The organism is Pseudomonas sp. MF06569 (assembly GCF_059862735.1).
The window spans coordinates 1-57,671 of sequence record NZ_JCBCUZ010000019.1; the positions used below are offsets into that span (position 1 = coordinate 1).

A 57,671-nucleotide genomic window follows, 5' to 3' on the forward strand; every position below is an offset into this window, starting at 1 on the left:
TCTTGCTTGAAGCCACCGGCGGCTATGAAAGGGCATTGCTCAGAGCCTTGCGGTTGGAGGGTTTGAATGTCTTTCGCGTCAATCCCAAACGCGCTCGCGACTATGCGAGAGCTATGGGCAAGATAGCTAAAACCGATAAGATCGATGCTCAGATGCTGGCGAAGTTTGCGAGGGATTTCGAGGACTTGCCGCATGTTGAACCGAATAAGGATCGGGATGAGCTGGGCGAATTGCTCAAGCTGCGATGCAGCTTGGTCAAGAGCCGGGACAGCGACAAGCGCCGGATGAAACAAACCACATGCGCTAAAGCCATATCCACTTACACCGATCACATCGCTTACCTGGAGGGCCAGATCAAGTCATTGGGTAAGGAGATTGAAGATGCCTCGACCGTGCTGGATCAGGAGAAAGCCAGACGACTGAGGTCGGTGAAAGGGATCGGAGCCATCACCTGCGGAACGCTCTTGGCATTTCTTCCTGAGCTCGGAACCGTGTCGGGACGCAAGATTGCGGCTTTGGCAGGGTTAGCGCCCTACAACAACGATAGTGGCAAGAAGAGCGGCCCCAGATCAATCGAGGGCGGGCGCTATACAGTGCGTGGCGCAACCTATATGTCGACCTGGTCAATGGTCCAGCACGATCCGCAAGTCAAAGCCGAATATGAGGCTCTGCGAGCGCGAGGCAAGCTTGCGAAGGTCGCTGTTGTGGCATGCATGCGCAAGCTATTGATTCGTCTTAACGCAATGCTGCGAGATGGCACGGGTTGGAGGGAGAAGAAATCTAAGGCCCCGCATTTTGATAACAAATGAGGGGCACTTTACTGAAGCGAGGGCTTCGCCAGTAATACCGCTACGCGGTATCGCTGGCGAAGCCATGTCCGAAAGGATTATTTGAAAATAAATCCTCAATGACAGTTGCTCCCACACGATATATTCAGTCGCGGTAGAACACTTGCACAAGGTGGTAGCCGAACTTGCTTTTGATCGGGCCGTGTACCACCCGCAGCGGCTTCTTGAAGATGATCTGGTCGATAACGCCCACCATCTGCCCAGGCCGCACTTCACCCAGATCGCCGCCACGTTTGCCCGACGGACAGGTCGAGAATTTTTTCGCCAGCACATCGAAGGCTTCACCCTTGGCGATGCGTTGCTTGAGCGATTCGGCTTCTTCGGCGGTCTTCACCAGGATATGGCGGGCTTGAGCTTTCATGAGATCTTTACCTTGGAACAGTAGGGCATAGTGCGCGGGCGCGGATTATGCCTGAGTTTTCGCTTCAGGGCTGTTGTAGCGCGGCAGGTACAGGCACACCCGGGTGCCGCAACCGCTCTGACTGCTGATGCTGACATGCCCGCCAGACTGCTGGGCAAACCCGTAAATCATGGACAACCCCAGCCCCGTGCCCTGGCCCACGGGCTTGGTGGTGAAAAAGGGGTCAAAGGCTTTGGCAAGGGTTTGCGGGGTCATGCCCGTACCGTCGTCACTCACCTCAAGCATCACGTAATCCCCTGAGCTGACCGCTTCCAGGGTGCTGAGATCACTGGCGTCAAGATAGTGGTTGGCTGTTTTGATCACCAGGGTGCCACCTTCAGGCATCGCATCCCGGGCGTTGATCATCAGATTGAGCAGGGCGCTTTCAAGTTGGCCGGTGTCGGTGTTGATCGGCCATATGTTCGGCCCCAGCTCCAGGATCAGATCAATGTGCGCGCCCGTGGCGTTACTGAACAGCGCCTGCAACGAACTCACCAGCTGATTGGGGTCCAGGGGCTTGCGGTCCAGTGACTGACGGCGCGAAAACGTCAGCAGGCGATTGGTCAGTGCGGCTGCCCGTTGTGCGGAAGACACGGCGGCATCGGCAAAACGCTCTACTTCGTCGATACGGCCAGCCGCGATATAGCGCTTCATTAAATCCAGGCTGGCAATAATCCCGGTCAGCATATTGTTGAAGTCGTGGGCGATACCGCCGGTCAACTGGCCCACGGCTTCCATTTTTTGCCCATGGCGCAGGGCCTCCTCGGCGCGAGCGCGTTCCTGTATCTCGCGCTGCAACTGCAGGTTGGCCTCGGCCAGCGCCCGGGTACGTTCGGCCACGCGTTCCTCAAGGGTCTCGTTAAGCTCCAGCAATGCCTGTTCGGTGGCACTGGCCTGCAAGCGTTGGTAGCGCCTTGAACTCTTGGTTGCCATGGTAAGTCCTGGAGTAAATCACTCAATAAGTCTATTGGATGCCGGATAGCGGCTCAATGCTATCGACGTTGCTGCAAGCCGCGTCCCTGACACTGCGACTAAGGTCCAATGAGGCTCAGGCTAAGCCTTTCGTACAATTGCGCCCCTTTTTTTCGATTGAATGTGCCCACGTGATAGTCCGTGTGCCTTCGATCGCTTTCATCCTGCCTTGATTGGCTGCTGGAGCTTGTAGATGGTTGTTCCTTTAACAGTGTTGGCGCAGTGCCGGGTATCACGCTTGGGTGCGCTGGCAGTGTGTGCCGGTTTTGCCGCACAGTCACAAGCCGGCGGTTTCATCGAAGACAGCAGCGCCAAACTGGAAGCGCGCACGGTGTATTTCAATCGTGACTTTCGCGATGGCAGCAGCTCAAATCCCCAGGGCGCTTCCAAGCGTGATGAAACGGCTCAAGGTTTTATCCTCAACCTGCAATCGGGTTATACCGAAGGCACCGTCGGTTTTGGCCTCGATGCGCTGGGCATGCTGGGTCTGAAACTGGACTCCAGCCCTGCCGACAGCAACAGCGGCCTGCTACCTTCGACCGGCAATGATCCGCGTCGTTCCAAGGATCAATACGCCAAGTTCGGGCTGACGGCCAAGATGCGCGTGTCACAGACCGTACTCAAGTATGGTGCGCTGCTGCCTGACCTGCCGCTGCTCAAGTACAACGATGGCCGACTGCTGCCCACCCAGTTCAACGGTGCCATGCTGGTCTCCCAGGAAATCAGGGACCTCAAGTTCACGGCCTCGCGCCTTGATCGCTATACCGCCCGTGATTCCACCGATTCCCAGGACCTGCGCCTGAACTGCAAGAACAAGCGTTATGCCTGCAATGTCACCGCCGATCACTTCACTCTGTACGGGTTGGACTACAAGGTTAACGATCGCCTGACCGCGCAATATCACTACGCTGAACTGCAAGACATCTACCGCCAGCAATTTGTCGGTGTGCTCGCCAGTCAGCCGGTGGGTCCGGGCGTGCTCTCAGCCGATGTGCGCTTGCTAAAGAGTGATGACGCGGGTTCTGCCAAGGCCTCGACCATCGACAACCGCGCCCTGGGCGCCATGCTCGGTTACTCGGTGGGCGGGCATAAGGTCAGCGCGGGCTGGCAGCGCATGAACGGTGACACGTCGATGCCGTATCTGGATGGCAGCAACCCGTACCTGGTCAACTACCTGCAGGTCAACGATTTTGCCAATGCCCAGGAGCGCTCCTGGCAGTTGCGTTATGACTATGACTTCAAGGCCATCGGCATTGACGGTTTGTCGTTCCTGACGCGCTATGTGAATGGCGACCACATCAAAGTGGTTGGCAGCACCGAAGAAGGCAAGGAGTGGGAGCGTGATAGCGAGCTGAAGTACATCGTGCAGAGCGGCACGTTCAAGGACGTCAGCCTGCGCTTGCGAAATGCGACCTACCGGACCAACTACGCCCAGTTCGCCCGTGACGTGGATGAAACCCGCCTGATCGTCAGCTATAACCTGTCGATCTGGTGACGCGCGGGTGTCACGGATCTTTGTAAGAGCGGGCAGGCCCCGCTCCCACAGGTAGTGCGGGGCTATCAATCAGACCAGCTGCGCGCGATAGGGTAAATCCGGGCCGGTTTTGCTGCAGGTGAGGGCGGCGGCGCGGCTGGCGAAGTCGAGCAGGCTGTCGAGTTGGGCGGCACTCAACTGCTGCAGACCCTCGATGGAGTCCAGCCCATGCTCGGTCAACCAGGCGATCACTGCCGCCTGAAAGGTATCGCCCGCGCCTACGGTGTCCGCAACGTCTACGCGGGTGGCCGCCGCCGTGCGCAGGCCATGCTCGCGGCTCCAGACACTGGCGCCCTGGCTGCCACGGGTCAGAAACACCAGTTGGCAGCGATGGCTCAACCATGACCGGGCTATCTCTTGCGGGTCTTGCCCCGGGTACAGCAGCTCCAGGTCTTCATCACTGACTTTGATCACATCGGCATAGGGGATCAGTTCATTGATGCGCTGACGCCATACTTCAATATCGGGTTCAGGGTTAAGGCGCACATTCGGGTCGAGGCTGATCAGCCGCCGCCCGCTTTCGCGCTTGACCAGTGCCAGCAAGGTATCGGCAACTGGTTGCACCACCAATGAAAAAGACCCGACATGCAGCCCGCGTACTTCAGGGCCCAACTGGGGCAAATGACGGGTGTGCAACTGCCGGTCGGCGCAGCCTTCGCCGCGAAAGCTGTAGGCAGGGGAGCCGTTGGCATCCAGCGCGACCATGGCCAGGGTGGTAGGGGCGTCCATCCTGATCAGGAACTGGTCACTGACGCCTTCGTCCAGCAGGACTTGCTTCAGGCGCTGGCCCAGATAGTCCGTCGACAATCCGGCAAACAGTGCGGTGTCGATGCCCAGGCGACGCAGGCCCACGGCCACGTTGAACGGCGACCCCCCGGCAATGGCCTTGAACTCGACTTTGTTCGCTTGTGCGCAGCTTTGCGCTTGCGCGAAAAAATCAAACAGTGCTTCTCCGCATATCACATACATAACGTTTACTCGGTTAAGGCCGCGACCTGTTGTCGGTAGCGTAGATAGAAGTGTTCATAGGCTTGCACATTCGTTGCAACGGGGCGGGTTTCGCCCGCCTGGTCGAGGCGCACGCAACGCTGACACAGCTGTGCCAGCGTTTGACGACCAGCACCCACACACCAGGCGACCTGAATTGCCGCGCCCAGGGCGCCAGCTTCGCTTTGTTCGGTGCAGACCACCGGGGTGTTCATGATGTCGGCGACGATCTGGCGCCACAACGGGCTTTTCGAACCGCCGCCCACCAGTCGTATGGTGCGGCTTTGCATCCCGTTCTTGCGCAGCAGGTCCAGGCCGTAGCGCAGGCCATAGGTGGTGCCTTCGATGGCGGCCCTGCACAGATTGGCCTGTGTCATGTTGGCCAGGGTAAGGCCCTGGAAACTGCCGCTGGCATCGGGCAGGGCGGGCACCCGCTCACCATTGAGAAAGGGCAGCAGGCTGACCCCTTCAGTGCCAATCGGTGCCTGGCTGGCCAGTTGATTGAAGGCCTCTAGGGACAGCCCGAACAATGTCCGTACGGCGCCTGTGACATTGGTCAGGTTGAGGGTGCAGATCAAGGGGAGCCAGCCGCCGCTTGACGAGCAGAAGCTGGCCACCGACGAGTCGGGGCTGATCTGGGGCTGCGGATCAAAGGCATACACCGTGCCTGATGAACCCAGGCTCATGGTGATAATCCCCGGTTCAATATTGCCCGTGCCAATGGCGCCTAGCATGTTGTCGCCACCACCGCTGGACACCACGGCATCGGGGTTGAGCCCCAGCAGCCTGGCAATCTGTGGCCGCAGGCAACCGACCGGCTGGTGAGACTCGATCAATTCAGGCAGCGCCTGTTCAAGACGGCGATCCGGGTCGATATGGCGCAGGATATCGAGGTCCCACTGGCGGCTGCGCACATTGAAATAACCGGTGCCAGAGGCATCGCCGTATTCGCTGCAACAGCGGCCGGTGAGCCAGTAATTGAGGTAGTCATGGGGCAACAGGATATGGGCAATCTGCGCAAATACCCGGGGATGATGGATTTTGGTCCATAGCAGTTTTGAAACGGTGTAGCCCGGTGCAATAACCAGCCCCAACTGCTGCATTGAACCGGCTTCTCCCCCCAGCCATTCCAGTAACTGGCGGTTTTCGGGAGCCGACTCGGTGTCGCACCAGAGCTTGGCCGGACGTAAAACATGCCCGTGCTTGTCCAGCAGCACCAGCCCGTGCTGCTGGCCGCTGACGCCAATGCCCTGAATCTGCTGGCCGCTGACACCGGCCTGGCTCAGCGCTTGTTGCGTGGCACACGTCAGTGCCTGCAACCACTGCTCGGTGTCTTGCTCGCGGCGTCCGTGCTCACCCTGGATCAACGTATGGGGCGCAGTGCCCAACCCCAGTACCTGGCCGCTGTGGCTGTCGAGGATCAGCGCTTTGGTGCCCTGTGTGCCGCAGTCGATGCCCAGGAATAAGGTGCGAGTGTTCATGCAGAACCTGTTTTGGGTCATGTCAAAAAACCACCCCCCGCCTCGGGGAAAGGGGGTGGGGTGAGGGCTGTTCAAAGATGCAGCAGTTTCTCCAGCGTCCCGCTCACGCCCGCTTCACGCAAGTTGTTCAGACACCACTCAAAGGCAGCCACAAACTCGGCCGACTGGCCGATGGCAGTGCCAAAAATCTCTTCCACTCCCAACAGCCGCTGCACGATTAGCGCATCCTCCGCGACCAAAGCCTGGCAAAACACGCCTCGTGGGTCGGGAATGTCATAGGTTTGCCCGTTCTCGTCCACACCCTTGAGGTACAGCGCCCAGGCAGCCACCACCAGCGCCGCACGCTTAAGCTGCGCGCCATCGCTGATCAGGCGATTGATGGTTGGAATGGTGAATTTGGGAAACTTCGACGAACCGTCAGAACACACGCGCTCCAACTGGTCGGCAATGGCCTGGTTGGAAAAACGCTGGACCAGGGTGTCTTTGTAAACCGCAAGGTCGATGCCTGGCACCGGTGCCAGCTGCGGCGTCACGTCCAGGTCCATGTAGGCCCGCATGTAGGCTACGAACAAGGGGTCATTCATGGTCTCGTGGACAAAGCGATAGCCCTTGAGAAACCCCAGGTAGGTCAGCGCCAGGTGACTGCCGTTGAGCAGTTTGATTTTCATCTCTTCATAGGGCGTGACGTCATCCGTGAGCTGTACACCCACGGTTTCCCATGCCGGACGGCCATCGGTGAACTTGTCTTCCAGCACCCACTGGATAAATGGTTCGCACACCACTGGCCAGGCATCTTCGATCCCCAACTGGTCCTGCAGTTGCAGGCGATGGGCATCGCTGGTCATGGGGGTAATGCGGTCCACCATTGCATTGGGAAAGCTGACATGGGCGGCGATCCAGTCATGCAAATTCATATCGCTCAGCGCGGCGAAGGCCAGCAGCGCCTTGCGTGCCACTGCGCCGTTGTGGGGCAGGTTATCGCAGGACATGACAGTAAACGCCCGGGTGCCGTTGGCCCTGCGTTGGGCGAGGGCGGCACAGAGCACGCCAAATACCGTTGTCGGCGCCTCGGGGTGGGCCAGGTCGTGCTGGATGGGCGCCAGCGCAGCCATGAACTCGCCGCTGCTGTCGTCAATGCAATAACCGCCTTCAGTGATGGTCAGTGAAACGATACGAATCGCCGGGCTGGCGAGTTTGTCGATCAGCGCCTGAATGCCATCTTCAGCCAGCAGCATGTCACTGATGGAGCCAATGATCCGGCTCTGGTTATCGTCGCCATCCCCCAGTTCGAAGAGGGTATAGAGGTAGTCCTGACTGGCCAGATCGTCGCGCACCTTGCGGTCCTCGGCGCGCAGGCCAATGCCGCAGATGCTCCAGTCAAGATCACGGCCCTGGCTCATCAGGGCATCGGTGTAATACGCCTGATGGGCGCGATGAAAGCCGCCCACCCCGATATGTGCAATGCCATGTTGGGTATGGCTTGCAAGATAGGCGGGCTTGGCCACTTTGTCGGTGAGGTTATCGAGATTCAGGCGATTAAGTTTCATGGTGCTATCTCAAAAAAGGTCGTCAGCGTCAGGCCGCAGCGCGCAATGGGCGGGTGAGGGCCAGCCCGTCAGCATCGAACAGATGGCAATGCTCACTGTCCAGGTGCAGGTTCAATTGCTCGCCGTACTGGCTGGCCATATCGCCCCGGATACGCATGGTCAGTGGTTCGCCGCAGGCGGTTATTACGTGGCAGTAGGTGTCGCTCCCCAAGCGTTCGCCAACATCGGCCGTGACGCTGAGGGCGCATTCGCCGGGTTTGGCGAGGTTCAGGTGCTCGGGGCGGATGCCCAGAGTGACGGGGCTGCCCAGGCTCAGCGAGGCGCCGCTCAGGGGCAATTGAATACGGGTGCCGGCGTCCAGTTCGACTTCACAGCCCTGGCTATCGAGGCGAGTGATTCTGCCTTTCAAAAAGCCCATTTTCGGTGTGCCCAGGAACCCGGCGACAAACAGGTTGGCCGGCTGGTGATACAGATCCAGTGGCGAGCCGACCTGTTCGATTTTACCGGCATTGAGCACCACCACTTTGTCGGCCAGGGTCATGGCTTCGACCTGATCGTGGGTCACGTAAATCATCGTGGCTTGCAACTCCTGGTGCAAACGCGCCAGTTCCAGGCGCATCTGTACCCGCAGGGCGGCATCGAGGTTGGACAGAGGTTCGTCGAACAGGAATATTTTCGGGTTACGCACAATCGCCCGTCCTATGGCCACGCGCTGACGCTGGCCGCCGGACAAGTGTTTGGGTTTGCGCTCCAGCAACGGCGCAAGCTCAAGGATCCGTGCCGCTTCGCTGACTTTCTTCTCGACTTCAGCCTTGGGTACGCCCGCCAGATCGAGGGCGAAGGACATGTTTTTGCGCACACTCATGTGCGGATACAGGGCGTAGGTCTGGAACACCATCGCCAGATCGCGCTTGGCCGGGCTGACCTGGGTGATATCGCGACCGTCCAGTTCGATAGTGCCGTCAGTCACTTCCTCGAGCCCGGCAATCAGGCGCAGCAACGTTGATTTACCGCACCCCGATGGCCCGACGAATACCACGAATTCGCGGTCGTGCACTTCAAGGTCGATGCCCTTGATGATGGAGAAGCCTTCGAAACCCTTTTGCAGATTCTTGATTTTCAGGTTGGCCATGATGGGCCTCCAGTCATTGTTGTTATTTAACCGCGCCAAAAGACAAGCCGCGTACCAGTTGCTTCTGGCTGATCCAGCCGAAAATCAGGATGGGTGCGCAGGCCAGCGTCGACACCGCTGACAACTTGGCCCAGAACAGGCCTTCGGGGCTTGAGTAGGACGCGATTAGCGCGGTCAGTGGCGCCGCACTGGACGAAGTCAGGTTCAGCGACCAGAAGGCCTCGTTCCAGCACAGGATCAACGACAACAGCAGGGTTGAGGCCAGACCGCCCTTGCTGATGGGCAGCAGCACACGAACCACCTCTTGCCACAGAGTGGCACCGTCAAGGCGGGCGGCTTCGAGGATGTCCTTGGGGATGTCCTTGAAGTAGGTGTAAATCATCCACACCACAATCGGCAGGTTGATCAGGGTGTAGATGATGATCAGCGCCGTGCGGGTATCGAGCAGGCCGAAGGTCTTGGCCAACAGGTAGATCGGCATCAATACGCCCACGGGTGGCAGCATTTTGGTGGAGAGCATCCACAGCAGCGTGCCTTTGGTGCGCCTGGTTTCGTAGAACGCCATCGAATAGGCCGCCGGAATCGCGATCAGCATGCACAGGGCGGTGGCGGTGAACGAGATGACGACCGAGTTCCAGGCAAAGTGGAAGTAACCGCTGCGATCCTCGATGTGCAGGTAGTTTTCCAGGGTCGGGGTAAAGATGAACTGTGGCGGCGTGGCAAATGCATCCAGCTCGGTTTTAAAGCTGGTCAGCACCATCCAGAAGATCGGGAAGAAGATCAGGATGGCGATGGCCCAGGCCAGGGTGCCGAGCAGCAGGCTTTGCAGGCGGCGGGATTGTTGAAGAGTCATCACTGGGCCCTCACGGCTTGTCAGTCAGGTTTTTGCCGAGCATGCGCACCAGAATGATGGCCGCGATATTGGCGATGACAACGGCGATCAAGCCACCGGCCGAGGCCATGCCCACATCGAATTGCACCAGCGCCTGGTTGTAGATCAGGTACGCCAGGTTGGTCGACGCATAGCCCGGACCACCGTTGGTGGTGGTAAAGATCTCGGCGAAGACCGACAGCAGAAAGATGGTTTCAATCATCACCACCACGGCAATGGGGCGCGCCAGATGGGGCAGGGTCAGGTGCCAGAAAATCGCAATCGGCCCGGCGCCATCCAGGCGTGCGGCTTCTTTTTGTTCCTGATCCAGAGACTGCATGGCGGTCATGAGAATCAGGATTGCGAAGGGCAGCCACTGCCACGACACAATGATGATGATCGACAGCAACGGGTAGTGCGCCAGCCAGTCGACGGGTTGCGCGCCGAACAGCTTCCACACGGCGGCCAGCACGCCGGACACCGGATGGAAAATCAGGTTTTTCCAGATCAGCGCACCCACCGTGGGCATGATGAAGAACGGTGAGATCAGCAGCACCCGAACGATGCCGCGACCCATGAATTCGCTGGCTTCAAGCAGGGCGCTGATCAATACGCCGAGCACCACGCTGATCAGCAGCACGCTGCCTACCAGCAACAGGGTATTGGACGCTCCGGGCAAGAAGCCGGAATCGGTGAGGAAATAAGTGAAGTTCTCCAGCCCCACAAACTGGTTTTCGCCGGGGTAGAGCAGGTTGTAGCGGATCAGAGAAAAATACAGGGTCATGCCCAGTGGCACGATCATCCACAGCAGCAAAAGCGCCACTGAAGGCGTGACCAGAAACCAGCCGGGGTTGAGCAGGCGTGATTTTCGCGCTGGCTGTGACATTTCCAGCGATGAGACAGCACTCGAAGTTGTCATGTTAAGTCCCTGATGAAACGAGTAATTCTGTAGTCGATGCCTAAGGCTGCGACAAGGTCCGCAGGCTCTTCAATAAGCCGGGTACGCTGGGCGCCCCATCGGCGCCTTCGGCAGTGACTACAGGTAAGCGGGCGTTTTTTGTTTACTTGGGATAACCCGCCCGTTTCATTTCACGCTCGGTGGTTTGCTGGGCAGCTGCCAGCGCTTGATCCACTGTGGTCTGGCCAATCAGGGCGGCACTGAACAGCTTGCCAACCTGGGTGCCCACCGCCTGGAACTCGGGGATGGTCACCAGTTGAATGCCCACATAGGGCACGGGCTTGAGCGTAGGGTCGTTGGGGTTGGCGACTTTCAGGGAGTCGAGGGTGACTTTGGCAAATGGTGCAGCCTTGAGGTAGGCATCGCTGTACGTCGACGCACGGGTGCCCGGCGGTACATTGGCGATGCCGTCTTTCTCGGCAACCAGCGCGCCATATTCCCTGGAGGTGGCCCAGGTGCTGAAGGTTTTGGCGGCGTCCTTGGCTTTGGAACTGGTGGGGATCGCCAGCGCCCAGGAGTAGAGCCAGGCACTGCCTTTGTCGGTGACCGCCTGGGGGGCGAAGGTGAAGCCGACGTGATCGGCCACTTTGCTCTGGCTGCTGTCGGTGACAAACGAACCGGCGACACTGGCATCGACCCAGATTGCACATTTGCCGCTGTTGAACAGCGCCAGGTTTTCGTTGAAGCCGTTGCTGGTAGCGCCCGGTGGGCCTGAAGCCTTCATGGTATTGACGTAAAAGTCGAGGGCGTTCTTCCACTCGGGGCCGGTGAACTCAGGTTGCCACTGTTCGTTGAACCAGCGCGCTCCGTAGGCGTTGGCGATGGTGCTGATCAATGCCATGTTTTCGCCCCAGCCCGCTTTACCGCGCAAGCAAATCCCGTACTGCTCCTGGTCCGGTTTGTTCAGGGTTTTGGCGAACCCGGCGATCTGCTCCCAGGTAGGGTGCTCGGGCATGGTCAAGCCCGCGTCCTTGAACAGATCGGTGCGGTAATAGGTCATCGAGCTTTCGGCATAGAACGGCAGGGCGTAGAGGGTGCCCTTGACTGACAAACCGTCACGTACCGAGGGGAATACATCATCGATGGCGTAGGTGGCTGGCAGGTCGGTCATGGGTTCAAGCCAGCCTTTGGCTCCCCAGAGTGCGGCTTCGTACATGCCGATGGTCAGCACGTCGAACTGGCCACCCTGGGTGGCAATGTCCGTGGTCAAGCGTTGGCGCAAGACGTTCTCCTCCAGCACCACCCATTTGAGCTTGATGTCGGGGTGCTCGCTCTCGAAGGTTTTCGCCAGCTTTTGCATGCGGATCATGTCGCTGTTGTTGACCGTGGCGATGGTCAGGGTTTGCGCGCCCAGGCTGTAGCCGCTGAGGGTCATGCACGTAGCGACACATAACGCTTTGACAGGAATATTCATTGAGCACTCCACTTCATCGGCCTCACGGCGCCAGAAGGACGGTTATTGTTTTTATAGCGGCTCGCATGGAGCAAGCGCCTGGGCGGATTACAGCCCTCAATCACCGTCGTGACAAATCACTGGCAACACTCAAACCGATACTATTTTGCACTGCGCAGGCGTTCACTCAGTCCCGGCTGGTTTTGCTCGGTCAAACGCTGCACTACCAGACGCCGGTAGTGTGATGGAGTCATGCCTTTTAGCTGCTGAAACCGGCGGTTGAAGTTGGAAATGTTGTTGAAGCCAGATTCAAAACACACGTCGGTGACGGGCTTTTCGCCATCGGCGAGTAATTCACAGGACTTGCTGATACGCAGGCGATTGACGAACTCGATAAAGCAGCGCCCGGTGGCCTGCTTGAATACCCGGGAAAAGTAGGTGGGCTTCATGCCCATGTACTCGGCGACTTCTTCGAGGGACAGTTCACGGGCGTAGTGGCTGAAGATGTAGTCCACGGCCCGGTTGGTACGGTCGATGGTCTGCTCGTCGGCCGGTTGCCCGGTGGTCACCCCGGATAACAGCTGATAGTCATCACACTCAGCCAGCAGTTCCAGCAGGATCAGAAAGTGCCCCAGACGGGTCACGCCCGTAGCGCTGGCTATGCTCTGCATCAGGTCCATGGCTTTGCGGATTGTGGATGTGCAGCGAAACTCGATGCCGTAGTGGGCGCGTTCTAGCATCGGGGTCAGGGTTTTAAGCTCGGTAAAGATCGATGCGGCGTTTTCGAGCAGCTCATCGGTGAAGTTCACCAGCATGTCGCGGGTGGCCACCACTTCTCCTGCGGCCACCTGGCTGATCCAGTTATGGGGCAGGTTGGGGCCGGTGAGGAACAATGTCTCAGGGTGAAAGTTGCCAATGTAGTCGCCGACAAACACCTTGCCGCTGCTGGCCACAATCAGGTGCAGTTCGTATTCCTTGTGAAAATGCCAGCGTACCAAGGGGCTGGGAAAACCATGCTGGCGATAAATAATCGACAGGCCATTGTGGTCGTCCATCAATTCATACGACGGGTCTGTAGCTCTGGCGAGTCGAGTCATGGGCGGGCTGCTCAATGTACGTGTTGAGCGGATGATGACGTCTTCTCATACTTCCTGCCAGCAACAGACCCTGGACCAAGGATCAAACGCAATGAAGACACTGTTATTGATAGGCATGGGCGCCGGTGATCCGGAGCACATCACCGTGCAGGCAATCAATGGGTTAAACCGGGTCGACGTGTTCTTTGTTCTGGACAAGGGCCAGGCCACTGACGATCTGGTGCGCCTGCGTCTGGAAATCTGCGAGCGCTACATTCGCGAGCCGCGTTACCGGGTGGTTCAGGTCAGCGACCCGAAACGCGACAGTGCAACGACTTCTTACACCCAAGGCGTTGAGCATTGGCACGAGCAACGGGCGTTGCTGTTTGCGCGGCTGATTGACAACGAACTGGCCGACGGCGAATGCGGGGCGTTTTTGCTCTGGGGCGAGCCAGGTCTGTATGACAGCACCTTGCGCATCCTGGATCGGGTGCGGGCCAACGGTTGCACCGATTTTGACTACCAGGTGATTCCCGGCATCAGCAGCGTGCAAGCGCTGGCAGCCCGCCATCGCATTCCCCTGAATGATATCGGCCAGCCGATTCGGATCACGACGGGCAGGCGGTTGACGGCTCAAGACCTGGACAACGTGGTGGTCATGCTGGATGCCCACTGCGCCTTCGAGGCGTTTGTCGATGAAAACGTCGATATCTATTGGGGGGCTTATATAGGAACGGCGAACGAGATCCTGATTGCCGGAAAGCTGAGCGAGGTGTGCGAGCAGATCAAGGGAGCCCGTAGCGCGGCCAGGGCGCGCATGGGCTGGGTGATGGACACGTATTTATTGCGCAGGCGGGCTGATTGAGCGTTTAGGGTGTTGATAGTAGATATATCCAATTCCTAAACGTTTTTAGGAAAAGTCCTACGTATGCGTTCTGACGCAAGTCGTTAGTGTTCGGTGCTTGCCTCCCGACCAACGCCAGGACTTTTCCATGAAGAAAAAACTACGCGCCTTACTGTTTAATCGACAACTGCCAGGGCTTTCACTGTTGATGTTTCTGGCGTTGCTGATGTCCGGCGCGGTCACAGCCACTGTCCGCTATCCCTATTCAAATGGCACTTTTGCGGTCGACCCGGCGACCCTCGAAATCACTTTGCTGCGTGCTGGCAAGCCTGGGCGGGTGCTTAGTGGTCCCGGTTTCAGCCCGGACAGCCTGGTCAGTGAGCAGACTGCAGAAGGCTGGAACGTCACCGACGGGGAGCAGCGGTTCAGCATCCGCATCAATGTGGTCAAGGACGCGTTGCGCGTTTCGATCCAGGCGCGCCAGCCAGTCAGCTTGCGTTGGCCACGCCTGCAAAGCGATATCCAGGCGTATGCCATTCCTTTTGGCGAGGGCAGTTACATTCCAGCCAATGACCCGAAATGGCTCGAGTGGCTGGTCAAGCGATACACCGGCGACCCGCTGGTCGGTGCGTTGAGCATGCCGTTCTTCACTCAATTGCATCAGGACCTGTCAGTCACCTGGAGGGTCGAAACCCCGTTCGATACCCAGTTTGACGTCAAGCAGGTCAATCAGGTCCCGGTACCGCAGCTGGTGCATACCTTCAACCGGCTGGCTCCTGACGCGCCGTTTGTGGTGAGCATCGCGGCGGGCCCGGCCGACCCGCTGTACGGTGCCGGCTTGTACCGCCAATGGCTCAAGGATAACGGCCAGTTCCGCGCATTGACCGATAAAATCAGGGAGATTCCGCAAACGGCCCGGTTGGGCGGCGCTCCGCATATTTATGTGTGGGACGCCGGGCCGCTGAAGGTAACGGACATCCTGAACTGGCCAAGTTTTGTCACGGCCTTCGACAAAGCTCGGGGCACACCGGGGCATTTGGCGGCCAGGCTGTGGGCGGGGTTCGATCAACCCACTCGTGCAATGTTTGATTTGGCCTTGTCGAGCACCTTGTCACGGACCTCCGAGATTTCAGCGTACAACCGGTTGACGCTAGTGCGGGCACTCAACCAGGGGCTTCGCCAGATCGTCACGGTGCCCCCGCAGGAACCTTTGGCTGGCGGGCATGATCCGGCCGCCGAAGTGCAGTGGGGCAAGCTGGTCAAAACCCGGTTGGCCAACGCCTTTGGAGACTATTTGGCCCCGCCCGAGCGTTGGGGCGGCGGATTGTCGCTGGATACGGTCAACGCCCTCGAAAAGGCTGGCCTGAAACACGCATGGCTGGGCGCCAAAGATTGGCTGGATGCCTTCTGGCACCCGCAGGCCGTGGCCAAGGCCAAGGCGGCTGGATATCTGGTCGCGGTGTATGACAACTATGCTGATGCCCATCCACTTTCAGAACCGCAAACCTGGGCGGCCGCACAAATGGGTGACGAACTGGCCAATGCCGGCCAGCGCGACGTCAACGGCAAGGTCCATGAGGGCTTCAACGGCATAGGTGTGTTTGCCAATGCCGTAGCGGCGCAAGACTATGCCCGCCAACGCATGGCTGCCGTATCCGCTGCCGGAGGCCTCAACAGCTATTTTCTTGATGTGGATGCCGCAGGCACGGCACCGGCGGACTACACCCAAGGCCGAGAAACCAGTGAGCGCGAGAATGCGCGGATGCTCAGTCAACGCCTGGATTACCCTTCGAGAACACTGGGGTTGGTGACCGGCAGCGAAGGCGGAGTGTCCACGTTTGCTCCCAATATTGCCTACAGTCACGGCATTGCCACGCAACCTTTCGACTGGACTGATCCGGACATGAGCCGCAATGAGGCGTCGCCATTCTTTGTGGGCCAATACTGGCCACCGGAAACGCCAACGCTTTTTTTCAAGACCGTGCCGCTCAAGCCGCAGCTGGCACTATTGGTGCGTTCTTACCGCTATCGCTTGCCGCTGTACCAGCGGGTCTTGCACGACAGTCTGGTGAGTACCCATCACTGGGCGTATCCCTCGTTGAAGTTTTCCAACGAGCAACAGAACACCGCGCTCCTGCAACTGCTGTACATGACTCCGCCGATGTATCACCTCAACGCGGCAGTGCTTAAGCGCGACATGCCCTTTATCGGCGCCTACAACGCGGTGTTTGCTCCCCTGCACCAGCGCCTCTTTACCCAGGCATTGGTGGGCTTCGAGGTGCTGGCCGATGATCGCAGCCTGCAGCGCACCGTGTTCGAAGATGGCACCCGGATCACTGTGAACTTCAATCCCGATAAACCCCAGACCGAGGGCGCCATGACGTTCCCGCCTGTATCGGCAACCGTACAGATCCCGGGTATGGCGGCTTATGTCATCGATATGGCCGATCTCTTCAAAACAACGCGGCCATTTGAGCATTGATCAGAGCGGGCGATTCTTGGCCTCGATCCACTGCGACATGTATTGGGTACTTTTGTGCTGGTGATGACGCAGCATGGCACCGGTGAAGTTGTTGCGCCGGTGCTGCTCAAGTTCTGCGCGGCACGCCTGGATGCGCTCGACCAGTGCCGGGCCGTGGACGCCTTGCAGGTATCGCGCTTCAAGCAGGGCCAGGCCATTGCGCTGGGCCTGATGCCAGGCTTCGGGATTTTGGTACAGCTCGACCGCTGCCGCCGCAATCCCGCGGGCACTGCGCTCGATGGCACCGGCCCACGGCAGGTCACCGTGCATGCCTTCGGCGCCCACCGGCGTAGTCACGTTGGGGGTGCCGCAGAGCATGGCATCGGCAATCTTGCCTTTGATGCCTGCGCCAAAACGCAGGGGAGCCATGCAAATACGCGCATTGCTCATCACTTCAAGGGCATCTTCAGCCCAGTTGAGGACATGAAAACCCTGTGCCGGGTTATGCAGTGCAGTGGCCTTGGGCGGCGTGTAGGCGCCGTACACATGCAGTTGTGCAGTGGGCAGTTGCTGACGGATCAAGGGCCAGATATGGGTCTTCATCCATAGCACAGCATCCCAGTTCGGGGCGTGGCGAAAATTGCCGATGCTCAGAAAATGCTGACGCTGTTCATAGGGCACGAACGCCTCAGGCACGCTGTCGACCATCAGCGGGCACCAATGCAGCAGGGCCTTGGGCACGTGGAACTGCTCGACCAGCAGATCGATCTCGTATTCTGAAATCATCAGGTTCAGGTCACTGCGATAAATCGCGGCGATCTCCCGTTGTGCCAGGTCGGCGTCGGCCATCTGTTCAAAGGTTTCGCGCTGGGCCGGGGCGAACAGGCTGCTGAAATCGTCCTGCTCGGTGTCGTGCTTGAGACGTGCCTTGAGTTGCTGCTGACGGGCGTCGCGCAGGCTTTGCAGGTCGGAGGTTTCCAGTACGCGCAAGGCTTGCGGGCAATGCTTCTCGACGCGCCAGCCGAATTGCTCTTCCATCATGAAACGGTCAAACAGCACGATATCCGGTGCCAGTTCGGTGATGAAGGCATCGAAGCTGCTGTTATTGAGCTCGATGGTGACTTCATCAATACCCAGGGCAGCGAGGTCGGCCTTGTGTTCACCAATCCCGGCCGGGCTGCTGAAGGTGATCTGCCAGCCTTGCTGCAGAAAACTCTCGATGATTTGCATCATGTGCCCGCCTGCCGCCGAAGAGCGCGGTTCGGGCCACACGTAACCAATGATCAGGACGCGGGTCGGGCAGGTGGCAGGCATGGGCAGATCCTTGAAGCAGGGCGGCTGAAAAAAGGCGGCAATTAGAACACAACTGCGGCGTAAATCCTCTGTGGGCACTGGCTTGCCCGGGATACAGGCAAGCCAGTGTGCCTGGTCACAAAAAGCCAGGCCGCATCAATGCAGTCGCCTCCCCGGACGCACCTGTGCATTGACCTGTTACAAAGCACTGCGTAGCCTTGCGTGTTCGAGGTTCTTCGCAGCGCGAAGCTAAGAAGGGAACGCGGTATGCCGCGGCTGCCCCCGCAACTGTAAACGGTCATTGATCTTGCAAAGCCACTGCCCAGCAGGCGGGAAGGCGCAAGGTAGGTATCAGCCGTAAGCCAGGAGACCTGCCTCGTGACAGATTCTTACTTCAACCGGGCGGGGTGATCCGGTGGCGAAGACTGACCGCGCACTGCCTGCGGTCGTCGTCCCGTATGCCCGCCGCTTTGCTATAGGGCATCCGATGAAAACACTGGCCAAAACCCCCGTCACCATCGTTACCGGCTTTCTCGGCTCGGGCAAAACCACGTTGTTGCGCCATATGCTCGATAACGCACAGGGCCGTCGCATTGCCGTGATCGTCAACGAATTCGGCGAGTTGGGCATCGACGGCGAAATTCTCAAGCAGTGCACCATCGGCTGCACTGAAGAAGAAGCCAACGGTCGCGTCTATGAATTGGCCAACGGCTGCCTGTGCTGCACCGTGCAGGAAGAGTTCTTCCCGGTCATGCGTGAGCTGGTGGCTCGTCGTGGCGATATCGATCATATCCTGATCGAAACCTCCGGCCTGGCCCTGCCAAAACCGTTGGTGCAAGCCTTCCAGTGGCCAGAAATCCGCAGCGCCTGCACCGTGGATGCGGTGATTACCGTGGTCGACAGCCCGGCCGTGGCCGCTGGCACCTTTGCCGCGTTCCCGGACCAGGTTGATGCCCAGCGCAAGCTTGATCCGAACCTGGACCATGAGTCGCCGCTGCACGAGTTGTTCGCTGACCAACTGGCCAGTGCCGACCTGGTGATCCTCAACAAGGCCGACCTGATCAGCCCTGAAGACCTGGCAAAAGTGCGCGCCGAAGTGGCTGAAGAACTGCCGCCAGCGGTCAAGATCATCGAAGCCAGCAGCGGCCGCTTGCCGTTGGACGTGTTGCTGGGTCTGGGCGCAGGCTCTGAAGATCATATCGATGGCCGCCACAGCCACCACGACCATCACCACGACGGCGATGATGACCACGACGATCACGACCACGACGCTTTCGACTCGATTTCCATCGAGCTGCCGGAGGGCGAGGAGCGTGTACTGATGGAAGCGCTGACCCAGTTGGTGGTCAAACACGGCATTCTGCGGGTCAAGGGCTTTGCGGCGATCCCGGGCAAGCCGATGCGTCTGCTGATTCAGGGCGTGGGTACGCGCTTTGACAAGCACTTCGACCGCGCCTGGGGCCGTGACGAAGCGCGCACCACCAAGCTGGTGCTGATCGGTCAGGACCTCGATGCTGCACTGCTCGAATCCACCCTGCGTACAGCGTTGAGCGTATAAACCATGCATTTGCTCAGGACCCAGCCCGGTGGCTTTGTATCGGATGACAATATTGCCGACTTGGGGCAGACCCCCGCCGAGCTGGTGATCCTGTGCAGTGGTGATTCAAGCCTGGCACTGCTTGCCGAAGCGGCACAGCAGTTGCCTGAAGATTATCCAAGCCTGCGTCTGGCCAATCCGATGCAGGTGCAAAACCATGGTTCGGTCGACTTGTATGTCGATCAGGTGCTGCAACACGCCAAGGTGATTTTGCTGTCGTTGCACGGCGGCATCGGCTATTGGCGCTACGGCATCGAGCGCCTGGTGCAGCTGGCTGAGCGTGGTGTCACCCTGATTCTGGTACCCGGCGACGACCGTCCCGACCCGGAACTCAGCGCGCTGAGCACCGTCCCGGCCGAGCAGGGCGAGCGTCTGTGGCACTTTTTGCGCCAGGGCGGGCGGCATAACGCCCAACAGCTCTATCGTTGCCTGGCCAGTCAATGGCTGGGCCGCGATTATGCATGGGATGAGCCGCAAACCCTGCCGCGCACCGCGATTTATCATCCGGTGCACGCCAATGCCCAACTCAAAGACTGGCAGGCCCAATGGCTCGTCGGGCAACCGGTTGCGGCGCTGTTGTTCTATCGTTCGCACTTGCAGGCCGCCAATACCGCGTTTGTCGATGTGTTTTGCCAGCGCCTTCAGGCCGCCGGGCTCAACCCTTTGCCGATTGCCGTGGCCAGCCTCAAGGAACCGGGCTGCCTGACCGTGGTACAGGACCTGCTGGACGACGTTGAGGCCGGTGTGATCCTCAACACCACCGGCTTTGCCCAGTCGAGTCCGGAAGCCCCGCATTTGCGCCCGTTTCGCCGCAATATCCCGGTGATCCAGGCCATTTGTGCCCAGGACAACGAGCCCGGCTGGCAAGCCAGCGAGCAAGGCCTGGGGCCACGGGACCTGGCGATGCATATCGCGTTGCCCGAACTGGATGGGCGAATCATCAGCCGTGCGATCAGCTTCAAGGATCTGGCATGGCGCAGCGAACGCAGTCAGTCGGATGTGGTGTGTTATCGCGCCCATCCCGAACGTATGGATTTTGTCGCAGAACTGGCGCGGCGATGGGTTGATCTGAGCCGTGTGGCGAACCCGCAAAAACGGATTGCGCTGATTCTGGCCAACTATCCGACCCGCGATGGCCGGATCGGAAACGGTGTGGGGCTGGATACCCCGGCGGCCGCGCTGAATATTCTGCGTGCCTTGCAGGCCCAGGGGTATCCCGTGGACTGCGAGCTTCCCGAGACCGGCACCGCGTTGATCCAGGCTCTGCTGGGGGGCGTCAGCAATGATCTGGACAGCCTCGATCTGCGTCCCTGCCTGCAAAGCCTGGCGCTGGATGAGTACCTGGCGATGTTCAATGGCTTGCCCGAGATCAATCGCCAGGCGGTGATTGCACGTTGGGGCGAGCCGCAAAACGATCCGATGTTTCGCAGTGGGCGGCTGATGATTGCCGGTCTGCGCTTTGGCCTGACCTTTGTCGGGATCCAGCCGGCGCGGGGTTATCAGGTCGATGCCAGTGCGGTGTATCACGATCCGGATCTGGTTCCGCCACACGCCTACCTGGCGTTCTACTTCTGGCTGCGCAACACCTATGGTGCCCACGCCGTGGTGCATGTGGGCAAGCACGGCAATCTGGAATGGCTGCCGGGCAAGGGCGTCGGGCTGTCCGAAAACTGCTGGCCGGACGCAATTCTGGGGCCGATGCCCAACGTCTATCCCTTTATCGTCAATGACCCGGGCGAAGGCGCCCAGGCCAAGCGGCGCACCCAGGCGGTGATCATCGATCATCTGATGCCGCCGCTGACCCGTGCTGAAACCTACGGGCCGCTGCGTTATCTGGAGTTGCTGGCCGACGAATATTACGAAGCGCAGTTGCTCGACCCCCGACGCGCCCGTGAGTTGCAACGGGACATTCTCGCCCTGGTGCGTGAAACCCGTATCGACCGTGAGCTGCAACTGGACGAGAAGCTGGACAGCGATGCCGACGCTGCGATCTGGCTGCCACGGCTGGACACCTATCTGTGCGACCTCAAGGAGTCGCAAATCCGTGATGGCTTGCATATTTTTGGTGAGTCGCCTGCCGGACGCTTGCGGATCGACACCTTGCTGGCGTTGCTGCGCATCCCTCGCGGCGATGGTCGTGGCGCGCAATCGAGCATTCTGCGGGCGCTGGCCAAAGCCTTTGAGCTGGGCTTTGACCCGCTGGACTGCGCATTGGCCGAGCCCTGGACGGCGCGCCAACCCGCGGTGCTGCAGGCCGTCACTGCTGAGCGCTGGCGCACGGCGGGGGACACCCGCGAGCGTCTGGAGTTATATGCGGCGCAACTGATTGAACAGGCTTTGGAGGGCACGCTGCAATTGCCCGACACCGCGCAATGGGCCGAGGTCAGGGGGATTTTCGACGCACTGCTTGATGTCGTCGCGCCGCGTCTGGATGCCTGCGGGCCGGCCGAGATGCAGGGCCTGCTCGATGCCCTTGGAGGGCGTTTTGTGCCGGCGGGGCCCAGTGGCGCACCGAGTCGCGGACGCCTGGATGTGCTGCCTACCGGTCGCAACTTTTTTTCAGTGGATGTGCGCAACCTGCCGACTACGACGGCCTGGCGTATCGGCTTTCAGTCGGCCAACCTGATTCTTGAGCGTCACTTGCAGGATCACGGCGACCACCTGCGCCAACTGGGCTTGTCGGTGTGGGGCACGGCGACCATGCGAACGGGCGGCGATGATATCGCCCAGGCCATGGCACTTATGGGCGTGCGCCCGGTATGGGCCACAGGCAGCCAGCGGGTGGATGACTTTGAAATCCTGCCGGTCAGCCTGCTGGACCGTCCACGGGTGGACGTGACCCTGCGGGTTTCGGGCTTCTTCCGGGATGCTTTTGCCAATCTGATTCGCCTGTTCGATGCCGCCGTGCAGGCCGTGGCGGCACTGGATGAGCCGGATGATCTGAACCCGCTGGCAGCCAAGGTGCGCAGTGAGCGTGAGCAGCTGGAGCGCGATGGACTCTCACCCGAACTGGCAGCGCGCCAGGCCGGCTGGCGGGTGTTTGGCGCCAAGCCCGGCGCCTATGGCGCCGGGGTGCAGAACGCAATTGACGGTCGTTTGTGGCAAAGCCGTGATGACCTGGCCCAGGTGTACCTCAACTGGGGCAGTTATGCCTATGGCGTGGCCGATGAAGGCACGGCGGCCCGCGGCCAGTTTGCCCAGCGTCTGGGGCAAATGCAGGCCGTGGTACAAAACCAGGACAATCGCGAACACGACCTGCTGGATTCCAATGATTACTACCAGTTCCAGGGCGGCATGCTGGCCGCTGTGGAGACGTTGCGCGGGGAGGCTGCAGCCAGCTATCACGGCGATCACAGCCAGCCGGACTTGCCGAAGATTCGCACCCTGAAGGAAGAGCTGAACCGGGTGATCCGCTCGCGGGCAGCCAATCCGAAATGGATCGACGGGGTCAAGCGCCACGGTTATAAAGGCGCGTTCGAAATGGCCGCGACCCTGGACAACCTGTTTGCGTTCGATGCCACCACGCATTTGATCGACGACCATCAATACGCCTTGCTGGCGGATGCCTACCTGCTGGACCCTGATACCCGCGAGTTTGTTCGCGAGCACAACCCGCACGCGTTGCGTGACATGACCGAGCGCTTGCTGGAGGCTCAGCAGCGCGGCCTTTGGAGTGAGCCCGGGGAATATCAGGCGGCGCTGGAAAATCTGCTGCTGGATATAGAAGAAGAGTGAAGGGCTTTTTGAAGTCGATCAACATTCTACGATTTGGAACCCGAAAACATGACTGACACCCCGCATTTCCCGTTATCGGCGGTGGTCGGCGCGGACTCGTTGAAGCTTGCGCTGTGCCTCACGGCCATCGACCCCAGGATTGGCGGCGTGCTGATCGAAGGTCCCCGTGGCATGGCCAAATCTACTCTGGCCCGTGGGCTGGCAGATCTGCTCGCCAGCGGCCAGTTCGTGACCCTGCCACTGGGTGCCACTGAAGAGCGTCTGGTCGGCACCCTCGATCTGGACGCCGCACTCGGGCAAGGCAAGGCGCAGTTTTCACCGGGTGTGTTGGCCAAGGCCGATGGCGGTGTGCTGTATGTCGACGAAGTGAATTTGCTCGCAGACCATTTGGTGGATGTGCTGCTGGATGTGGCTGCAAGCGGTACCAATGTGGTCGAGCGCGATGGCATCTCCCATCGCCATGCTGCGCGTTTTGTCCTGATCGGCACCATGAACCCGGAAGAGGGGGAGTTGCGTCCTCAACTGCTCGACCGCTTTGGGCTGAACGTGGTCATGAGCGGTCTGCCGCAACCGGCCGAACGGGCACACATTATCCGTCGACGCCTGGCCTTTGACGCTGACCCCCAGGGGTTTTGCGCACAGTGGGCAGAGGCGCAGACGGCCCTGCGCCAGCGTTGCGAGCATGCACGGGGATTGCTGGCGAGCATCGCCTTGGACGATCAATCGCTCGCGGTGATTGCCGAGCGCTGTTTTGCAGCGGCGGTCGACGGTATGCGTGCCGATCTGGTGTGGCTGCGTGCTGCACGGGCCCATGCCGCCTGGCGTGGCGCCACGGCAATCAGCCTTGAAGACATCGATGCGGTGGCCGAATTTGCCTTGCGTCATCGGCGGCGCGAGCAGGCGGGCCAGGCGCCGACACCGGAGCAGCCGCATTCACAGCCTCAATCCAGCACGCCTTCATCCGGTTCCGGCCAGGGCCAGTGGGGCGAGTTGCCAGCACAGGCCCAGGCGATGGGTGCGCGCCGTGAAGTGCCGAGCTGGCCAAAAAAGTCTTAGGCATTCGTCCCCGATCCGATGTGGGGGCGGATGCCAGACCCCAGGCGGGTCATCTCGCAACGGGCAAACTGGGCGCAAGCCTCAGTGCCGGCAGCGGGATGGTCGATTGGGTGCAAACCTTGCTCCGTGGCCGTCCACGTCTGCGCGCAGATCTGCGCCATAAAACCCGCAAAAGCGCCGCCCAGGAACTGTGGCTGGTGGTGGTGGATGCATCGGCTTCAACCCGGCGGCATCAGGCCCTGAGTGATGCCAAGGGGCTGCTCGCCCAGTTGTTCGAGGATGCGTATCGCCAGCGTGCCCGGGTGGCCGTGATGACAGCCAGCGGCAATTCGCCTGTGTGGCAGGTCACGGGGGTAAAGGCTTCGGCGGCGCTCAATGAGTGGTTGGCCCAACTGGGCGCCGGTGGTGGTACACCGTTGCTCCAGGCCCTGCAGGAAGTCGCGAAGTGGCTTGATCGGCGGCGCAAGCAGTTGCCGCAGGAGCAGCAGCGATTTTTGCTAGTGACCGATGGCCGTTTGAAAGAGTGGTCGGCGTTGCCCGAAATCAGCTGCCCGGGGCTGTTGATCGATATCGAGCGGGGCCCGATTCGTCTCGGTCGCGCGCCTCAGTTGGCGGCGGATTTGAAGACAGAGTACTTGCACATTGATGGCTAGAGGCTTAATACCCCTGTGGGAGCAAGTGTGCTCCCACAAGGAGGGGCAATCTGGCAGCCTTATGCAGGCATTACCCAGGGTTGCAGGGTGTAGCCTTCGCTGCTGATCTCGGCGCGGGCCTGAGCCAGCAGGCTTTCGAGTTGGGCAGCGTCTGCGCAGGCGCTGCGCGGGATCTGTTTACGGCCGATACGGGTGTTGGTGCGGTCAATGACCGTCAGGCTCAACTCGCCGTGACCATCTTGTGCAGCCCAGGCGACGCATTGAAACGGTTCAAAGGCGTGACCGGCAATCAAAAGTGCTTCGTTGAAACGGAGCGGGGCGTTCATAGGGTTTTCTCTCAAGTATGCCCATCAAATGATTAACCGTCGGCTGGGCGTACCGTTCGGTTGCTTACTGTACTGATGACCTCAGACCGGCATCAGGTCACACACTTTTCCTACTTTTTTAAAAGATTTTTTACCCTACTGATCCAAATCAATTTTTTGCGTGCGCAAACACCCTTTTGATAATCCAATTGAGTGCACACCGCTCAATTGGCTATTAGGGATATAAAGAAAAGATCCTGAAAGCTCCCACAGGCTTGCTAACGTTACGCTTGGATGGAACAAAGGACTGTTTTTATTGATTTTTTAATTTTTTGGCGCCAAGGAACAGTCATGCTCACGATGTCATCTCCCCGACGTCTGCTGGTCGTTGATCCCTGTGAAGATTGCCATGAAATACTCCCTGGTTTGCGAACCATAGGCTGGTCGGTGGACAGTTGTACGCTGGCAAGTGTTGTCGACCGTTCGTGTGATGTTGGCCTGTTCCGGCTTCAGCCGGCCCACCTTGAGCGTCCTGAAGCGGTTAAAGACATGATCAGTCGCAGCGGCACCGAGTGGATTGCGGTGCTGACCCCCGACGTCCTTAAACTGAAGAATGTGGGGGACTTTGTCTGTGAATGGTTTTTTGACTTTCACACCTTGCCCTTCGATGTCTCGCGGGTTCAGGTCACGCTCGGTCGGGCTTTTGGCATGGCCTGCCTGCGGGGGCAGGCCTCACCGCTCGCTTTGCCCCAGGAGGATGAGCTGCTCGGAGACAGCCGATCCATGCGCGATCTGCGCAAAATCCTGAGCAAGTTTGCCCCCACCCAGTCCCCCATCCTGATTCGGGGTGAAAGCGGCACCGGTAAAGAGCTGGTCGCGCGTACCCTGCACCGGCAATCCCAGCGTAATGGCAAACCTTTTGTCGCGATCAACTGCGGATCCATTCCCGATCATTTGATCCAGTCGGAACTCTTCGGCCATGAGAAAGGGGCGTTCACGGGCGCTCATCAGCGCAAGATCGGACGGATCGAGGCGGCCAATGGCGGCACGCTTTTCCTGGATGAAATCGGCGATCTGCCGATGGAGCTGCAAGCCAATCTGTTGCGTTTCTTGCAGGAAAAACACATTGAGAGGGTCGGTGGCAGTCAGCCGATCCCGGTTGACGTGCGCGTCCTTGCGGCCACTCACGTCGATCTGGAAGCCGCCATTGTGAGGGGGCGCTTTCGGGAAGACTTGTACTACCGGTTGAATGTATTGCAGGTGATCACAGCGCCACTGCGTGAACGTCATGGTGATCTGGCCATGTTGGCGAGTCACTTTGCCCGTTACTACAGCCTGGAGACGGGGCGTCGGCCGCGCAGTTTCAGTGATGATGCATTGATTGCCATGGGCAATCACGGCTGGCCCGGCAATGTGCGCGAGCTTGCCAACCGTGTGCGCCGTGGATTGGTACTGGCTGAAGGTCGCCAGATCGAGGCCCATGACCTGGGGCTGGACTCAAGTCCGCTGTTTGTCGGTGAGATGAGCACACTTGAAGAGTACAAGGACCGCGCGGAACGCCAGGCCCTGTGCGAGGTGTTACACCGCCATAGCGATAACCTGAGTGTGGCAGCTAGGGTGTTGGGGGTGTCGCGACCTACGTTTTACCGGTTGTTGCATAAGCACAATATCCGCTGAAAAACAGAAGGCCCGCCGCGTTTGAACGCGGCGGGCCTTTTTGTGCGGCTTAGAAGTAGTACGGGAATTTCAGGCTGAAGGTGAAGTCCGGCGCATCGTCAGTCAGGCCAATCGACAGGTTGGGCACGATGGTCAGGTTGTTGGTGGCGGCAACCGTCATGCCGACGTTGAAGTAGCCTGCGTTGGCATCACTGGTGGTGACTGTTTGCCAGTCCCCGCCATCCTGCTTGAGCTTGCTCTTTTTCTGAATCAGGTCAGACACAGAGAACGACATACTCATCTTCTCGTTGAGGGCGAACGCCACACCCGCGCCAATCTGGAAGCTGTCACCCAGTTTGACCTTGCCAGGCTGCTTCAGATTTTGCGTTGAGCTGATGTCGTCAAACGACTCTTCAAGGTTGTGGGTGTAGGAGAGGGTGCCGAACAGTACGGCCGGGTCGAAGGTCTTGACCAGGGAGATGGCAGGGCTGATGGACCACACACCATTACCGGTCGGCAGGTCTTCAGGGGTGAATACGTTGGTGTTGTCAGGCGACTGAACCAGCTTGATCCCGAACGGATCCTTGCCCGTAGGGGCCTTGACCCGCACGCTGAACACCGCATCCGGGGTGTTTGCCGACTCATCGAGGAACTTGTAGGCGACACCGAAGTTGACGTCTCCAATGGTCGGGTCACGCGTGACGGTTTGCTCGGAAGTCGCCTGGGCATCACCGCCGTTGGCACCACCGGACTGGTAAGTCGATTCACGGTAGACCACGGGTACGTTGACGTCGAACTGCCAGCGGTTATCCAGGTTGTAGCGGCCGGTCAGATCCAGCGTCCAGTTGTCGGCCTTGATCCGGTCCAGGTTCAGGTTGCCCAGAAAGATCGAGTCCAGGGCCAGGAAGCCGTTGAGGATCAGTTGGCGGGTGTCATAACGGGAATAGGTAACGCCTGTTTCGAAACTGAACTTGCCACCGCCGAAGAAACCGCTGGCTTCGTCGTACAGGTTGACCACACTCTGGGCCGGTGCGGAGTCATCCTTCAAGGCGGTCCCGTAGGAACTGCCGCCTGCAGCAACGGCTGCGCCTGTGGTACTGGCGCCTGCAACTGTCTGGTTGCCTTTCATGTCGGCCGGGGATTTGGCCAGGCGACGGGGAGCAGGTGTTGCGGGCTGGTCTTCCACTTGACGAACACGCTGCTCAAGCACGGCCAGGGCTTTTTGCTGCTGATCGTAACGTTGGCGTAGCTCCAGTAATTCTTGTTTTAGTAGCTCTACGTCCGAACCAGGTGCTGCATACAGCAGTGCTGATGGTAACATAGTGCTCATGCATACAACTGCGCGAAAGGTAAACGATCGGTGCATGAAATAAGCCGTCCAGATAAGCCAAGTCGTAGGACCTGAGCGTAGTTCAATATCCCATATTGCGTAGTCCTTTTAGCTGACTAAGATTGCAATCGAGTGCACCGGGACTGGGCATGTTATTGCGCAACACCACATTCAGTTGGGTCATGTTATTAACCATGTTGCCGCCCCCCAACAGTGTTGTGCTCTGCAACACGCCGCCTTGGGCTATTTGTTGCAGTGAATTGCCTTGATTGTTGTTAGCCTGGATCGCTAGTTGGATGCCTCCGTTTACGGCAGACACGGTCAAGTTGCCTGCGCCGCCTGTTTGGGTAATCGGGTTGTTGGCGGTCAGCAATACGCCTTGCTGGTTAACCGCAGGTGCCTGATTGGCCTCGGTCACATTGATGTCGACATTGTTGTAAGCGCTGTTGTAATCCCCCGCAGCCCGCACGCTCTGGGTCACGCCTTGGCCCGTGGTTAAACCCACGCCCCCGGTCACCGAGCCGGTACCGGGTGATCCGGTGGGGCCATTACCGGCAGAACTGTAAGTGGAGACATAGAACTTGGGCTCAATGGTGTTTTGCACATACATGGTGGTGCTGGCACCCACTACGCCGCCATTACTGCTGGTCCAGGTACTGTTCATTACGATGCCGAAACTGATGATTCGTCCGGGCATGACATAACGTCCACGCAACTCGGACATTTCATTGTCTTTCAATTCGACCGGTTTAAAGGTCGATGCGGCCTGGGCGGGCAGACTGGCTGCCAGGCAGGCGGCAATCAGCCAGATTGGAGTTTTCATGTGCTGCTCCAGGAGCGCGCAGCTCCGTAGTCATGCTTGGCGCACCTAAAAAAAGTCGCTTTGAATAAAACCAAAGTCCATGAGCTCTGCATCTTTTACCGGACTGAACCCGTCCAGCTGGTTTTTTGCTGTCAGCGGAGCAGGGGGCGACAGTAGGGCGTTGGTTTTGTCGTAACCGGGGCCGATGATGGCAAACACGATGCCATTCCAACCTTTGATAAAATCGTCATGGGAATAACGTTTGTGACCAAGTACAGGGTCGCCGATGTAAACCCAGTCTTTCTGGGTGCGTTGCAGGACGACAAAATGCTTGTAGCCACGGATATCCAGCAGTACTACAACGGGGATGTTCACACTTTCCAGGCTTTGCGCCGGAATCCTGTAACCCCGGGCGCGCATGCCGATACTTTCAACGTAGCGCTTCATGTCGAGCATTGAAAAACCCTGAACGCGCACCAGGTCCTGATCTGCGTTCTTCAGCATCCCTTTGATGATCTGGTCTTCGTCGACGTCCAGCCAGTAGGCCTGGCGCAATACGGTGGCCAGTGCTGCCGCGCCGCAACTGAAGTCGGTCTTTTGTTCGACGATGTCCTTGAAGCGCCGCTCACGAATGCTCTGTACCTGTTTGAAAACCAGATTGCCGCCAGGCATGGCGGCGACAGACATTTGTGCGGCTTGAGTCATCCCGGTGATCCCGGTCAAGCCAAGCATGAGGGCGAGGGCGACAATACGCATGATTGATACGCCTTGTGTGAAGAGAAAGGGTCTCGTAAACGAGACCCTCCTTTACCGTCGCTATTACATGCAGACTTTGCAACCTGCAGCGATGGACAGCGAGTTGCTTTGTTGGTTGCCTACACCAGCCGCGATGTTGGCACCACCATTACCCGACATGCCATTGAACGAATGGTCCATGGTGGCATTGTTGATGACTGGGGTTTTGTTGTGGCTCCAGCTTGGGCCCCAGGTATTCACATTGCTCAGGTAAGACGCACCAGCCTCGTTGATAACCGACAGATTATTGGAGGTTTGGTTGGCGGTAGCGCCTGCTGCTGCGATGCGGCCATTGGATACGGCGATGGCCAGGTTGTTTTTCTGTTGGTTGAAATCGCCCGCAGCCACGTTTATACCCACGTTGCCTGAGCTGCCATTGCCCGAGCTTTTGAGCAGGGCGTTGTTTTGGGTGCCGTAGTTGTGGTCGTTGTTATGGCTGTTGGTCTGGGTTGCACTGGTCAGGGACGCAGCAGTACCAAACACGAATGATTCGTCAGCGGTTGCGATCGCAACGGCGTTGTCTTGTTGGTTGCCCGAGCCAGCGGCGGCGTTGACGCCCATGTTGCCTTCAGCACCTTTGACCGAGTCTTTGACGGTTGCGGTGTTTTTGATCGCTTTGTTGGTCACTTTGTTGTTGTGACTGTTTTGCACGTCAATCACAACAGCTGCCGCCGCTGCATTAGGGTCCAGTGTATAGGCTGGTGGAGCTGGTGGGCCGTATGCGTGCGCTGATACGGCCACCAAAGTGGCAATGGCGAAAGCAAGAGGTTTCAGAGCGATTGAAGTTTTCATGGTGATTCTCCGTGCTTCATTAGTGTGTTAAGTGTTGGCACTTTCTAATTGCACTGCGTTGTTATCGGGTCAGTCAGCAACCCGTATATTCAGGGTGTTAGCCATGCGGTTCCCCACCCCTGCACTCTGGTTCAACTGCACCACCCCTCGGCTGCCGGTGAAGGCCTGATCGCTGGTAACGACCTGGCGACTGCCGTTGGCGGGGGATGCGGCTCCCGAGTTTGGTACCAGCGCCACGTTCTGTTGTGACAGGGCGCTGTCGTCCATACCTTGCGGTTGGGCACTGATGCCGACTCGCACGATATTGGCCATCTGGTTGTTGGCTCCGGCGGACTGGTTGATACCGATCACACCGCTGCCATTACTGAAAGAGTTGCCGCCAATGACTGCCTTGGCATTAAGCGAAGGGTCGGCCGGGGTATTGATTTTCTGGGTAACGGACGTTGAGGCTTTGGCCTCGGTGCCGATGGCAATGGCGCGGATGTTGACTTGTTGCTGCTGGTCGCCCGCCGCCTGGTTGATCGTGACGTTGCCGTGGTAATTGGCACCCGAATTGTTGATCTCGGCGTTGTTGTCAGAGGCCGCCAGCACACTTGAACTGGCAAGCAGGGCGGCAATCACCACAGGCAGGCTGTAGGCAGTCATGTTATTTCCCCTGGCTCAATATAGAGAGCGGACGCATACCCTGGCTGATGCTGTTGCCGATGGTGTCGGAAATGGTGCCGCCGCTCCCACCGCCATGGCCGTTGGTCATGCCTGGCAGGCCGTTGCTGGTATTGAGCCCTGGCAGACTGTTGCCATTGGGCATCATGGTGTGCCTGATCGAGGTACCGGTGCTGACACCGGCAAAATCGCCATCATTGAGTTCGCGGGTACCGCCCATCACTTGTGCCAGAGGGCTGGCATTGGCGGTAATAGGGTCGGGATCGGGGTGCATGGCGGGGGTGCCCACCGGCTGGGGTTGGACAGTACGTACAAGCACTATCTCGCCACTACCTGCGGCCTGTACTGCGCTGCACACGCCCATCAAGGCGCTCAGGCTGCAAGCCATCAGCAGATAACGGTTACCACGATATAAGTGCCCCATGACTGTGCTCCCTTTTCGACGCTGGCCCTAGCCAGCGTGATAAGGAAAGAGCATGAGCTGTGCCGCTTTTGAATTAACGTTGTAAAACAATAGCTGGCAGTGTGATGGCAATTCTGGTTAAGCCGAAGTGTAACGAGCGCGAGATAACCACGAGCCGGTCAGCGCCTTTATCTGTTGGGCAGGCGCTATTTTTAGAGGCCGACAGGGCCTGTTTCATGAACGTTACACTATTCGAGTTTATGGCGCAGGCCAGTGTTTTAGCGGTGTTGCGAGGGTTTGTATGTAACAGCAGCGGACATATTAAAAGTGCTGAATCCATTAAGTTGTCCGTTAATGAATTGCACTTTTTATGGGGCTATAACTTACTGACTAATACTTATTGAATAAGTTTCCTGAACGCTCATTAATTTATTGACCGCCTCGCAGGCGTGTTGTTGTCGAGCCTGCCAATCGCCAGTGATGACTTGCAAGGGTTGGTGGTGGTCTGTCAGCCATTGATGGCTGGCCCTGAAAAACGCCTGGCGTTCAACCAGTGAGGGTTGGCAACGTTGGCCGTCAGCGGTCCATTCCACATCGTCAGGGGACAACAGCAGATGCAGATCGTATTCGCGCTTTAGCAGCTCGGTTTCCAGCCAGTCCGGACAGTCGTCGAACAGCGTCTGGCTCCACAGGATGTTACTCAGCAGATGAGTATCCAGAATCAGCAGTTCGGGCCGTTTGGCACGTGCCTGGTCTTCCCATTCGAGCTGGCCGCGAGCGATCTGTGGAATATCCGACAGGCAGGTGTCGCGAGGGTTTTGCTCGATAAAGTAGCGGACATATTCGCCCACCAGAATGCCGCCAAAACGCTCTTGGAGCAGCGCTGCCAGCCAACTTTTACCGCTCGATTCCGGCCCTGCCAGTACGACCGCCTTCATGTGCGTAGCGCCGGGGCGCGGCGCCAGTCACGCCAGCCTTGAATGGCAATGACGGTAAACAGCGCGTAAAGGCCGGCCGTGAGGTACAGATCCTGCCAGGCGAAAAAGCCGATATAGAGCACGTCGATCACACACCAGAGGGCCCAGCATTGAAGGCGTTTTTGCGCCATCCACACTTGTGCGACCAGACTGAAAGCGGTCAACGTGGCGTCAGGCCATGGGAAGCTTGAGTCCGTCCAATGGGCCATTGCAGCACCCAAAGCAGCACTGCCTATGACGCCCAGGGCGAGGCCGAAGAGCACGTGCAAGGTACTGAGTCGAGAAACCACGCGGCCTTCATGTTGCGAGCCTGCGCGGGTCCACTGCCACCAGCCATAGACTTGCAGCACAGCAAAAAACACCTGCAGGAGCATGCCTGAATACAGTTTGATCTCGAAAAAAATCCAGCTGTACAGCAACACCATCACCAGGCCGATGGGCCAGCACCAGGGGTTTTGTTTGACTGTTAACCAGACGGCGATGACGCCGAGTGCGGCGGCAAACAGTTCAAGCCCTGACATTGGGATTCCTTGGAAGAAAGTGAAGGGCGGGAATTGTACCTATTTGTGGGTGTTGTAGCTGCTAATAGGTGGGAGCGGGCTTGCTCGCGATGGCATCACTGCGTTCAACCTGACAGATCGCAGCGTTTGCATCGCAGGCAAGCCAGCTCCCAAAGGTATTGCGCCGACCCTGTGGGAGCGAGCAAAACGGCCTGTCGCGATCAACGCAAATGCAGCAGCACGTAATCATTCTTGTCGAAGCGCCCGCTCAGTGACGGTGCAATGCTGCCCGGCTCGCTGCCCTGCAAGGCCTCATAGTCCTTTCTGTCCATAACGATCCAGGCCGGTGCGCGCAATGCTGTCAGCTCTGCAGGTGACTGGGTGAAAAGCGGCAGCAGATCCCGGTCCAGGTTGACCATGAACTTGATCGCCTTAGCGTCTTTGCCCATGCCGTGCAGCACCACGGGCGCCGGGGCCTGATCGATCAGTTGCAGGGCTTTGAGGGTAAAGGTGCGCGTGTCATACAGAGTGCGCTCTGCCGGTTCAAAGACGGTGATATAGCTGCTCCACAGCGCCAGCACGGCACACGCCGCCAACCCTTGGGTACGCCACCGGGCTTTGAACAACAGGCCCAGGGCCAGAACCTGGAGAACCGCCAGGATGACGAAGGTAGCGGTCAAGGGCGGCAACTGCTCGCCAAAACGCTTGCCTGCAACGATCAGGCCTATGATCAGCAAGCCCGGCAGGATCAAGAACAACCCTTGAATAAAGCCACGTAAAACGCCAAACACCCGACCGCTCATGACTTGAAACGGATAAGCCGCAATGATCGCGGCCATAGGCAGCATGGGCAGGAGGTAGCGGGCTTTTTTCGCTTGAGGAATCGACAGACCGATCATGACCACCAACGCGGCCGCCACACAGTATTTGACCAATTGCAGCGACGGTCCCGACTGTTTGCGCCCGGCAATCAGGATGGCCACCAGCACCACCACGGCCAGCGGGTAAGCCAGGGCGTAGTTGCCCACGGAGCTTGTGAAGTAATACAGCACGCTGCTTGCGCCTTCGGTGCCGTCCATGCGCCCGGTGACTTGCATGCGGATCACTTCGTGGACAAACGCCTCGCCACCACTGAGCCAGGCCAGCATCAGCAATGTGCCAATGCACGCGATCAACAACACCAGCGCTTGTAACCCAACACTGATCAGGCGTCGCCATTGGCCGCCAAGCAGGTAGTAACTGCACAGGATACCGGTGGGAATCACCAGACCGATCGGGCCGCGAATGGCAAAGCCCAGTACCAGTAGAGCCAGTAGCCAGACATGTCGTCTTGGCGCCCCGAAGTTGTCGTGGGCGTAAGCCAGATAGAACGCGCTGAAACTGACGGCTGCCAGCATCTGGTCCAGGGAAACGGCCCGGGTTTCGGTCACGAAGGTCATGCTCAGCAACAACAGGGCCACGCTGACCAACGCCCAGAGTGTGGATCGCGGTGCAACCAGGCGATACATCAACGTCACCAGGGTTGCGCTGGCGATGGCTGTGGGCAGCCACGCCGTCAGGCTGGTCACTTTGCCAAAGGGCAGCGACAGCAACCAGGTGAACACGGTCGAGGTTGCGCTGTAGTCGGCGTAGGGCTGGCCATAGGTCGTCGGGAAAAAGCCGGGGCCGTTGCGCAGCATTTCGTTGGCAAACATGACAAAGCGCGAATCAAAACCGATCGCCGCCTCTTGATGGTTGCCCAGAATAAACAGCACGAATGCGAGCACGCCCAGTATCAGGGATTGCCTGCGTTGGGTGAGCAGGGCTGTGGGGGTGAAATCGGCAGGCATGTCGAGTCTCCTTGACTCCTCGGAGCACGCAAAAAAAACGCCGCCATTGTTACCAATGGCGGCGTGATCACATCATCAAATGGCTGTTGAACCGTGGGAAACCGGCAAGTTGCACGACTCACCCCGTCCCATCGGGAAGTACTGCAAGCCGGTCTTGGCCAGACGCTCGCCGTCGTACAGGTTGCGCCCGTCAAAAATCACCGGGGTGTTCAGGCGCTGCTTGATCAGCTCAAAGTCCGGTGCCTTGAATTGTTGCCACTCGGTGCAGACGATCAGCGCGTCGGCGCCGCTGAGGGTGGATTCCGGCGTACCCATCAGGCTCAGGCGTTCTTCATTGGCGTAAAGACGCTGGGTTTCTTGCATGGCTTCGGGGTCGAAGGCCCGTACATTGGCTCCGGCTGCCCACAAGGCTTCCATCAATACCCGGCTCGGCGCGTCGCGCATGTCGTCGGTATTGGGCTTGAACGCCAGGCCCCACAGGGCAAAGGTCTTGCCTTTGAGATCGCCCTTGAAGAACGCATTGATGCGATCGAACAGCTTGTGCTTCTGGCGTTCGTTAATGGCTTCAACCGCTTGCAACAGATCGCTTGAGCAATTGACCTGCTGGGCACTGTGGATCAGCGCGCGCATGTCTTTGGGGAAGCACGAACCGCCGTAGCCGCAGCCCGGATAGATAAAGTGATAGCCGATACGGGTATCGGCACCGATGCCCAGGCGCACGGCTTCGATGTCGGCGCCCAGGTGCTCGGCCAGTTCTGCAATCTGGTTGATGAAGCTGATTTTGGTCGCAAGCATGCAGTTGGCGGCGTACTTGGTCAGTTCGGCGCTGCGCAGGTCCATGAAAATGATGCGGTCATGGTTACGGTTGAACGGTGCGTAGAGGTCACGCATGACCTCGCGGACTTCTTCGCGGGCGCAGCCAATGATGATGCGATCCGGGCGGCGGCAATCGGTAACGGCCGACCCTTCCTTGAGAAACTCGGGGTTGGACACCACATCAAATTGCAGTGTGCGCCCGGTCAGGCTCAGGGCCTTGTTGATATGGGCGGTCAGTGCGTCACCGGTGCCGACGGGCACGGTGGATTTTTCGACCAGGATCAGCGGTTCTTCACGGTGGCGGGCAACCGCATCACCGACTGAAAACACCTGGCCCAGGTCAGCCGAACCGTCTTCGCTCGGGGGCGTGCCCACGGCGATAAACAGTACCTGACCGTGCTCCACGGCGAGTTTTTCATCGCTGGTAAAGCGCAGGCGTTTGCTTTCAATATTTTCACGCACCAGGCTCGAAAGCCCGGGTTCGAAAATGCTGACGTGACCTTGCTGCAGCAGCTCGACCTTTTTCTGGTCAATGTCCATGCAGATCACGTCGTGGCCGACTTCAGCCAGGACCGTCGCCTGCACCAGGCCTACATAGCCACTACCAAATACACTGATTTTCATGCGCAGTTCCTGGTACGTCGAAAGTTGATCGTAAGCACCCCAAGGATGACCAGTGTCACACCCAGGGTTTTTGACAAAGTGAAGTGTTCATCGAAAATCGGCAGGCTTGCAGCGAGCAGGTACACCAAGGCGTAACTGACGCTCAACAGCGAATACGCGCGACCCAGCGGCAAGTCGCGCAGGGCCAGCAGCCAGCAGAGCATCGACAGCGCATACGCCATGATCGCGGCAAACACCACCGCCAACGCCGGGAGCGATACATCGCCCTGACTGATTGCATCCACCCATTGAGCCGGCTGCGGCAAGCGGGTCATGCTCCAGCGCATGCCCAATTGGGCAGTGCTGACCAGCAATACGCTGCCCGAGGCAAAGGCAAATCCACGGCGCAGGTTCATGCTTGTTGTCCCAGCAAAATGACACCGGCAATCACCAGCCCCACCCCCAGCCAATGACGCCGGTCGATGGATTCTTTAAACAGGTAGCGGGCCACCAGGGTGATCAGCACAAAGTTCAGGCTGAGCATCGGGTAAGCAATCCCGACCTCAAGCCGTTGCAACACCAGCAACCACACCAGCAAACCCAGGCCAAGGCACAGCAAGGCCAGCCACAGCCAGGGGGAGCGCAGTTTTTGCGTCACCCCGGATTCAATCCCGCGCCAGCCTTCGACCGCATACTTCTGGGCGATCTGGCCGGCGCAGGTCAACAGGCACGCCAGTAGCAGCAGTGCCAGGGTCATGGAGCGATCTGCGGGAAAATCAGAATGACCATGTTGCCTTCCTGATAGCGCTTGGCATCTTTGGGCAAGTGGTCCATTTCATGGCTTTCATCGCTGTCCTTGACCCGCATGACTACGCCCACCGGGCCTTGGCGACGGGCGTCAGCCATCCACTGGCCAATGTCGGCCAGGCCGATGCTCTTGCCTTTGGCATCGTCATAGGTCAGACCGTATTTGACTTCGCCCTGGGTGTTGTAGAGCGTCACGTCCGGGCGGCGAAGGCGCCATGCCAAGGCAGATGCCGCACCCAGGTCGTTGCTGAGCAAGGACTTGGCCTGGGACAACTCGTCCATGTGCTCAAGGACGAACTGGTCGGGCATTTTGTTGTGAATCACGCTGGTCGGCATGGCCGCAGGCAGCGCGAGAACCAGAACACCCATTGCCACGGCAGGGGCGGCCCACATTTTCAAAGGTTTGGACAACGTGAGCAGGCCGGTAACGATCCAGGTCAGCAGCACGAACACCAACAACGCCATGTGCTGCGGTTCATTGTCATAAAACGGCTTTTTGATCTGGAAATAGATCAGGGCCAGCAATGCCACGCCGCCCACCACCAGATTGAGCAGGCCGTTCAAGCGGATGGCACCGGTTTTGGCCTGCTCGACACGGGCAATCAGCGCGTGGCCCAGCAGCAGGGCCAGCGGCAACATGCACGGCATGATGTAAGTCGGCAGCTTGCCTTTGCTCAGGCTGAACAGGGCCAGCGGCAACAGCAGCCACATCAGCAGGAACACCACGCTGGCATGACGCTTGTTCTGCCAGGCATCCTTGAAGGTCGCAGGCAGCAGGGCTACCCAGGGCAGGCTGGAGACCACCATCAGCGGCAGATAGAACCACCATGGACGACCGTGCTGGGCATCTTCACCGGCAAAGCGGCGAATGTGCTCGTGCCAGAAGAAAAAATTCCAGTAATCGGGCTCCTGGGCGTGAACCGCAAGGATCCACGGCAGTGAAACCAAGGCTGCGACCAGCATGGCCACCAGGCCATATTTGACCAGTTCCAGAAAACGCTTATGCCAGACCATGTAGGGCAGGGCGATCAGCACCGGCAGCAGCAGGGCCAAAAAGCCTTTGGTCATGAAGCCCATGCCACAGGCAAAGCCCAGCACGGCCCAGCTGATCAGACGATCACGGGTAGAGCTGCTGTCGACGGCAAACCACAAGGCCACCAGGCTCAGGTTGACCCAAAGCGTGAACTGCGGATCGAGGTTTGAATAACCCGCCTGGCCTGCGATCAAGCCAAACGTCATGTACACCAGGGCGCAGGCGAAGCTCTTGCGCGGGTCGTTCCACAGGCGGCGAGCCACGGCATAGGCCAGGAACACGCTCAGGCCGGTGGCGATGGCCGAGGCAATGCGCACGCCAAACAGGTTCTCGCCAAAAATGGCCTGGCCGATAGCGATCATCCAGTAGCCGGCAATCGGCTTCTCGAAGTAGCGCAAATCCATGAAGTGGGGAGTGATCCAGTTACCGTCGATCAGAATTTGCTGGCCGATTTGTGCGTAGCGCGTTTCATCGGGAATCCACAGGCCGTGGGTGCCCAGTGGTAACAGGTAAAACGCAATAAAGGCCAGGACCAGCAGGGGTATCGTCCAGCGCTGGGTCATGGCTTCTGTACTCCCAGCCAGCCTTCACGGCCTTCAAGCACGCCGCGGCTGAGTTGCCCGGCAGGCAGGCTGTCAATGTCGTTCGGAAGCAAGTCCCGCAGGGGCTGGAAATGAATATCGCGGGCACGAGCCTGCGCCAGCAATTGACGGAAGTCGTTTGCCATAAGAATCCCTTCTACTTCAGCATGGATGGTGTATGCATTCAGCTTTTGCGGGCTGAAGCGATCAAGAATGTATGAGTTGAAGTCGGCGGCACTCAGGTGCGGCCCGACCACTTCATCGAACGTCGGTAAATCCACAGGAATTTGCGGCGCGCCCAGTCTGCCGTCAGCCAATCGTGGCCGAAACAGACTGTGCCCGCGGCAATCACTGTTGTAGCGAAAACCAAAGGTTTCCTTGGCCTGGACTACGCGTTCATCGGCACGCCACCCTGCGGCTGCCGAACACTCGACGGCCTGTCCGGTGATGTCGCTCAGGGTCTCGACACCACGGCGGATCTGCTCGATCAGTTGTGCCTGGCTCCAGCGCGCGGTGTTGGCTTGCCAGCCGTGGTGATCCCAGGCGTGCAGGCCGACCTCATGGCCAGCGGCCAGGGTCTGGCGCATCAAGTGCCCCAGATCCTTGCCGATAGGTTTGCCTGGCCAGGCGGTGCCGGCCAGCAAAATATCCCAGCCATACAGGCTGGCAGCCTTGGAGCGCATCATTTTCCAGAAAAACTGGGGCTTGATCAGCCGCCATAAATGGCGGCCCATGTTGTCCGGCCCCACGCTGAAAAAAAACGTGGCCTTGATCTGGGCTTCATCGAGCAGTTCGAGTAACTGTGGAACCCCCTCACGGGTTCCACGGTACGTGTCGACATCGATACGCAGTCCAGCTTGCATCAGCGTTTTTCCGCGATTTCTACCATGGCTTCACGCAGGAAGAAGTCCAGGGTCTTGCCAATGGTTTCACTAAGTTCGGTGGTCGGCGTCCAGTCGATAAGACGACGGGCGTTTTCAACACTTGGCTTGCGATGGCTGACGTCCTGGTAGCCAGTGCCGTAGAAAGACTGGCTTTCAACGTCGCGGAAACCTGCAAACGGAGGGAAGTTGGCGCGCAATGGGTGGGCTTCGAACTGACGCAGCAACTCTTCGCCCAACTGACGAATGCTGGCTTCGTTGTCCGGGTTGCCGATGTTGATGATCTGGCCGTCGCACTTGCCATCTTTGTTGTCGATGATGCGGGCCAGGGCCTCGATACCGTCGGCAACGTCAGTGAAACAGCGTTTTTGTTCGCCGCCGTCCACCAGGCGGATCGGGGTACCTTCCACCAGGTGCAGGATCAGCTGGGTGATGGCGCGCGAGCTGCCAACACGTGCCGAGTCCAGACGGTCAAGGCGCGGGCCCATCCAGTTGAACGGACGGAACAGGGTGAACTTCAGGCCTTTGGTGCCGTAGGCCCAAATCACGCGGTCCAGCAGCTGCTTGGAAACCGAGTAGATCCAGCGCTGCTTGTTGATCGGGCCAACAATCAGGTTGGAGGTGTCTTCGTCGAAGTTCTTGTCCTGGCACATGCCATACACTTCGGACGTGGACGGGAAGATCACGCGCTTGTTGTACTTGACGCAGTAGCGCACCAGCTTGAGGTTTTCCTCGAAGTCCAGTTCGAATACGCGCAACGGGTTGCGGGTGTATTCGATTGGCGTGGCGATGGCCACCAGCGGCAGGACCACGTCGCACTTCTTGATGTGGTATTCGATCCACTCGGTGTGGATGCTGATGTCGCCTTCCACGAAGTGGAAGTTAGGGTGGCTGCGCAGGCGGTCGATGGCGTCGGAGCCAATGTCCAGGCCATACACTTCATAACGATCGTCTTGCAGCAGACGCTCGGACAGGTGGTTACCGATAAAGCCGTTAACCCCCAGGATCAGGACGCGGGTGCGGCGTGCCGGGCGACCGGACTCAGCACCACGCAGGCGCGAACCTTCGACCAGGCCCAGTTCACGGGCCAGTTGCGGGCCGCTCAGGTACAGGCCGTTGTCGTTGCGCTGACCGGCAGTGATGACCAGCGAGTCCTGGCCGCAGGCAATGCGCAGCGGTTCGCAGCTGATGACCTGGCCAGGTGCATGGCCCTGGTTGCCAGCTACCACTTCGGCGCCCCAGACAATCAGTTTGTGCTCGCCCACGGCGCAGAAGGCGCCCGGGTAAGGCTGGGTAACGGCACGCACCAGGTTGAACAGTTCTTCAGCCGGGCGAGTCCATTGCAGCAAGCCGTCAGCCGGGGTGCGGCGACCAAAATAAGTGGCTTTGGATTCGTCTTGCGGAGTTTCGGTGAGCTTGCCCTGTGGCAGCAGCGGCAAGGCCTCGGCCAGCAGTTGGGCGGCGGTTTCACGCAGCTTGGCGTGCAGGCTCAGTGCGGTATCCGAACGCTCGATGTTGATGCGTTGCTGGGCCAGGATATCGCCTGCATCAGCACGCTTGACCATGCGGTGCAGGGTGACGCCGGTTTCGGTTTCGCCGTTGACCAGCACCCAGTTGGCCGGTGCGCGACCACGGTAGCGCGGCAGCAACGAGCCATGCAGGTTGAAAGCACCTTTGCTGACGCTGGCCAGCAGCTCTTCGCCCAGCAGGTGGCGATAGTAGAAGGAGAAGATGTAATCGGCGTTCAGCTTGCGGATGCGCTCGATCCACAGTGGGTGGTTGGCGTCTTCCGGCGCGTGAACCGGGATGCCATTGCGGGCACACAGTTGGGCAACCGAGCCGTAAAAGTTATTTTCCTTGGGGTCGTCAGCATGGGTAAACACAGCAGCAATTTCGTAACCTGCATTGAGCAAGGCTTCAATGCCTGTGCAGCCAATATCGTGATAGGCGAAAACAACGGCTTTCAAACTCATGATTGGACCTGTGTCGAAGTAGAAGAAGTCGGGTTGCAAGTTGAAACTGAAGAAGTTGCCGGCTCGGCGCGAACGATTTTTTCAATGAAAAACCGTGGTCGAGCCCTAACATCGCTGTACATGCGGCCCAGGTATTCACCCAATAGGCCCATGCCGATAAATTGTCCGCCGGTGAATACAAACAGCACCGCGAACAGCACGAAAGTACCGTGGCCAGCCCAGGATGCGCCGAAGATCAGACGCAGCATGACCAGGGCGATGGCGAACAGGACGCCCAGTACCGCCATGCTGAAGCCGATAATGCTCAGCAGGCGCAAAGGTGTAGTGGTCATGCAGGTGATCAGGTCGAACATCAGGTTGATCAGGCGCATCGGACTGTACTTGGAGTCGCCGTGTTCGCGCTCGGCGTGCTCGACCAGCACTTCGGTGGTATGGCGGGCGAAGCTGTTGGCCAGAATGGGAATAAAGGTGCTGCGTTCGCAGCAAGCCAGCATCGCGTCGACGATGGAGCGGCGATAGGCGCGCAGCATGCAGCCGTAATCGCTCATGGCAACCCCGGTGGAGCGTTGCACGGCGAGGTTGATCACACGTGAAGGCCAGCGGCGCCAGGCGGAGTCCTGACGGTTGTTGCGCACAGTGCCGACCACGTCGTAACCCAGTGCTGCCTGCGCGACCAGGCGGGGGATTTCTTCCGGAGGGTTTTGCAGGTCGGCGTCGAGGGTGATCACCACATCGCCTTTGGAATGCTCAAAGCCGGCCATGATGGCGGCATGTTGCCCGTAGTTGCGGTTGAGGATCACGGCAACGACTGGGCTGCCTTCACGCTCGGCAGCGTCTTGCAGGATTTGCGCCGAATTGTCCCGACTCCCGTCATCGACCAGGACGATTTCATAGGCCTGTGTCAACTGCGCGCAGGCTGCTTCAGTACGGCGCAACAGCTCGGGCAGGCTCTCTTCTTCGTTGTAGACCGGGATGACGATCGACACACACTGGATTGGGTAGGGTTTCAAAATATTCGTTCCAGTCAGTTTCAATGGCACAAGACGACATGTCTAAGTCGGCCTCACTCAGGCGCACTTCAAAAACCGGCGCCCACTACGAGTAAAGCTCAATACTGGCAAAGGTAAAGTTGTTGAACTACGTTATCTACATGATTTCGCTTACAAACTATCGGATCTTTTCTGTTCTAGGAAGTGCATACGTTAAACGCACAATTGTGAAAAACCTATGAAAGTTAGATCAACAGGGCATGTTTTGAATCACTAGACAGGTGCTATTCAGGAATGGCGTTACACGCTTGAAGCCCCCATTTTTAGCGCGTAGTTACGTTTTTTGCGTGCAGAGGTTTATATCAGCAATTGCACGAAATTGAACAGCTGCGACTTGCAGTAACGATTCTGCCCCTCGTTTAAACCCATAAACGTCTGAGCGCCAACCTGCGGGCGTGTGACGTGCGTCACACCGGTTGGCGCTCAATAATGGCCTTTTAGTTCAGGCCCAGTTTGCCCCGCAGGGTCGACAAGTCTTCGGCCAGTGTATTGACAGGCCCCACCAGCGCTTTGCGATCGTTGTCCTTGACCTTGTCGTAGGTTTCGAAACCACCGTCGGCGGTTTTGTACTTGGCCAGGATGGTGTTTACCGTAGCGAAGTTTTTATCGACTTTGGCGGCAAACGCTTTGTCGTTCTGCGCGATGTGTGCACGGAACAAGTCGACTATCTTTTTCGCGCCGTCCACGTTGCCCTGGAAGTCATACAGGTCGGTGTGGCTGTAGCGATCTTCCTCGCCGGAAATCTTGGTGGCGGCCACTTCTTCCATCAGGGCCGCTGCGCCGCCAACGACCTTCTCCGGCGGGAAGGTCAACCCCGCCACACGGCTTTGCAGGTCTTTTACGTCCTTGTTGAGGCCATCAGCCAATTGGTCGAGGCCCTGGGTGCTGTTTTCGGAGAACAGGCTGTACTCGATGCGATGGAAGCCCGTGAAATCAGGCGCTTTAACGCCTTTTTCGTGGTCGTCTACCCGGGAATCGATCGAGGCGTCGAGGTCGCTGAACAGCTCGGCAATCGGTTCAATGGACTCGTAATACACGCGGGTCGGTGCATAGAGTTTTTTGGCCGTGGCCAGGTCACCCTTTTTCACCGCATCCGTGAATGCTTGCGTATTGCTGGCCAGTTCATCCAGTTGCTCTGTGACGTAGATTTTGTAGTCCGAAACAGGTTGCACCAGATCCAGCGGCGCGGTTGCGGCCAGTGCCGAGAGCGGGGTGTGGAGCAACCCCAGGGCCAGGAGCAGTGCGAGCGGCGTCTTCTTCATGGGACTTTTTCCGATGGGTTGAGGTTCAGGTGCGGGCAAGCGGTGTAGCGGCTTCGAGCAGCGAGCGGCCAATGAAATCCTGATCGTCGCGCACGCCCGGCAGGGTAAAGAAATAGCCGCCGCCAACAGGCTTGAGGTATTCCTCCAGGGGCTCACCGTTCAGGCGGGTTTGCACGGCGATAAAGCCCTGCTTCAGGTCGCGCTGGTAGCAGATAAAGAGCAGGCCCATGTCGAGCTGGCCGTTCTTGTTGACGCCGTTGGAATAGTTGAATGGCCGGCGCAGGATCAGGCTGTTGCGCGTTTGCGCGGTGCGCGGGTTGGCCAGGCGGATATGGGCGTCCATCCGGGTGACTTTGCCGTGCGGGTCCTGGCTGTAATCAGGGACGTCGCTTTCGCGGGTGCCGTCCAGAGGGGCGCCACTGGCCTTGCTGCGACCGAAGATGCTTTCCTGTTCTTGCAGTGGGGTTCGGTCCCAGCGCTCGACGAAGTTGCGGATGATACGCACCGCCTGATAGCTGCCGTTGACCGCCCACCGGGGTTCGTCGCTGTCGGGCTGGACCCAGACAATCCGGTTCATGGTCGTGTTGTCGTTGGAGTCGGGGTTGGCCGAACCGTCGCGAAAGCCCAGGAAGTTGCGCGCACTTTGAGCCGGTACGCCGGGCTTGGCGGGCGCTTGGGGTGGAACGGTGCCTTCTTGCTTCCAGCGCACCAGAAGCAGGTCGGGGAGGTTTTTCACGATGTCACGCAGGGCGTGAATATTGGTGTCGGCTGTATTGGCGCAAAACTGCAGGCTCAAGTCGCCGTGGCACTGCCCGGGCTCCAATGCATCGTTGGGGAACCCTTGCATGCGGCTCAAGCGTTTGGGCTTGACCTGGCTCAGGCCGAAACGCTCATCAAACAGGGACTCGCCAACCGATACGGTGACGGTCAAGTTGTCCGGGGTCACAACGGGGCCAAGAATGCCGGAGTCCACAGGTGGCAGCTTGGGGTCGACCTGGGGCACGGCGCCGCCCTTCATCAGGAAGGCAATGCGCTCATTCAGGGTGCGGAACAGGCGCTCAAGATCTTGCCGGTCAGTGGCCAGCACATCGAAGGCGACCAGCATGCCAGCAGCCGGGCGGGGAGTGACGATGCCATTTTGATGCTGGCCATGGAACCCGTGATGATCCAGGGTTCTGTCGCTGCTGGGGGCCTGAGTGACCTGTGCATCAGCCGCGTGGCCCGCAGCCAGGGCCGGACAGCTGAGGGCGCCACCGGCCAGTGCGGCACCGGCGACCCCCATGCCCATCAGGATGCGGCGGCGCTGCTGGTTAAAAGAGTTCGAAGTGTGTTCTGAATCGCTCATGTGCGTCTCGTCTGCAATGAGAGGCCGCTAAGGCCGAGGGCGGGATCGATTCCATCGAGTGCGTCGGCCAGAACCTTGGCCTTGTTGCTGATCTGTTGGCGTTGTTCGGCACTGACTGTGTCGTAGCTGCGGTAGCCCTGGGGTGTGCTGAGGCCACTGAGCTGTGCTTCAAGCGAAGCGCTGGCAATGTCGATGCTATGCTGCAAATCGGCATCTTTTTTACTCAGTAGCGGACGCAGCAGGTCAACCACCTTGCGTGCAGCTTCAAGGTTGGCGGCAAAACCGTTGAGGTCGATGTGGCTGTAGCGTTCTTCCTCGCCGCTGTTGGCGCGGGTGTCCGCCAGAGTGTGGAGGGTGCGCGCAGCAATGCTGACCAACTGTTCGGGCGGCAGCGATTGGGCCAATAGCTGTTGCTTGAGCTGCACGGCATCGGTTTGCAGTTGTTGGGCTATCGGCGTGAGGCCCTGGGTGCTGCGCTGATCGAACAGGCCGTATTCCAGGCGATGGAAACCGGTGAAACCCGGGTCTTGCTCGCGTTTTTCGAAATAGTCGGCGCGGGCATTGATGGCGTTATCCAGTTCTGCCAGCCGCTGGGCTGCCGGGGCCAGGCGTTGATAAGCCTCGCGGGCAGGTATGTACAAGGCTTGCGCCTGCTCGAGATCACCGGCCGCAATGGCCAGGGACAGCGCGTCGACGGCCTTGATCAGCGCGCTGCCCTGGCGGCTCAGGTAAACCCGGAACTCCGACAGGGGCCCAATAAAGGCCACCATTGAAGGTTGCGCATTGGCGCTGGCCTCGGACGCGGCAGTGGGCGTCACGTGCAGTGAGCCGCGGGGATTGCTGAGCAGGCCGCAGGTAATGGCGTAATCCCCCGGAGCCAGGGTTGCGTTAATCACCTGGCTGAGGCCGGGGGCAATATTCTCACGCTCCTCGACGACCAGTACGCCGTCGAGGATCTCCCATTCAACCGCCCGCTCTGAGGCGTTGACAATACGAAAGCTATTGAAGCCTGCCGGTACGGTCAGCGCATTGGGTTCGCAACTGTGGGGGTGAATGGTGACCGTGACTTCGTTGTTATGAACGCTGCGCTTGGCCGCAGCCAGTTGCGAGGCGTAGTAGAACAATCCGCCGGCCGCGATCATCACGATCACCGAGCCGGCCACCGCCCAGCGCAGTGCGCGAGGGGGGGTACCGCTTGCAGGGGTAGGCATGCTTGACCTTATGGGTGTGTTGCGCAGGAGGTGTGTGCAGCGTTTGCAGGCGCAGGCGGGCGAAAGAACATCGCTAACGTCACTGCCAGATAAATCACATAGGCGCCCAATACGCTGACGGTTGGCGCATCCTGATAGCCGAACATACCCGCCAGTACCGAGCCAAGGGGGCCATCCATCGGCAGGCGAGTGCTGACATCGAACACGACGCCCTGCAAGTGATTCCATAGCCCGGCTTCATGCAGTGCTTGCACCGAGTTGGCCAGGATGCCCGCGGCAACTACCAGGATAAACAGGCCGGTCCAGCGGAAGAACAGGCCCAGGTTCAGACGCATGCTGCCGCTGTAAATGGCAAAACCGATGCCGATGGCCAGGACCAGGCCAAGCAGGGCGCCCAGCGGTGCGGCAGGGCCTTCGCTTTGCTGGAATACGGCGAGCAGAAAAAACACGGTTTCAAGCCCTTCGCGGGCGACGGCAAAGAACACCATGGCGATCAGTGCGGTGACTTGATGCTTAGAGCCGGCCAGCGCCTGATCAAGTGACGTGTGCAGGGAGTGCTTGATGGAACGCGCCACTTTGCGCATCCAGAACACCATCGAACTGAGAATGCCGACCGCAATCAGGCCCACGATGCCTTCGAACAATTCCTGTTGCTTCTGCGGGAATTCGGCACTCATGAGCTCCAGGCCACCGCCCACCAGCAGCGACAGAGCCGCTGCCAGGAAGACGCCGATCCACACGGCGGGCATCCACTGCCCGCGGCCTGTTTGCTTGAGGTAACTGGCAATGATGCCGACGATAAGTGCGGCCTCAATCCCTTCGCGCAGCATGATCAGAAATGGAACCAGCATGGGAAAAGCCCGCGTCACTAATTAGTTAGGGAGCTAATTTGTAACATGCTGATACGTATTGCCAAACAAGAATCGATTGCATTTGCTGAACATTCGCTGAACGGAAAGCTGCATCGGGGGCAATGGCCTCAATGCATTGCTTCAGACCAATCCGGTCGCCTGTATCGTGAGCAAGCCCGCTCTCACAAGGAGCGCAAAGCTGTGGGAGTGGGCTTGTTCGCGATGGTATCGATGCGGTGAATCAGTAGAGCCGGCTCATCAGCAGCATCATGGCTTTTTCGCCTCGTCGACTTTTGGTTCTGATTGCTCGATATGCGCTTTCATGGTTTCAAGTGCCGTCTCGGCAGTCATTGCTCTGAGTGTCAGAGCGGCTGTGACTTCTTGTGACTGGCTATGCGCCTGCTTCAAGCCTTCGCTTTCCTGGGTGGCCACCCGCAAGCGCTCCTGGAGCAGGGTGCATTCGTTTTGCAGCTGGCTCAGTTGACCAGTCAATTGCCCGTTGAGGTTGCTCAGCTTGTGCTGCTGGTCATTGGCCTGGTTCAGTTCTTTGTTCAGGGCGCGGCTCTCGCTCAATACGCGCTCGTTGTCACGATGCAGCTGGGTGATTTCATCCTGACGTACCAGCGCGCTCTGTTGGGCCTGGCGCAGTTCCATTTGTACCTGCTGCAATTGGCCCTCATGGCGACGCTGATCCTGCTCCCGTTGTTCCTTGACGGCACTGCGGTAGTGCTCAAGGGCGTCGCGGGCGTGCAGGTGCTTTTCTTCCAGTGAGCGGATTTGTTCGTCACGGTCCGTAAGGCGCAGCTCAAAGTCACTGCACGCCTGATTCAGGGCGGCGTTACGGGTTTGTTCGGTTTGCAGCATGGAGCGGATAGCTTCGAGGTTGGCGCTTTCCTGGCTCAGTGCCGTGCCTTGTATCTCAAAGCGTTGCTCAAGCTGTGCCTGGGCGTCTTGCGCCTCGCTCAGTTGCTCGCGCAACTCGATTTTCAGCTGTTCGTAATGGGCCTGGGCGCGGTCGATCGGCTCTTGCGCCTGCTCCTGCAGGCGCTGGGCGAGGCGGGCTACCAGCTCGGTCAGTTCGTCACCGATCTGTTCCTGAGGTGCTCCGCGACGTGAGTCGACCTCGTCCAACTCTTTTAGATAGCGATGGATCGTGGTTTTCGATCCGGTATTACCCATCTCGATACGTACAGCATCAATGCTCGGGTGTTCGCCGCGGGCCAGGATCGCCGTGCGTGCAATTTGGACTACCGCTTTGTTTACGCCGCCACGGGCCATGGCTTTCTCCTACGATTTTGTACTGTGGTATGTATCATGTAATTACATACTATATTAACGATTAAATTTTGTCTTTATTTACGATTTAAGACGCGGGATATACTGGTATTATCCCGTGCTAGAGCCTTTAAACAGTGTTTTGGGCTCGTTTTCAGTACGCCAATCAAGAGAACTGCCCATGAGCGAGCTGGATCGCTACTTAAACGCCGCGACCCGCGACAACACCCGCCGTAGCTATCGGGCTGCCATCGAGCATTTCGAAGTGACCTGGGGCGGTTTCCTTCCGGCCACCAGCGACAGCGTGGCGCGCTATCTGGTGGCCCACGCCGGACAGCTGTCTATCAACACCTTGAAGCTGCGTCTGTCGGCGATTGCGCAATGGCACAACAGTCAGGGGTTTGCCGATCCGACCAAGGCCCCGGTCGTGCGCAAGGTGTTCAAGGGCATCCGTGCATTGCATCCGGCACAGGAGAAGCAGGCCGAACCGCTGCAGTTGCAGCATCTGGAGCAGGTGGTCGACTGGCTGGAAGGTGAAGCGCAGGCAGCGCAAGCCAGCGCGGATCAGCCAGGGTTGTTGCGGGCCAGGCGTGATGCCGCCCTGATTTTGCTGGGGTTCTGGCGCGGGTTTCGCAGCGATGAGCTATGCCGTTTGCAGGTCGAGCACGTACAGGCGGTCCCGGGTGCGGGCATTACGCTGTATCTGCCCCGCAGCAAGAGCGACCGCGACAACCTGGGTAAAACATTCCAGACCCCGGCGTTACAGCGACTGTGTCCGGTGCGGGCCTATATCGAGTGGCTCAATACGGCAGCGCTGGTGCGTGGCCCGGTGTTCCGCGGGATCGACCGCTGGGGCAACCTGGGCGAGGAGGGGCTGCACGCCAACAGCGTGATCCCGCTTCTGCGCCAGGCGCTGGAGCGAGCCGGGATTGCTGCCGAGCAATACACCAGTCACTCGTTGCGTCGCGGTTTTGCAACATGGGCCCATCAAAGTGGTTGGGATTTGAAGTCGCTGATGAATTACGTCGGCTGGAAGGACGTCAAGTCAGCCATGCGCTATGTTGAAGCGAGCCCGTTTACCGGGATGAGCCTCACCGCTGAAAAGCCTGTTGGCAACTGATTGAGGTCAACTTGAAAGCCGACCCGATGGCCCATAGTTGAATAGGGACTTGGGGTATTAGCTTTCTTCTATCTATAGCGTCACTTGATAGCTAAAACCAATCGGCAGCATCAGCTTTGCCAATGAGCCAGATGCGAAATGTGTTGTTAGGATTCACCTCATCAACTTTTCAACCCTGACGGAGAGTCAACGATGCCTATCATCAACAGCCAAGTAAAACCGTTCAAAGCAACTGCCTACAAAAACGGCAGCTTCGTGGAAGTGTCGGACGCTGACCTGAAAGGCAAGTGGTCTGTCGTGTTCTTCTACCCAGCCGACTTCACCTTCGTTTGCCCAACCGAACTGGAAGACCTGGCTGACAACTACGAAGAGTTCAAGAAACTCGGCGTGGAAATCTACAGCGTGTCGACTGACACCCACTTTGCCCATGCTGCCTGGCACAACACTTCGCCAGCCATCGGCAAAATCCAGTACACCATGATCGGCGATCCTACGCTGACCATCTCCCGCAACTTCGACGTGCTGATCGAAGAAGCTGGCCTGGCTGACCGCGGTACTTTCGTGATCAACCCGGAAGGTCAGATCAAGATCGTTGAGCTGAACGACGGCGGCGTTGGTCGTGATGCCTCCGAGCTGCTGCGCAAAATCAAGGCTGCTCAGTACGTCGCAGCTCACCCAGGCGAAGTGTGCCCGGCCAAATGGAAAGAAGGTGAGTCCACCTTGGCTCCATCCCTTGACCTGGTCGGCAAGATCTAAGTCTGTGAAGCACCCAAGGGCGGTGAACCGCACCTAAGTAGTCAGCAGCATCGCCCTCAAAACGCCCGGGCGACATTCGCTCGGGCGTTTTTTTTTTTACAGAATCAATATTCAAAGGAGATCGCCCGTATGTTGGACGCCAATCTAAAAGCACAGTTGAAGTCATACCTGGAGCGGGTCACACAGCCGATCGAGATTGTCGCTTCTCTCGACGACGGTGCGAAATCCCGTGAAATGCACGACCTGTTAAAAGAAATCGCCAGTCTTTCCAGCATGATCACCCTGCTGGACAACGGTGACGATGCGCGCAAGCCTTCGTTCTCGCTGAATCGCCCCGGCGGCGATATCAGCCTGCGTTTTGCAGGTATCCCGATGGGCCACGAATTTACTTCGCTGGTGCTGGCCTTGCTGCAAGTAGGCGGCCACCCATCGAAAGCCAGTAGCGACGTGATTGAACAGATTCGCTCCCTTAAAGGCGAGTTCAACTTCGAAACCTATTTCTCGCTGTCTTGCCAGAACTGCCCTGACGTTGTTCAGGCTCTGAACTTGATGGCGGTGCTCAACCCGAACATTCGCCACGTGGCGATCGACGGCGCCTTGTTCCAGGACGAAGTCACCGAACGTCAGGTGATGGCGGTGCCAAGCGTTTACCTGAACGGGGTGAACTTCGGTCAGGGTCGCATGGGCCTGGAAGAGATTCTCGGCAAACTGGACACCAGCGCCGTTGAGCGTCAGGCCGAAAAAATCAGCGCCAAAGAAGCCTTTGACGTGCTGGTGATTGGCGGCGGTCCGGCCGGTGCTGCTGCAGCGATCTATGCTGCGCGTAAAGGCATACGTACCGGTGTTGCGGCCGAGCGCTTTGGTGGTCAGGTGCTGGACACCATGGCCATCGAGAACTTTATCTCGGTTCAGGAAACTGAAGGGCCAAAGCTTGCCACTGCACTTGAGGAACACGTCAAGCAATACGACGTCGACATCATGAACCTGCAGCGTGCAGACAAATTGATCGCCGGCAAGGCGGGCGAGTTGCACGAAGTGAAATTTGCCAGCGGTGCATCGCTAAAAGCCAAGACCGTGATTCTGGCCACCGGTGCCCGCTGGCGTGAAATGAACGTGCCAGGTGAGCAGCAATACCGCAGTCGAGGTGTTGCTTACTGCCCGCACTGTGATGGCCCGTTGTTCAAGGGCAAGCGTGTTGCAGTCATCGGCGGCGGTAACTCGGGCGTTGAAGCCGCCATCGACCTGGCAGGCATCGTTGCTCATGTGACCCTGCTTGAGTTCGATACCACATTGCGCGCCGATGCGGTATTGCAGCGCAAGTTGCACAGCCTGCCCAACGTAAAGGTCATCACCAATGCCCAGACCACCGAGGTAACGGGTGACGGGCAGAAAGTGAACGGCCTGCTTTACAAGGATCGTCAGTCGGGTGAAGTGCATGCCGTGGAACTTGAAGGCATCTTTGTGCAAATTGGTTTGTTGCCTAACACCGATTGGCTCAAAGGTACTGTAGAGCTTTCGCCCCGTGGTGAGATCGTGGTCGATGCTCGTGGTGAAACGTCGATCCCCGGTATTTTCGCAGCCGGTGACGTGACCACCGTACCGTACAAGCAGATCGTGATCGCGGTGGGCGAGGGCGCCAAGGCTTCCCTGAGTGCGTTCGATCACTTGATCCGCTCTTCTGCGCCGCAATAAGCGGCCTGAAACAAAAAACCCATGAGCGATCATGGGTTTTTTTTTGAGTCCGATATTTACATCGGTTGTGGCTGGATGATCTCGACCCAGTAACCGTCCGGATCTTTAACGAATGCCAGGGACTTCATGCGGCCATCGTTCAGACGTTTCTGAAAGTCCACGCCCAAGGCTTCAAATCGCTCACAGGCGGCGCGGATATCCGGCACCGAAATACAGATATGGCCGAAACCGCGCGGATCGGTATTGCCATTGTGGTAGACGACGCTGTCGTCGGTTTCCGAGCCGTGGTTGTGGGTCAGTTCCAGGATGCCGGGAATGGACTTCATCCACAGCGTGCGCGCAGCGTCGTCCGCGGGGATCTGTGCCTTGTCGACCAGCGCCAGAAAATACAGGCTGAATTCAGCTTCAGGAAAGTCACGCTTTTCAACCAGTGAGAAACCCAGTACGCGGGTATAAAAATCGAGGGACTTCTCGATGTTTTTGACGCGCAGCATGGTGTGGTTGAACACGAAATTATGGGTAGCGCTATCTGGTTGGCCAGTGACGCCAGGGATGTTGTTCAGGTCTTGCAGGCTCATGAACCCTCCGAAAATGATGCATAGGTGATCGGTCGCTACGATGAGCGTGATGAGGGAATGATACGGAAAGTGAAGTCTTGCGCCAAACCTGTTTTAGGGGGAGCGGGGCTGTCGCGTTTCAACCTCTGCATAGCTTCATAGGCTGAACTGTGCGATCACTTCATGCGATGACATGACATCGGCATATTCATCACCGAGTATGGCCAAGGTTAATTCATGAACGGTTGTGGCGTCCCACGACTGCCCATGCGCCCCAATGACGGGCACGGCTGTCGTCGCGTCTGACGGAAGAATGATGCTGTAACCGAGCGCTTTTCCCGCACGGACTGTGGCATCCATGCTGTTGTGAATCACAACACCCGTCAGCACCAAACGCTTTACCTGCATCCTTTTAAGGATGGCGTCCAGTTCGGTGGCAATGAAGGCGCAGTTTTGCTGTTTGGTGATGACGGTTTCTCCCTGTATCGGGGCAACGTCTTTCTTTATTTCATTCCAGGGGCCGTGGACGTAATAGCTGGATGTAGGTGTCTGCTCATCGTGCTTCACGTGAAGAACCGGCCAACCGTTTGAGCGCCAATGATTAAGAAGGCGTTGGATTACTGGCAAATAGTCAGGATTACTTTTGCCATCCCAGTTCGGGCGATCAATGGCATCTTGAACGTCAAGGATAATCAGGGGGACAGGGCCGGATTGTTCCTTCATGTAATCTCATCTCCTTTTGGTGACAGTAGGTCGAGTGTGCTGAGCCCAGCCGCTACCAGCAGATAACCATCATGCAGCTTTCGCAGACATGGACAAATCGCGGGCAAAAAGAAGCCCGCCGAAGCGGGCATGGGGCGCTAGTCCTTTAGCAGCCTCTATCCTGTGACCCGCCATGTGAAAAATTTGTGAAGCATCTTCCCCTCCCGTCCTTTTCGGTCCTGCGGGTCGCAAAATACGACTTTTCCTACACCGCAATTGGCTGGGGTTGTTTTTTACTCGGGGCGTTCGGTAAAACACATGCGTGTACTTGAGCGTATCGCTGGCAGGAGCCCGCCAAGAAGCGACGTTGAAGTTTTAATGATGGACTAAAAATAACGTAACTCTGCGCCGCACGATAATGTGAGCCCTTCATCATAAAGTTGAGCCCTTTATAATGAAGGGGGGCTCAGAACGATTAACTCAGGTACAAAAAAGCCCTGCCGGGGCAGGGCGTGATTTGCAGGGGGGCTTTATGCACGAAGCCAAGTATCTACCGTTGCTGCACCATACTCTTCTTTCCAGGCTTTCAAGCCGCGATGGTTGCCGCCTTTGGTTTCGATAAGTTCGCCGGTATGGGGGTTTTGGTAAACCTTGAGCACTCGGGCCTTGCGCTGTTTAGGGGCTGATGCGCCCTTTGAAGCAGAAGGGTTTGGGTCAAGGATGGCGATGATGTCCCGCAGGTTTTTGCCATAGGTTTTCATCAAGCCTTGAAGCTTTTCTTCGAACTCGATTTCCTTTTTAAGTCCGGCATCATTTTTCAAGGCTTCCAATTGGGCCAGCTGTTCTTGTAGCGCTTTTTCAGCAGCGCGAAACTCAGCAAGTCTAGACAAAGTCATTACTCCATTCGTAGGTTCGGTGCGATGAAACCGAAGCGAATTAATGATGTTTGGAATGCACAAGATTTGCAGGACGAACCCCCGAGATTTTGATCCCGGGGAACGCATCCACTGATGCAGACAATTAAAAGTTCGTATTCGGACAAAAAAATTGTAGTTGCTAATTCCTACGCTGCCAAGTGCTATAAGCGTGCTGTTTGAAAAAGTTTCAAACAGCACGCTTATTTATTAAGTGGGGGTTAAGCGTGCCTGTAAAGCCTCGATGAACTCGGCAGGCGGCATGGGGCGCGCAAACAGGTAGCCTTGTAAAAAATCAACGCCTTGAGCGGCCAGGTACTCGCTTTGTTCTTCTGTTTCAATGCCTTCTGCGACAATCCCCAAGTCCAGCTTCGCACTCAACTCAATGATGCTGTCTAGGATATGTCTGGACAGGGCATCTACCCCAATCAAGGCGACAAAGCTCTGGTCAATCTTCAAGTAATCAACGTTGAACTCGCGCAAGTAACTCAGGCTTGAATGGCCGGTGCCAAAGTCATCAATGGCAATCATGACCCCCAGGGTGTGCAATTCACTGAACAGTTGATGGGCCGTGGGGGTGGGGACGATTAACTCGCGCTCGGTGAGCTCCAGGACAAGGTTGATGTGCCCCGGCGGGAAAGCGTCCAGAAAGCGTCGACAGTCTTCAACCAGCTCAAGGTTCTGGCAATGGTGGGCTGAAATGTTGAAGGCTATATGGAAACCGGGCTCCATGTGGCTGGAATGGGGGGCAAGCAGCTGTGATGTTTGCTCCATCAGCGAGCGCGTCATCGGCACAATCAAGCCCGAGTGTTCTGCAAAAGGGATAAACAGGTCCGGACGAACCAGCCCCTCTTTAGGGTGTTGCCAGCGCATCAATACTTCGGCCCCGGCCCATTGTTTGGTATCACCCCGTACGACGGGTTGGAAGTAAGGAATGAACTCGGCCGCCTCCAGGCCACGGCGCATTTCACTGGAGGGTGAAGACGAGCGTTTTTGAAGCCTGTTAACCGTCAAGGCTGAAACAATGCCCAGAAAGATCAATAAACCCAAAAGCCCCGGGTATTCAACAATCACATGTCTCCAGACTTCACCCTCGTTGAAACCTGCGATAACACGGTAGGGGTACTCGGGTGAAGGCACTGCAGTTTGTGCCACAGGCAAATGGGGAGGCGGCGTATTGCGTACCTGGCCATAGCGGTCGATCCAGGCATCGCCCACGACAATCAATAAATAGGTTTTGTGATTGACCAGGCCCAGTACGTTGACCAGATGAAAGCCATACAAGCTGATCAACACCCCGCGCTTGTCCTTGTTCTGGCGGTAAACCAGAACCGGGTCATTGGGCGTTACCATGGTGCCGGGCATCAGCCACAGCACACCGTTTGCATATTTCTCAGGGCTCACTGCTTCTTTGTATTTGCCAAATAAAGACGTGCAGTAGATCTGGTTGTCCCACACCAGATTCACGGAGCGTACATAAGGACGTCTCGTGACTTGCTCGCGCAGGGCCAGTTCAACCTGGGCGCAATCGCGGCCCGCCTGCGGCAGGACAATGTCGGCGGCCAACTTGGCATTTTCCAGCATCAAGTCAAATTGTCGTACGGCTTCCTGGGCGGTTTGAGTGGCCTCAAGTTTCAGTGAGCGGTTGGCCTGCCAAACTATAATCAAGACACCCAGCACGACAGGTAACAGTCCGCTGAGCACAATCAACGCGTAACGGTCAGTCCATTTACGGCTCATTTTTGAGGTTAGTGGCATTCAAAATCCTGCTAACACAGAGGTGGGGCTTGGGTGCACGCTACAGAACAGTAAGAAAAGCGTAGCAGTGCATGCGGGCAATTTTACAATCGGTAGGACAAATAAGATTACGCCATGTAGAATCGGCTTACGCATACAAGAATAACGACTTCTGAAAGCAGAAGCCCTACCGCGTAAGAGATGGATCGAAATGAAGCGATTCGGGTTCCAGTTGATCTACGGTGATTTCCTTGCGCGCAGTGTGCGCGGGATCTCCTGCGCGCCGCCAGCCAGCCTCAGCATTCTTAGCATATAACCCCTGTTAATTCTAAAAATGACCATGATGAGGCGCCTAAAATGGCTGATCTATACGAAAACCCAATGGGCCTGATGGGCTTTGAGTTCATCGAATTCGCGTCCCCTGTACCCAATACCCTTGAACCTGTGTTTGAAATCATGGGTTTCACCAAGGTGGCGACCCACCGTTCCAAAGATGTGCACCTGTATCGCCAGGGCGATATCAACCTGATCCTCAACAACGAGCCCAACAGTGTCGCGTCCTACTTCGCGGCCGAGCACGGTCCGTCGGTATGCGGGATGGCCTTTCGGGTGCGCAATGCACAGCAAGCCTATACCCGTGCACTTGAATTGGGGGCTCAGCCGGTACATATCCCTACCGGCCCGATGGAACTGAACCTGCCTGCAATCAAAGGCATTGGTGGCGCTCCGTTGTACCTTATCGACCGCTATGGCGAAGGCAACTCGATTTACGACATCGACTTTGTGTTCATCGAAGGCGTAGACCGTCATCCGGTCGGTGCTGGCCTGAAGATCATCGATCACCTGACCCATAACGTGTACCGCGGCCGCATGGCTTATTGGGCCAACTTCTACGAGAAGCTGTTCAACTTCCGCGAAATCCGTTATTTCGACATCAAGGGCGAATACACCGGCCTGACCTCCAAGGCCATGACCGCGCCAGATGGCATGATTCGCATCCCCTTGAACGAAGAGTCGTCCAAAGGTGCGGGCCAGATCGAAGAGTTCCTGATGCAGTTCAACGGTGAGGGCATTCAGCACGTTGCCTTCCTCAGTGATGACCTGATCAAGACCTGGGACGCGCTGAAGAAAATTGGCATGCGCTTCATGACTGCACCGCCAGAGACCTACTACGAAATGCTTGAAGGCCGCCTGCCGAACCACGGTGAACCGGTTGAAGAGCTTCAATCGCGGGGCATCTTGCTGGACGGTTCTTCGGAGTCGGGTGACAAGCGCCTGCTGCTGCAGATCTTCTCTGAAACCCTGATGGGGCCGGTGTTCTTCGAGTTCATCCAGCGCAAGGGCGATGACGGCTTTGGCGAAGGCAACTTCAAGGCACTGTTTGAGTCCATCGAACGCGACCAGGTGCGTCGCGGTGTGCTGACTGCAGACTGATACGCCTCATGCCCGCTCCCACATGGCGCGTTCCTGTGGGAGCCGGGCTTGCCCGCGATAGCATCGCCAGCAAGCCTGCTGCTGCCATTCCCTCCCTAGAACAACCCCGCCGCAATATTGATCGTAAACCCAAGCACTGCCGTGTTGAACAAAAAGCCCAGTAATGAGTGAGCCAATACCGC

At 58.1% G+C, this 57,671-nt stretch carries 50 protein-coding genes, 1 pseudogene and 1 riboswitch (1 of these 52 running past the window's edge); of the genes and pseudogenes, 13 read left to right on the top strand and 38 right to left on the bottom strand.

Going from position 1 to position 57,671, the window contains the following annotated elements; all coding sequences use genetic code 11:
- Positions 1-809: IS110 family transposase (locus tag AC19YQ_RS16785; protein WP_500595523.1), on the top strand; the 809-nt coding region annotated here is incomplete at its 5' end.
- Positions 810-933: 124 nt separating this feature from the next.
- On the opposite strand, the gene AC19YQ_RS16790 is transcribed toward AC19YQ_RS16785, so the two are convergent.
- Positions 934-1,209 carry a peptidylprolyl isomerase gene (locus AC19YQ_RS16790; protein ID WP_003445327.1) on the bottom strand — a complete coding sequence of 92 codons (276 nt, stop codon included), beginning with the start codon at positions 1,207-1,209 and terminating at the stop codon, positions 934-936.
- 78 nt (positions 1,210-1,287) lie between these two features.
- A pseudogene (locus AC19YQ_RS16795) lies at positions 1,288-2,133 on the bottom strand (sensor histidine kinase); the annotation flags it as partial.
- Positions 2,134-2,413: 280 nt separating this feature from the next.
- Between AC19YQ_RS16795 and AC19YQ_RS16800 the strand changes: the two are divergent.
- Positions 2,414-3,715: an OprD family porin gene (locus AC19YQ_RS16800; protein ID WP_500595524.1), complete on the top strand. Its 1,302-nt coding sequence runs from the start codon at positions 2,414-2,416 to the stop codon at positions 3,713-3,715.
- A 69-nt stretch (positions 3,716-3,784) separates the two neighbouring features.
- Here the strand turns inward: AC19YQ_RS16800 and AC19YQ_RS16805 are convergent, their stop codons facing one another.
- The 8 genes from AC19YQ_RS16805 to AC19YQ_RS16840 all read right to left on the bottom strand — a co-directional run bounded on the left by AC19YQ_RS16805 (position 3,785) and on the right by AC19YQ_RS16840 (position 13,220).
- A complete protein-coding gene (locus AC19YQ_RS16805; protein ID WP_500595525.1) occupies positions 3,785-4,723 on the bottom strand; it encodes a carbohydrate kinase family protein in 939 nt (312 codons plus the stop codon).
- 5 nt (positions 4,724-4,728) lie between these two features.
- Entirely contained in the window at positions 4,729-6,222 is a 1,494-nt protein-coding gene (gene xylB, locus AC19YQ_RS16810; protein ID WP_500595526.1) for a xylulokinase, read from the bottom strand.
- A gap of 71 nt (positions 6,223-6,293) precedes the next feature.
- Positions 6,294-7,769 (bottom strand): mannitol dehydrogenase family protein, encoded by a 1,476-nt coding sequence (locus AC19YQ_RS16815; RefSeq protein ID WP_500595527.1) that lies wholly within the window; start codon positions 7,767-7,769, stop codon positions 6,294-6,296.
- Between the two features lie 28 nt (positions 7,770-7,797).
- Positions 7,798-8,901 (bottom strand): ABC transporter ATP-binding protein, encoded by a 1,104-nt coding sequence (locus AC19YQ_RS16820; RefSeq protein WP_326397934.1) that lies wholly within the window; start codon positions 8,899-8,901, stop codon positions 7,798-7,800.
- Positions 8,902-8,923: 22 nt separating this feature from the next.
- Positions 8,924-9,757, bottom strand: coding sequence for an ABC transporter permease subunit (locus AC19YQ_RS16825; protein WP_133079578.1), 834 nt, complete (start codon positions 9,755-9,757; stop codon positions 8,924-8,926).
- 7 nt (positions 9,758-9,764) lie between these two features.
- The gene (locus AC19YQ_RS16830; protein WP_133079579.1) at positions 9,765-10,691 is read right to left on the bottom strand and encodes an ABC transporter permease subunit; all 927 of its coding nucleotides are present in this window, start codon (positions 10,689-10,691) and stop codon (positions 9,765-9,767) included.
- 142 nt (positions 10,692-10,833) lie between these two features.
- A complete protein-coding gene (locus AC19YQ_RS16835) occupies positions 10,834-12,105 on the bottom strand; it encodes an ABC transporter substrate-binding protein (protein ID WP_405046752.1) in 1,272 nt (423 codons plus the stop codon).
- A gap of 179 nt (positions 12,106-12,284) precedes the next feature.
- Positions 12,285-13,220: an AraC family transcriptional regulator gene (locus AC19YQ_RS16840; protein ID WP_500595530.1), complete on the bottom strand. Its 936-nt coding sequence runs from the start codon at positions 13,218-13,220 to the stop codon at positions 12,285-12,287.
- Between the two features lie 91 nt (positions 13,221-13,311).
- Between AC19YQ_RS16840 and cobF the strand changes: the two genes are divergently transcribed.
- Together cobF and AC19YQ_RS16850 are read left to right on the top strand one after the other, a co-directional pair.
- Complete coding sequence (gene cobF, locus AC19YQ_RS16845) at positions 13,312-14,064, top strand: precorrin-6A synthase (deacetylating) (protein WP_133079582.1); 753 nt, start codon at positions 13,312-13,314, stop codon at positions 14,062-14,064.
- 127 nt (positions 14,065-14,191) lie between these two features.
- Positions 14,192-16,525 carry a glycoside hydrolase gene (locus AC19YQ_RS16850; protein ID WP_133079583.1) on the top strand — a complete coding sequence of 778 codons (2,334 nt, stop codon included), beginning with the start codon at positions 14,192-14,194 and terminating at the stop codon, positions 16,523-16,525.
- On the opposite strand, the gene AC19YQ_RS16855 is transcribed toward AC19YQ_RS16850, so the two are convergent.
- Positions 16,526-17,818 (bottom strand): glycosyltransferase, encoded by a 1,293-nt coding sequence (locus AC19YQ_RS16855; protein WP_326397929.1) that lies wholly within the window; start codon positions 17,816-17,818, stop codon positions 16,526-16,528.
- A 191-nt stretch (positions 17,819-18,009) separates the two neighbouring features.
- A riboswitch (cobalamin riboswitch) is annotated at positions 18,010-18,190 on the top strand.
- A 94-nt stretch (positions 18,191-18,284) separates the two neighbouring features.
- Here AC19YQ_RS16855 and cobW point away from each other — a divergent pair.
- The 4 genes from cobW to AC19YQ_RS16875 all read left to right on the top strand — a co-directional run bounded on the left by cobW (position 18,285) and on the right by AC19YQ_RS16875 (position 24,838).
- On the top strand, positions 18,285-19,355 hold the full coding sequence (gene cobW / locus AC19YQ_RS16860; RefSeq protein ID WP_019827174.1) for a cobalamin biosynthesis protein CobW: 1,071 nt from the start codon (positions 18,285-18,287) through the stop codon (positions 19,353-19,355).
- Between the two features lie 3 nt (positions 19,356-19,358).
- Positions 19,359-23,129, top strand: coding sequence for a cobaltochelatase subunit CobN (gene cobN, locus AC19YQ_RS16865; RefSeq protein ID WP_500595531.1), 3,771 nt, complete (start codon positions 19,359-19,361; stop codon positions 23,127-23,129).
- Between the two features lie 48 nt (positions 23,130-23,177).
- Complete coding sequence (locus AC19YQ_RS16870; RefSeq protein ID WP_133079586.1) at positions 23,178-24,185, top strand: magnesium chelatase ATPase subunit I; 1,008 nt, start codon at positions 23,178-23,180, stop codon at positions 24,183-24,185.
- A gap of 98 nt (positions 24,186-24,283) precedes the next feature.
- Entirely contained in the window at positions 24,284-24,838 is a 555-nt protein-coding gene (locus AC19YQ_RS16875; protein WP_500595532.1) for a vWA domain-containing protein, read from the top strand.
- A gap of 59 nt (positions 24,839-24,897) precedes the next feature.
- Here AC19YQ_RS16875 and AC19YQ_RS16880 read toward each other — a convergent pair whose 3' ends face one another.
- Positions 24,898-25,164, bottom strand: a complete 267-nt coding sequence (locus tag AC19YQ_RS16880) for a hypothetical protein (protein ID WP_095000290.1) — start codon at positions 25,162-25,164, stop codon at positions 24,898-24,900.
- 330 nt (positions 25,165-25,494) lie between these two features.
- Here AC19YQ_RS16880 and AC19YQ_RS16885 point away from each other — a divergent pair, with 330 nt between their 5' ends.
- Entirely contained in the window at positions 25,495-26,820 is a 1,326-nt protein-coding gene (locus AC19YQ_RS16885; protein ID WP_500595533.1) for a sigma-54 dependent transcriptional regulator, read from the top strand.
- Positions 26,821-26,869: 49 nt separating this feature from the next.
- Here AC19YQ_RS16885 and fapF read toward each other — a convergent pair whose 3' ends face one another.
- From fapF to AC19YQ_RS16990, 21 genes are all read right to left on the bottom strand, one after another.
- A complete protein-coding gene (gene fapF, locus AC19YQ_RS16890) occupies positions 26,870-28,165 on the bottom strand; it encodes a fibril amyloid transporter FapF (RefSeq protein WP_500595534.1) in 1,296 nt (431 codons plus the stop codon).
- Positions 28,166-28,211: 46 nt separating this feature from the next.
- Positions 28,212-28,952 carry a fibril amyloid subunit FapE gene (gene fapE, locus AC19YQ_RS16895; RefSeq protein ID WP_219262243.1) on the bottom strand — a complete coding sequence of 247 codons (741 nt, stop codon included), beginning with the start codon at positions 28,950-28,952 and terminating at the stop codon, positions 28,212-28,214.
- A gap of 45 nt (positions 28,953-28,997) precedes the next feature.
- Positions 28,998-29,687 carry a fibril amyloid maturation endopeptidase FapD gene (gene fapD, locus AC19YQ_RS16900; RefSeq protein ID WP_500595535.1) on the bottom strand — a complete coding sequence of 230 codons (690 nt, stop codon included), beginning with the start codon at positions 29,685-29,687 and terminating at the stop codon, positions 28,998-29,000.
- Positions 29,688-29,750: 63 nt separating this feature from the next.
- Positions 29,751-30,518, bottom strand: coding sequence for an amyloid-like fimbrin subunit FapC (gene fapC, locus AC19YQ_RS16905; protein WP_500595536.1), 768 nt, complete (start codon positions 30,516-30,518; stop codon positions 29,751-29,753).
- A gap of 69 nt (positions 30,519-30,587) precedes the next feature.
- Positions 30,588-31,163: a fibril amyloid subunit FapB gene (fapB, locus tag AC19YQ_RS16910; RefSeq protein ID WP_500595537.1), complete on the bottom strand. Its 576-nt coding sequence runs from the start codon at positions 31,161-31,163 to the stop codon at positions 30,588-30,590.
- A 1-nt stretch (position 31,164) separates the two neighbouring features.
- Positions 31,165-31,605 (bottom strand): functional amyloid chaperone FapA, encoded by a 441-nt coding sequence (gene fapA / locus AC19YQ_RS16915; protein WP_500595538.1) that lies wholly within the window; start codon positions 31,603-31,605, stop codon positions 31,165-31,167.
- 362 nt (positions 31,606-31,967) lie between these two features.
- Entirely contained in the window at positions 31,968-32,522 is a 555-nt protein-coding gene (locus tag AC19YQ_RS16920) for an AAA family ATPase (protein ID WP_500595539.1), read from the bottom strand.
- Entirely contained in the window at positions 32,519-33,082 is a 564-nt protein-coding gene (gene pnuC / locus AC19YQ_RS16925; RefSeq protein WP_500595540.1) for a nicotinamide riboside transporter PnuC, read from the bottom strand. The genes AC19YQ_RS16920 and pnuC overlap by 4 nt, the downstream gene beginning before the upstream one ends.
- A gap of 200 nt (positions 33,083-33,282) precedes the next feature.
- On the bottom strand, positions 33,283-34,890 hold the full coding sequence (locus AC19YQ_RS16930) for an ArnT family glycosyltransferase (protein WP_500595541.1): 1,608 nt from the start codon (positions 34,888-34,890) through the stop codon (positions 33,283-33,285).
- 75 nt (positions 34,891-34,965) lie between these two features.
- Positions 34,966-36,330 (bottom strand): UDP-glucose dehydrogenase family protein, encoded by a 1,365-nt coding sequence (locus AC19YQ_RS16935; RefSeq protein ID WP_133079225.1) that lies wholly within the window; start codon positions 36,328-36,330, stop codon positions 34,966-34,968.
- On the bottom strand, positions 36,327-36,725 hold the full coding sequence (arnF, locus tag AC19YQ_RS16940; RefSeq protein WP_500595542.1) for a 4-amino-4-deoxy-L-arabinose-phosphoundecaprenol flippase subunit ArnF: 399 nt from the start codon (positions 36,723-36,725) through the stop codon (positions 36,327-36,329). The genes AC19YQ_RS16935 and arnF overlap by 4 nt, the downstream gene beginning before the upstream one ends.
- The gene (gene arnE / locus AC19YQ_RS16945; protein ID WP_326426732.1) at positions 36,722-37,066 is read right to left on the bottom strand and encodes a 4-amino-4-deoxy-L-arabinose-phosphoundecaprenol flippase subunit ArnE; all 345 of its coding nucleotides are present in this window, start codon (positions 37,064-37,066) and stop codon (positions 36,722-36,724) included. Before arnE ends, arnF begins: the two co-directional genes overlap by 4 nt.
- Positions 37,063-38,712, bottom strand: coding sequence for a lipid IV(A) 4-amino-4-deoxy-L-arabinosyltransferase (gene arnT, locus AC19YQ_RS16950; RefSeq protein ID WP_500595543.1), 1,650 nt, complete (start codon positions 38,710-38,712; stop codon positions 37,063-37,065). Before arnT ends, arnE begins: the two co-directional genes overlap by 4 nt.
- Entirely contained in the window at positions 38,709-39,593 is an 885-nt protein-coding gene (gene arnD / locus AC19YQ_RS16955; RefSeq protein ID WP_219262231.1) for a 4-deoxy-4-formamido-L-arabinose-phosphoundecaprenol deformylase, read from the bottom strand. The genes arnT and arnD overlap by 4 nt, the downstream gene beginning before the upstream one ends.
- Positions 39,593-41,584, bottom strand: a complete 1,992-nt coding sequence (arnA, locus tag AC19YQ_RS16960) for a bifunctional UDP-4-amino-4-deoxy-L-arabinose formyltransferase/UDP-glucuronic acid oxidase ArnA (RefSeq protein WP_500595546.1) — start codon at positions 41,582-41,584, stop codon at positions 39,593-39,595. Before arnA ends, arnD begins: the two co-directional genes overlap by 1 nt.
- Positions 41,581-42,594, bottom strand: coding sequence for an undecaprenyl-phosphate 4-deoxy-4-formamido-L-arabinose transferase (arnC, locus tag AC19YQ_RS16965; protein WP_133079219.1), 1,014 nt, complete (start codon positions 42,592-42,594; stop codon positions 41,581-41,583). Before arnC ends, arnA begins: the two co-directional genes overlap by 4 nt.
- Positions 42,595-43,070: 476 nt before the next feature.
- Positions 43,071-43,895, bottom strand: a complete 825-nt coding sequence (gene efeO, locus AC19YQ_RS16970; RefSeq protein WP_500595547.1) for an iron uptake system protein EfeO — start codon at positions 43,893-43,895, stop codon at positions 43,071-43,073.
- A gap of 25 nt (positions 43,896-43,920) precedes the next feature.
- Positions 43,921-45,240 carry an iron uptake transporter deferrochelatase/peroxidase subunit gene (efeB, locus tag AC19YQ_RS16975; protein ID WP_500595548.1) on the bottom strand — a complete coding sequence of 440 codons (1,320 nt, stop codon included), beginning with the start codon at positions 45,238-45,240 and terminating at the stop codon, positions 43,921-43,923.
- Positions 45,237-46,451, bottom strand: a complete 1,215-nt coding sequence (gene efeO, locus AC19YQ_RS16980) for an iron uptake system protein EfeO (protein ID WP_500595549.1) — start codon at positions 46,449-46,451, stop codon at positions 45,237-45,239. Before efeO (AC19YQ_RS16980) ends, efeB begins: the two co-directional genes overlap by 4 nt.
- 8 nt (positions 46,452-46,459) lie before the next feature.
- Positions 46,460-47,302: an iron uptake transporter permease EfeU gene (gene efeU / locus AC19YQ_RS16985; protein ID WP_339474632.1), complete on the bottom strand. Its 843-nt coding sequence runs from the start codon at positions 47,300-47,302 to the stop codon at positions 46,460-46,462.
- Positions 47,303-47,569: 267 nt separating this feature from the next.
- Positions 47,570-48,580, bottom strand: coding sequence for a DNA-binding protein (locus AC19YQ_RS16990; protein WP_133079213.1), 1,011 nt, complete (start codon positions 48,578-48,580; stop codon positions 47,570-47,572).
- Positions 48,581-48,758: 178 nt separating this feature from the next.
- Here AC19YQ_RS16990 and AC19YQ_RS16995 point away from each other — a divergent pair, with 178 nt between their 5' ends.
- From AC19YQ_RS16995 to ahpF, 3 genes are all read left to right on the top strand, one after another.
- The gene (locus AC19YQ_RS16995; RefSeq protein ID WP_133079212.1) at positions 48,759-49,697 is read left to right on the top strand and encodes a site-specific integrase; all 939 of its coding nucleotides are present in this window, start codon (positions 48,759-48,761) and stop codon (positions 49,695-49,697) included.
- Between the two features lie 192 nt (positions 49,698-49,889).
- Entirely contained in the window at positions 49,890-50,453 is a 564-nt protein-coding gene (gene ahpC, locus AC19YQ_RS17000) for an alkyl hydroperoxide reductase subunit C (protein WP_016780891.1), read from the top strand.
- Positions 50,454-50,582: 129 nt separating this feature from the next.
- On the top strand, positions 50,583-52,145 hold the full coding sequence (ahpF, locus tag AC19YQ_RS17005; RefSeq protein ID WP_500595551.1) for an alkyl hydroperoxide reductase subunit F: 1,563 nt from the start codon (positions 50,583-50,585) through the stop codon (positions 52,143-52,145).
- Positions 52,146-52,201: 56 nt separating this feature from the next.
- Here ahpF and gloA read toward each other — a convergent pair whose 3' ends face one another.
- The 4 genes from gloA to AC19YQ_RS17025 form a co-directional block, all read right to left on the bottom strand.
- A complete protein-coding gene (gene gloA / locus AC19YQ_RS17010; protein ID WP_326397924.1) occupies positions 52,202-52,723 on the bottom strand; it encodes a lactoylglutathione lyase in 522 nt (173 codons plus the stop codon).
- Positions 52,724-52,858: 135 nt separating this feature from the next.
- Complete coding sequence (locus AC19YQ_RS17015) at positions 52,859-53,425, bottom strand: isochorismatase family protein (protein ID WP_500595552.1); 567 nt, start codon at positions 53,423-53,425, stop codon at positions 52,859-52,861.
- 509 nt (positions 53,426-53,934) lie between these two features.
- Positions 53,935-54,294 carry a histone-like nucleoid-structuring protein, MvaT/MvaU family gene (locus AC19YQ_RS17020; protein ID WP_219262353.1) on the bottom strand — a complete coding sequence of 120 codons (360 nt, stop codon included), beginning with the start codon at positions 54,292-54,294 and terminating at the stop codon, positions 53,935-53,937.
- A gap of 234 nt (positions 54,295-54,528) precedes the next feature.
- Positions 54,529-56,076: an EAL domain-containing protein gene (locus tag AC19YQ_RS17025; protein ID WP_339474636.1), complete on the bottom strand. Its 1,548-nt coding sequence runs from the start codon at positions 56,074-56,076 to the stop codon at positions 54,529-54,531.
- A gap of 336 nt (positions 56,077-56,412) precedes the next feature.
- Between AC19YQ_RS17025 and hppD the strand changes: the two genes are divergently transcribed.
- Positions 56,413-57,489, top strand: a complete 1,077-nt coding sequence (hppD, locus tag AC19YQ_RS17030) for a 4-hydroxyphenylpyruvate dioxygenase (RefSeq protein ID WP_133079207.1) — start codon at positions 56,413-56,415, stop codon at positions 57,487-57,489.
- Positions 57,490-57,584: 95 nt separating this feature from the next.
- Here hppD and AC19YQ_RS17035 read toward each other — a convergent pair whose 3' ends face one another.
- Positions 57,585-57,671, bottom strand: the final stretch of a protein-coding gene (locus AC19YQ_RS17035; RefSeq protein ID WP_338647381.1) for a DUF1345 domain-containing protein. 549 nt of this gene lie beyond the right edge of the window; only the last 87 of its 636 coding nucleotides appear in the window; the start codon falls outside the window, past its right edge; the stop codon is at positions 57,585-57,587.

Coding starts and splice junctions, on each gene's coding strand:
- AC19YQ_RS16790 (WP_003445327.1), bottom strand. CDS start 1,209: ATGAAAGCTCAAGCCCGCCATATCCTGGTGAAGACCGCCGAAGAAGCC.
- AC19YQ_RS16800 (WP_500595524.1), top strand. CDS start 2,414: ATGGTTGTTCCTTTAACAGTGTTGGCGCAGTGCCGGGTATCACGCTTG.
- AC19YQ_RS16805 (WP_500595525.1), bottom strand. CDS start 4,723: ATGTATGTGATATGCGGAGAAGCACTGTTTGATTTTTTCGCGCAAGCG.
- xylB (WP_500595526.1), bottom strand. CDS start 6,222: ATGAACACTCGCACCTTATTCCTGGGCATCGACTGCGGCACACAGGGC.
- AC19YQ_RS16815 (WP_500595527.1), bottom strand. CDS start 7,769: ATGAAACTTAATCGCCTGAATCTCGATAACCTCACCGACAAAGTGGCC.
- AC19YQ_RS16820 (WP_326397934.1), bottom strand. CDS start 8,901: ATGGCCAACCTGAAAATCAAGAATCTGCAAAAGGGTTTCGAAGGCTTC.
- AC19YQ_RS16830 (WP_133079579.1), bottom strand. CDS start 10,691: ATGACAACTTCGAGTGCTGTCTCATCGCTGGAAATGTCACAGCCAGCG.
- AC19YQ_RS16835 (WP_405046752.1), bottom strand. CDS start 12,105: ATGACCCTCAGCGGCTACAGCCTGGGCGCGCAAACCCTGACCATCGCC.
- AC19YQ_RS16840 (WP_500595530.1), bottom strand. CDS start 13,220: ATGACTCGACTCGCCAGAGCTACAGACCCGTCGTATGAATTGATGGAC.
- cobF (WP_133079582.1), top strand. CDS start 13,312: ATGAAGACACTGTTATTGATAGGCATGGGCGCCGGTGATCCGGAGCAC.
- AC19YQ_RS16850 (WP_133079583.1), top strand. CDS start 14,192: ATGAAGAAAAAACTACGCGCCTTACTGTTTAATCGACAACTGCCAGGG.
- AC19YQ_RS16855 (WP_326397929.1), bottom strand. CDS start 17,818: ATGCCTGCCACCTGCCCGACCCGCGTCCTGATCATTGGTTACGTGTGG.
- cobW (WP_019827174.1), top strand. CDS start 18,285: ATGAAAACACTGGCCAAAACCCCCGTCACCATCGTTACCGGCTTTCTC.
- cobN (WP_500595531.1), top strand. CDS start 19,359: ATGCATTTGCTCAGGACCCAGCCCGGTGGCTTTGTATCGGATGACAAT.
- AC19YQ_RS16870 (WP_133079586.1), top strand. CDS start 23,178: ATGACTGACACCCCGCATTTCCCGTTATCGGCGGTGGTCGGCGCGGAC.
- AC19YQ_RS16875 (WP_500595532.1), top strand. CDS start 24,284: ATGGTCGATTGGGTGCAAACCTTGCTCCGTGGCCGTCCACGTCTGCGC.
- AC19YQ_RS16880 (WP_095000290.1), bottom strand. CDS start 25,164: ATGAACGCCCCGCTCCGTTTCAACGAAGCACTTTTGATTGCCGGTCAC.
- AC19YQ_RS16885 (WP_500595533.1), top strand. CDS start 25,495: ATGCTCACGATGTCATCTCCCCGACGTCTGCTGGTCGTTGATCCCTGT.
- fapF (WP_500595534.1), bottom strand. CDS start 28,165: ATGCACCGATCGTTTACCTTTCGCGCAGTTGTATGCATGAGCACTATG.
- fapE (WP_219262243.1), bottom strand. CDS start 28,952: ATGAAAACTCCAATCTGGCTGATTGCCGCCTGCCTGGCAGCCAGTCTG.
- fapD (WP_500595535.1), bottom strand. CDS start 29,687: ATGCGTATTGTCGCCCTCGCCCTCATGCTTGGCTTGACCGGGATCACC.
- fapC (WP_500595536.1), bottom strand. CDS start 30,518: ATGAAAACTTCAATCGCTCTGAAACCTCTTGCTTTCGCCATTGCCACT.
- fapB (WP_500595537.1), bottom strand. CDS start 31,163: ATGACTGCCTACAGCCTGCCTGTGGTGATTGCCGCCCTGCTTGCCAGT.
- fapA (WP_500595538.1), bottom strand. CDS start 31,605: ATGGGGCACTTATATCGTGGTAACCGTTATCTGCTGATGGCTTGCAGC.
- AC19YQ_RS16920 (WP_500595539.1), bottom strand. CDS start 32,522: ATGAAGGCGGTCGTACTGGCAGGGCCGGAATCGAGCGGTAAAAGTTGG.
- pnuC (WP_500595540.1), bottom strand. CDS start 33,082: ATGTCAGGGCTTGAACTGTTTGCCGCCGCACTCGGCGTCATCGCCGTC.
- AC19YQ_RS16930 (WP_500595541.1), bottom strand. CDS start 34,890: ATGCCTGCCGATTTCACCCCCACAGCCCTGCTCACCCAACGCAGGCAA.
- AC19YQ_RS16935 (WP_133079225.1), bottom strand. CDS start 36,330: ATGAAAATCAGTGTATTTGGTAGTGGCTATGTAGGCCTGGTGCAGGCG.
- arnF (WP_500595542.1), bottom strand. CDS start 36,725: ATGAACCTGCGCCGTGGATTTGCCTTTGCCTCGGGCAGCGTATTGCTG.
- arnE (WP_326426732.1), bottom strand. CDS start 37,066: ATGACCCTGGCACTGCTGCTACTGGCGTGCCTGTTGACCTGCGCCGGC.
- arnT (WP_500595543.1), bottom strand. CDS start 38,712: ATGACCCAGCGCTGGACGATACCCCTGCTGGTCCTGGCCTTTATTGCG.
- arnD (WP_219262231.1), bottom strand. CDS start 39,593: ATGCAAGCTGGACTGCGTATCGATGTCGACACGTACCGTGGAACCCGT.
- arnA (WP_500595546.1), bottom strand. CDS start 41,584: ATGAGTTTGAAAGCCGTTGTTTTCGCCTATCACGATATTGGCTGCACA.
- efeO (WP_500595547.1), bottom strand. CDS start 43,895: ATGAAGAAGACGCCGCTCGCACTGCTCCTGGCCCTGGGGTTGCTCCAC.
- efeB (WP_500595548.1), bottom strand. CDS start 45,240: ATGAGCGATTCAGAACACACTTCGAACTCTTTTAACCAGCAGCGCCGC.
- efeO (WP_500595549.1), bottom strand. CDS start 46,451: ATGCCTACCCCTGCAAGCGGTACCCCCCCTCGCGCACTGCGCTGGGCG.
- efeU (WP_339474632.1), bottom strand. CDS start 47,302: ATGCTGGTTCCATTTCTGATCATGCTGCGCGAAGGGATTGAGGCCGCA.
- AC19YQ_RS16990 (WP_133079213.1), bottom strand. CDS start 48,580: ATGGCCCGTGGCGGCGTAAACAAAGCGGTAGTCCAAATTGCACGCACG.
- AC19YQ_RS16995 (WP_133079212.1), top strand. CDS start 48,759: ATGAGCGAGCTGGATCGCTACTTAAACGCCGCGACCCGCGACAACACC.
- ahpC (WP_016780891.1), top strand. CDS start 49,890: ATGCCTATCATCAACAGCCAAGTAAAACCGTTCAAAGCAACTGCCTAC.
- ahpF (WP_500595551.1), top strand. CDS start 50,583: ATGTTGGACGCCAATCTAAAAGCACAGTTGAAGTCATACCTGGAGCGG.
- gloA (WP_326397924.1), bottom strand. CDS start 52,723: ATGAGCCTGCAAGACCTGAACAACATCCCTGGCGTCACTGGCCAACCA.
- AC19YQ_RS17015 (WP_500595552.1), bottom strand. CDS start 53,425: ATGAAGGAACAATCCGGCCCTGTCCCCCTGATTATCCTTGACGTTCAA.
- AC19YQ_RS17025 (WP_339474636.1), bottom strand. CDS start 56,076: ATGCCACTAACCTCAAAAATGAGCCGTAAATGGACTGACCGTTACGCG.
- hppD (WP_133079207.1), top strand. CDS start 56,413: ATGGCTGATCTATACGAAAACCCAATGGGCCTGATGGGCTTTGAGTTC.